Below are 56,139 nucleotides of genomic sequence, written 5' to 3'. Positions count from 1 at the left end.
GCCGCTCGGGCTGCTTGAGACGGGTCATCACCGGGGCCGAGATATGGGTGAACATCTCCTGGCTGTGCCCGCAGCGCGCCCCCCACGAAAGCTGGCGCCGGAAGCGGAGTTGCGCCTCCCGCGCCACCTCGACGCGCTGCATCCTGGTGCGCTCGCGGAACTCCGTGATGCGCCCCTCGCAGGCGGCCTCGAACTCGGTCGTGGAGGCCCCCGGGGGCAGCTGCGGCTCCGGGATCCGGCCGATCAGGGTGATCTCCTCGCGGTCGGCCGAAACCTCCACGAGCTCGGTGAACCAGGACTCCGGCAGCCGCCCGGCGAACCAACCACGCAGCTCCTGCCGCCCCTTGTCTGTAATCATGTAATCAATATTACGCCAGCGTCGCTGCGACGGGTGGGGCAGGGGTGCCACAGGTAATCCCAACGCCCCGTGGACGCCCGGCAGTTGGCCGAGCGCCCACGGGACAGGGCAGGTTCTAGCGTGGTCTGCCGCGGAACTGGTAGGTCGCCCGCTGGTGCCGGACGATGGCCTTCCGGTGCTGGGCCAACTCGGCCCGCAGGCGCGCGTCGGTCCTGGAAGCCGACCAGACGTTCTCCCGCAGCAGCTTGCGGTAGCTGGCCAGCCGCCGTTCGGGCAGCTCGCCGGCCTCGATGGCCGCCAGCACCGCGCAGCCGGGCTCGGACCGGTGCGCGCAGTCGGCGAACCGACAGTCGGCCGCCAACTCCTCGATATCGGCGAAGACCTGCTCCAGGCCCTCGGCCGCGTCGAAGAGCCCGACGCTCCGCAGCCCTGGCGTGTCGATCAGCACGCCACCGTCCGGCAGCGGCACCAACTCCCGGCGCACCGTGGTGTGTCGACCCTTGCCGTCCTGGTGACGCACCGCGCCGGTGGCGAGCAACTCCTCGCCGAGCAGGGCGTTCCCCAGCGTCGACTTGCCGGCGCCCGAGGACCCGAGCAGGACCACCGTCCCGGACAGCAGCGCCGTCAGGACGTCGATCCCCTCGCCGCTGACGGCGCTGGTGGCCACCACATCGGCGCCCGGCGCCACCGCGCCCGCCTCGGCGACCAACTCGGCGCCGGCATCGGCCTGATCCATCTTGGTGAGCGCCACCACGGGGCGGGCGCCGCTCTCCCAGGCCAGGGCCAGCAGCCGTTCGAGCCGGCCGGCGTCAAGACCCTGCGCGGCGGAGACCGCCAGCACCACCGTGTCCACATTGGCGGCCAACACCTGGCCCCTGGAGTCGCGGGCGGCCGACGCCCGCACGATCGCCGTCCGGCGCGGCAGCAGCGCGACCAGCCGGGGTTCGGCACCGGGACGCAACGCCGCCCAGTCGCCGGTGCAGGCGCCGGGCACGGCCCCGCTGTCGGCGCGTGTCGCGCCCTCCGCGGTCAGCACCTCGCACCGGCCACGATCGACCCGCACCACCCGGACCGGCACCAGCCCGTCCCGCCGGTGCGCGGCGAACGCGTCGTTCAGCGACGCGTCCCAACCGTAGGCGGAAAGCCCGAAATCAGGGGAACTTTCGTCGCGTTGTTTGTCGGGGTGTTCGTTACGTCGTTCGTCAGGCTGTACTTCATGTCGTACTTCGGAACTCATGGAGGAGAGACCCTTGGGAAAGGGGTCCCGCGCGCGGTGAAGTGCGTCAGGCCGGGACCCGGGAGACAAGGACGTTCCGGGTGCTGCGCAGCGCAGCCGTCATCAGCACAGCCATCGTCCTCACCTCCCGTCCTCAGGGCCCCTCGTGCGGGCCACCGCCGTCGACGCCGGTCACCGTACCACCGTTGCGCCCCGCCGCCCATGGGACAGGGCGTGCGGGGCACGGGGTCCGGTGGTCCGGGGGCCGCCTCAGTGCTTGAGGAAGGTCAACAGGTCCTCGTTGAACTGCTCCTTGAAGCCGGGCACGTTGGCCAGTCCGTGCGGTGCGCCCGGGTAGACCTTGAGGGTCGCGTCCGGGATGATCTCCACCGACTTGCGGGCCGCCGCGTCGATCGGCACGATCTGGTCGTCGTCGCCGTGGATCACCAGCGTGGGGACGTCGATCCGGCGCAGGTCCTCGGTGAAGTCGGTCTCCGAGAAGGCCGCCACACAGTCCAGCGCGCCCCGGATGCCCAGCTGCATCGCCATCAGCCAGAACGCCTCCTTGTTGCCCTGGGTGACGTTGTTGTCCGGCCGGTTGGCGCCGAAGAACATCTCGGTGAGATCGATGTAGAACTGCGACCGCTCCTTGCGGATGCCGTCCCTGATGTCGTCGAACACGCCGATCGGCGTGCCCTCCGGGTTCTGCGGGGTCTTGAGCATCAGCGGCGGCACCGCGCTCAGCAGCAGGACCCGGCTGACCCGGTCGGTCCCGTGCCGGCCGATGTAACGGGTCACCTCGCCGCCGCCGGTGGAGTGGCCCACCAGCGTGACGTCCCGCAGGTCGAGCTGTTCGATCACCTCGGCCAGATCGTCGGCGAAGGTGTCCATGTTGTTGCCGTGCCAGGTCTGGGTGGAACGGCCGTGTCCGCGTCGGTCGTGGGCGATGGCGCGGTAGCCGTTCTCGGCGACCAGGTTGAGCTGGTCGTCCCATATGTCGGCCTGGAGCGGCCAGCCGTGGGAGAAGACCACGGGTGTGCCGATGCCCCAGTCCTTGTAGTAGATGTGCGCCCCGTCACGGGTCTTCACAAAGCTCATCGGTGCCTCCTCGAATGTCCTTCGGGCAGCCGTACAGTCCGGCGGGCCGGGCGCCCAGCTGCGCGCGAGGCCCGCTCCTTCGAACGTAGGAGCATCCGCCATTCGGCGCAAAAGCGGTGCTACCGGTCGGTAGCGGACAGGCTCGGTCGCCGGCGGCACTGGACAGAACCCCGGAAATGTTGGCAACGTGAGGGCATCGCCCATTATCGAACGCGTGGACGATTTTCTGGTTTCCCGCACCGCTTCGACCCTGGGGGGTCCGTCCGTCATGCCGTCAGCCGTTCACCTCGACCCCGAGGCCGCCGCCTTCTACACCACCCAGAGCACCTTCTCCGACCCGGGCGCGCTGGTCGGGCTCTATGCCGAACTGCCGCCCGATCCGACCCGACTCGCCCATATCGCCCGGGGGTTGGTGATCCACCGGTTGGAGGGGGAACACCTCGACTACGCGATACCGACCGACCGGCTGCACGACGACGCCGAGACGCGGTACGTCGACGACATCCTCCGGATCATCGTTGAACGAGACGACGCGCCACTGGATCGGGAGCGCCCGTACTCCGACCGTTTCGTCGGCATCTGCCGCGACTTCGCGCTGCTGTTCTGTTCGTTCCTGCGCCATGTCGGCATCCCGGCCCGGCTGCGCTCCGGATTCGCCGACTACTTCGCCGACGACGGCTTCCACGCCGACCATGTGGTCACGGAGTACTGGGACGAGACCAGGGGCTGGCTGCTGGCCGACCCGAATGTCGCGACCACCCCGCCGGACGGCATCGACCCGCTGGACGTGGACCGCGACCGCTTCCTGGTCGCCGGCACGGCCTGGCGCGCGATCCGGGAGGGCCGGGCCGATCCGGCCACCTTCGGCCTGCGCACCCCCGAACTCGACCTCACCGGCGAGTGGTTCGTCTGCGGCAACGTCCGCCTCGACCTCGCGGCGCTCAACCGCTCCGAGACCCTGCTCTGGGACGTCTGGGGCGCCGGCGCCGACGACGACGCCTCGATGACGGACGAGATCCGCGCCCTCTACGACCGCGTCGCCCAACTCACCCACGACGACGTCCCGTTCGCCGCCGCCCGGGAGCTGTACACCAGCCACGAAGGGCTCCGCACCCCGAAGACCGTCCTCTCCATCGCCACCTTCAACGGCCCCTCCCAGGTCACCCTCCGCTGACACCACGAGGGCCGCCACCCCCAGCCGTGGGGCGGCGACCCTCGTCGCGCGGTGCCGTGGACCGCCTACCGGCCCACCGGCCTACACGTCGAAGTACAGCTCGAACTCGTGCGGGTGCGGGCGCAGCTGCATCGGCGCGATTTCCTTCTCGCGCTTGAAGTCGATCCAGGTCTCGATCAGGTCGGATGTGAAGACCCCGCCGGCCTGCAGATACTCGTTGTCCTGCTCCAGGGCCTCAAGGACGGCCGGCAGCGAGGTCGGCACCTGGGGGACACCCGCGTGCTCCTCGGGGGCCAGCTCGTAGAGGTCCTTGTCGATCGGCTCGGCCGGCTCGATCTTGTTCTTGATGCCGTCCAGGCCCGCCAGCATCAGCGCGGAGAACGCGAGATACGGGTTGGAGGACGGGTCGGGCGCGCGGAACTCGACGCGCTTGGCCTTCGGGTTGGAGCCGGTGATCGGGATCCGCATCGCCGCGGAGCGGTTGCGCTGCGAGTAGACCAGGTTGACCGGCGCCTCGAAGCCGGGGACCAGCCGGTGGTACGAGTTGACCGTCGGGTTGGTGAACGCCAGCAGCGAGGGCGCGTGCTTGAGGACGCCGCCGATGTAGAAGCGCGCGGTGTCCGAAAGACCGGCGTAGCCCTGCTCGTCGTAGAAGAGCGGGGTCTCGCCCTGCCAGAGCGACTGGTGGACGTGCATCCCGGAGCCGTTGTCGCCGAAGATCGGCTTCGGCATGAAGGTGGCGGTCTTCCCGTTGCGCCAGGCGACGTTCTTCACGATGTACTTGAAGAGCATCAGATCGTCGGCGGCGGCCAGCAGGGTGTTGAACTTGTAGTTGATCTCCGCCTGGCCCGCGGTGCCCACCTCGTGGTGCTGGCGCTCGACCTCAAGGCCGGCGGCGGTCAGTTCGAGGGAGATCTCGGCCCGCAGGTCGGCGAAGTGGTCGACCGGCGGGGCCGGGAAGTAACCGCCCTTGTAACGGACCTTGTAACCCCGGTTGCCGCCCTCCTCGATGGCACCGGTGTTCCAGGCGCCGGCCTCGGAGTCGATGTAGTAGTAGCCGGCGTTCGACTTGGTCTCGAAGCGCACGTCGTCGAAGACGTAGAACTCCGCCTCGGGACCGAAGTAGGCGGTGTCGGCGATACCGGAGGAGGCCAGGTAGGCCTCGGCCTTCTTCGCCACGTTCCGCGGGTCACGGCTGTACGCCTCGCCCGTGATCGGGTCGTGGATAAAGAAGTTGATGTTGATCGTCTTGTCCTTGCGGAAAGGATCAACCCGCGACGTCGAAAGATCGGGAACGAGCGCCATGTCGGACTCGTGGATGGCCTGGAAGCCGCGGATCGACGACCCGTCGAACATCAGGCTGGCCGTCGGGTCGAAAGCCTCGGCCGGGACGGTCACATGCTGCATGATGCCCGGCAGGTCGCAGAAGCGAACGTCGATGAACTTGACGTCGTTGTCCGCGATGTACTTCTTGATCTCGTCGGCGTTTCGGAACATCCGAATGTCCTCCTAGCCCCGACCCGGGAAGGCGGGGGATGTGCAGCTCGGGAATGGCCCGTCGCGCGGGCCTGCCGGGGCCGACCCTAAGGACAGGCCATTTCTCGGGCATGACCCACTTGTTTCCCCAGTGTTAACCGGACTTCTCGCCGGATACCGGCGGCACGCCGGGAGGTGGCGCGCGCTACGGTGGGGGTGTGGACAACGGGCAGGCAATGGGAGCGCGGCCCTCCGGCCCCCGCGTGGCGGCCGAAGGAGTGGGAATCGACCTCGGCTATCGGGGTGAGCGGCTGGGGCTGCCCCGGGAGGGGCCCGGCTCCCTGGCCACGCTCGGCCGGCGCCTCGCCGCCCTCTGCGTGGACTGGGGGCTCAGCGCGCTGATCGCATACGGTCTTATCGCCGACGGCGATATCGCCGCCACTAACAACTGGACGCTGCTGGTCTTCACCGTGATGGCCATGTCGACGGTGGGCACGCTGGGGATGACGCCGGGCAAACGCCTGTTGGGGATCCGGGTGGTGCACCTCAGCGGCCAGCGGTTGACGTTCCCCCGCGCCCTGCTCCGCACCGCTCTGTTGGCACTCGCCATTCCCGCCCTGATCTGGGACCGCGAGGGGCGTGGCCTCCACGACCGCGCGGTGGGCTCCGTCCAGGTGCGGCTCGGTGGGGCCGTCACGGCACCGCCGTCGGAAACCACCGACTGACGGTCTCATCCGGTCGCGTTTTCGATCACACCCGGTCCGTCCCGATCCGGTTCGGGCGGGACGGACCGGTTCTGTCTCAGGAGGCGCGGAAGCTCACAAAGGTGCCCGCCTCGAAGCTGCGCAGCGTGCCGAGCGCGGTGGCCTGGCCCGAGCAGTCGGCGGTGCGGTAGGCGGTCACATCGCTGACGTTGCTGTAGCCGACCAGCAGCGCGGCGGTGGCCGGGAACGCGGTGCACTCGCCCGAAGGGTTGGGGAAGTGCGCGACCGGCGTGCTGTAGTCGGCGGCGTAGAAGACAAGACCGGTGCCGGGCGCGGACGTCGAGGCGGGAGAGGCCACGGCGGGGGAGGCGGCGAAACACAGCGCCGCGGCCGCCGCGGCGAGGCCCAGGGTGTTGCGCAGGATGCTTCTTGGCATGGGGGTTCCCTCCTGAGTCATCTACGGGACCCCATGATTGTTGCGGATTCAACGATGGAAGTAACCCCCTCGGCGGGCAGCAAACGGCCGTTGGCCGTGGTACCGGACCTCGGGGGTCCGGCACCACGGCCAACGGGCGTTTGCCGACGGCAGCCGGCGGGTGCCGGCGGGTGCTCGCCGGCGGGGGCTCAGCGGCCTCGGCGGGGAGCCTGGTTGTTGCCCTTGAGCCGCATCCCGCCCTTCGGCAACGGGCCTTTGGGGATCGGCATGTTGTTCATCAGATCGCCCATGGCGCGCAGGCGGTCGTTGATCTCGGTGACCCGGGGGCCGGCCAGCACCTTCGGGTACTTGATGACCCGCTTGCGCAGATGCTTCAGCTCCACCTGGCCCTCGCCGGTGCCCACCACCAGATCGTGCACCGGAACGTCCGAGATCACGCGGTTCATCCGGCGCTTCTCGGCCGCGATCAGGCCCTTGACCCGGTTGGGGTTGCCCTCGGCGACCAGCACGACGCCGCGCCTGCTGACCGCCCGGTGCACCACGTCCTGCTGACGGTTGACCGCGACGGCCGGGGTGAAGACGACGCCCCGCTTCATGTTCTCCAGGACGGCGGCCGCCGCGCCCGGCTGCCCCTCCATCTGGCTGAACGCCGCCCGCTCGGCTCGGCGGCCGAAAACGATCGCCGTGGTCAGCAGCGCGACCAGGAAGCCGAGGATGCCCAGATAGACCGGGTGCCCCCAGAGAATGCCAATGCCCAGAATGATCCCGAACGTGACCAGGAAGACCAGAATCAGCCATAGACCGATCCATCGATCGACCCGCTTGGCCATCTTGTAGGTCAGGCCGATCTGCTTCAATCGCCCTGGGTTCTCGGAATCCTGTTCCTTTTCCTTCCGCGCCATGCGGGCAAGTCTACGGCGCGCCCGGCCCCCCGGACGCCCGGGTGGTCGGCTGGGGGGCGGACAGCGCCGCCGGCGCCTCGGAGGCGGCCCCGCTCGCGCGCAGCGCACGCTCCGCGTCCCGGTGGGCCGCCGCCCGTTCCTGGTCCTCCCGCACCGCGGACCAGGCGTTTCGCAACGCCGTGCGCTGACCGCCGGCCAACAGCCGCTGCTCAAGCGCCCGCAGCGCGCCGCCCACGGTGGGCCGCTCCAGATGAATCTGATGAATGTGCCGCACCATTCCCACCACCGAGCCCCCACCCAGCCTGGACTGCCTGGACAACAACGTTCCCCCTCATCGTTACCGAACGGTGTTTCCACCCCATGACCCCGGGGTCAACAACCGGCCTCGGGGTCACCAACGCGCCGCCACCGTCAGGCCGCACGCGCCGCCTCGCGCCGCTCCATCGCCTGCCGGTAGAGCCGGCCGGCCCGGTAGGACGAACGGACCAGCGGACCGGAGAGCACCCCGGCGAAACCGATCTCCTCCGCCTCCTGCTGCAACTCCACGAACTCCTCCGGCTTCACCCAGCGCTCCACCGGGTGGTGCCTCGGGGTCGGCCGCAGATACTGCGTGATGGTGATCAACTCGCAACCCGCCTCGTGCAGGTCGCGCAGCGCCTGGCTGACCTCTTCCCTGGTCTCGCCGAGCCCCAGGATCAGGTTGGACTTGGTGACGAGCCCGGCCTCCCTGGAGCTGGTCAGCACCCCGAGCGACCGCTCGTAGCGGAACGCCGGCCGGATGCGCTTGAAGATCCGCGGCACCGTCTCCACGTTGTGGGCCAGCACCTCGGGACGCGAGTCGAAGACCTCGGCGAGCTGCTCGGGCACGGCGTTGAAGTCCGGGATCAGCAGCTCGACGCCGATGCCCGGCATCGCCGCGTGGATCTGCCGCACTGTCTCCGCGTACAGCCAGGCGCCGCCGTCCGGCAGATCGTCGCGGGCGACGCCGGTGACCGTGGCGTACTTCAGGCCCATCTGCCGTACCGAGTCGGCCACCCGGCGCGGCTCGTCGCGGTCCAGATCGGCCGGCTTGCCCGTGTCGATCTGACAGAAGTCACAGCGACGGGTGCACTGTTCGCCACCGATCAGGAACGTGGCCTCCCGGTCCTCCCAGCATTCGAAGATGTTCGGGCAGCCGGCCTCCTGGCAGACCGTGTGCAGACCCTCGCGCTTCACCAGACCGTGCAGCGCCTGATACTCGGGGCCCATCTTGGCCCGGGTCTTGATCCACTCCGGCTTACGTTCGATCGGGGTCTGACTGTTCCGGACCTCAAGACGCAGCATCTTGCGGCCGTCAGGCGCGACAGCGGACACGTCCGGCTCCCTACCACTTTCGATTCTGATGCGAACTACAGCCTACGCCTCTGGATGTGTGGGTGATTCGGGTCACACGGCCCGGGGCAGCAGGGTGGCGCTCGCCCATACCTCCCGCAGCTGCCGCTCGACCACGGGCAGCACCTCGGTCACCCCGATGTCCCGCCCCAACTCCTGGGAGAGCGACGTCACTCCGGCGTCCCTGATGCCGCACGGAACGATCCGGTCGAACCACGTGTTGTCCGGATCGCAGTTCAACGAGAAGCCGTGCATCGTGACGCCCTTGGCCACCCGGATGCCGATCTGGGCCAGCTTGCGGTCCTCGTGCCGCTGCCCCGCGTTGGACGGCGCGTACTCGGGCCCGTTCAGCCGGGGGTCGAACTCCTCGTCGTTGAGCCGGGGATCGAAGTCCAACGCGAGACCACCCCGATCGGGGCGCGCCCCCGCCGGCACCTCCTCGCCCAGCACCCAGACGCCGCTGCGCCCCTCGACCCGGGTGGTCTCCAGACCGAACTCGGCGCAGACCTGGATCAGGGCGTCCTCCAGCCGGCGCACATGGGCCACCACATCGACCGGACGTGGCAACTTCATGATCGGATAGCCGACCAACTGGCCGGGCCCGTGCCAGGTGATCTTTCCGCCGCGATCGACATCGATCACCGGCGTTCCGTCGAGGGGGCGCTCGCTGTCCTCCGTGCGCCGGCCGGCGGTGTACACCGACTGGTGCTCCAGGAGCAGACAGGTGTCGGGGATCTCATCCGCGAACCGGGCGGTGTGCACCCGGCGCTGTTCCTGCCAGGCGGTGTGGTAATCCACCGCCTCGGCTCCGAACCCCAGATGGACAAAGCGCAGCTCGTCCACTGCAACTCTCTCTTTCCGTACACGTGCTTGGCACACACGTTCTGGCGACACGCACTGGCGTCTCGGAATCAACTCTAAGCCCGCCCCGAGGCGGCGACGGGGGTGGCCTCCGGCTCACACATACGGATGAATCATCGGCCGCGGCGGCGTTGCGCCCTGGTGGGGCCGTTACATTCACGCCGTTCCAGCCGCACAGCCGTAAGGCAGGAGACCGCATCGCCGATGTCTACGGAACGACCCGGAGGCCCGGCCTCCCCGCAGTCCGCCACGCCGCGCAACCCGAACCGCCAGCTGGCCGCCCTGATCGCCGAAGCCGGCTTCTCCCACGCGGGGCTGGCCAGACGAGTCGACCAGCTCGGCCTTGAACACGGCCTCGACCTCCGGTACGACAAGACCTCGGTCACCCGCTGGCTCCGCGGTCAGCGCCCGCGCGGCACCACCCCGGCGCTGATCGCCGAGGTGTTCACCCGGCGGCTCGGCCGACGACTCTCCGCCCAGGACCTGGGCCTTGAGGCGTGCGCCCCCGTCTACGCAGGGCTGGAGTTCGCCGGCAGCCCGGCGGAGGCGGTGGACATCGTCGCCGGCCTCTGGCGCAAGGACACCGGCGGCTACGCGGAGCTGCGCAAGATCGCCTTCACCCCGGCGGGGCTCGTGGTGCCCAGCCGGGACTGGCTCATCGGCCGCCCCGACGAACGGGTCGCCAGGGGCGAGACCATCGACGGCGGCGCCGCGCACGACCACCCGCCACCCACCATCCGCGTCCCCGAACAGCTCCGTGGCCACGGCCCGTTGGCCCCCGGCGGCCGGCCGGCGGCCCGGGTGGGCCGCCCCAACCGCATCGACCGGGTCGAACGCGGCCCGGGCCAGCGGGTCACCGCGGGGGACATCGCCGCGCTGCGCTCGGTCGCCGACCTCTTCCGCGGCCTCGACCAGTCCTACGGCGGCGGCCACGCCAGACAGGCGCTGGTGCGCTATCTGGAGCACGAGCTGGAGCCGATACTGCGCGGCGGCTACGGCGAGCAGACCGGCCGAAAACTGTTCTCCGCCGCGGCGGAGCTGACCCGGCTGGCCGGCTGGACCGCCTACGACATCGCGGCCCACGGGCTGGCCCAGCGGTACTTCGTGCAGGCCCTCCGACTGGCCCAGGCGGCCGCCGACCGTGGCTACGGCAGTTATGTGCTGGTCTCCATGAGCCGACAGGCGGTCTATCTCGGCCACGGCCGCGAGGCCGTCCAGCTGGCGCGGGTCGCCCAACAGGGCATCGCCAGCTCCGTCGCGCCCGTGGTGCAGGCCCTGCTGCACTCGGCCGAGGCGCGCGGGCACGGCCTGCTCGGCGAGGTCAGATCCTGCACCGCCGCCATGGCCAGAGCGGAACGGGCCCTGGAGGCGGCACGGCCGGGCGAGGACGTTCCCCGCTGGGCACGGTTCTTCGACGAGGCGCAGCTGGCCGACGAGTTCGGGCACTGCAACCGCGACCTCAAGCAGTATCGGGCCGCGGCCCGGCACGCCGAACGCTCCCTCCAGCTGCGCCCGCCCGAGTACGCGCGCAGCCGGCTGTTCTGCCGGGTCGTCCTGGCCTCGGCCAGGCTCGGCCTCGGCGATGTCGAACAGGCCTGCGTGCTGGCCGCCGAGGCGGCCCAACAGGCCAACGAGATGCGCTCCGCCCGCGCCCACGAGTATGTGCAGGAGTTCGAGAGACGCCTGGAGCCGTTCCGTGACGCGGCGGCGGTCCGCGCCTACCGCGAGAAGACGGCGGTCCTCCGCTGAGCCGTCGGGCCCGGCCGGCCTCGGCAGACCCCGGCCGTGCCCGGGCCGCCGAGGGCGGCTGGGCACGGCCGGGGCGGGGGCGGCCCCGCCGGGGCAGGCCGGGCAGGCCGGCGTGCGCCGGGGGCGGGCCACCCTCCCTGCCGGGGGGCCCCGGGCCGTCGCCGCGTTGACACATCGGAGCGTCGGATGGTTGCCGGGGGCGGGTCGTCACTGGGGGCGTGGGTGAAGGTGGGGCGGTGCTCCGGGGAGAGGCCGGTGCCTGCCGGTGTCCGGGGTGCCGTTCCGCAGGGCCCCGACGAGCCGGCCCCGCCGGGGCCCTGCGGGCCCCACGTCCCGCTCCTTCCGGTTTCCCGCCCCGCCCCGGCTCGGCCGGTTTCGTCCCTTCCCTGGCTGTTGCCGCCCCGGCCCGGGCCCCGTGGTCGTCGCTGCTCCGGCCAGGGCTTCGCCTGGCCGCCGGGTTCCGGCTACGCCGCGTGGGGGGTGGGGAGGTCGAGGTCGGTGAGGAGGGCTTGGGTGGTGCGGTGGGCGGAGGCGAGGTCGCCGGTGATGCCGGGGGTGTCGCGGTGGTCGCCGCAGACGTAGAGGCCGTCCAGGAGTCGGACCGGTCGGCGTCCCGGGTGGGTCGGGGGGAGCACGGGGACGGCCCAGGGGTCGTGGTGGGTGGCCAGCAGCCGCCAGTCGTCGGCGGCCACGCCGTACAGCTCGCCCAGTTGGGGCCGCGCGGCCTTGTCCAGCAGGTCCGCCGGCTCGGCCGCCTGGGGGCCGAGGACCACGGAGGTCACCAGGGTGAGGCCGGCCGGCGCCCGGGTGGGGTCGGCCGCCGAGGCCGCCATCGTGTGCGCGACCGGGCCCCGCGCGCCCGCCTCGACCAGCAGCGCGGGGCCGGTCACCGGCAGCGCCGGGGCCGCGTGGTGGAGGACAGTCATCTGGTGGAAGCGCGGCATTCGTAGCCCGGGCAGCAGCCGCGCGGCGGTCGCGGCGCCGGTGGCCACCACCACGGCGCGGCAGCGGAACGCGCCGTGGGACTCCGTCTCCACCACCGTGGTCGCCGCCGAGGTGACGCGGACGCCGGTGCGGATGGCGTCGGGCGGCAGTTGGGCGGCCAGCGCCTCGGGGAGGGTGGCGGCGCCGCCCTCGGCGAGGGCCAGTCCCCGGCGGGCGAAGGCGCGGAGCACGGTGTCGCCCAGGCGGCTGGACGTGGCCAGTTCGGGGTCGTGCAGCAGCGCGGCCAGCAGCGGGCGCAGGATCTCCTCCGCGATCCTGGCCGGGATGTCCCGGCTGGTCAGGGCCTCGGCGGCGGTGACTTCCGGCCGCGCGCCGAGCTGTTCGTCGGGGAGCCGGCCGAGGCGCGCCAGGTTGGCGCGGAGCCACAGCTGGTCGAACGAGGCGACGTCGGCGCTCGCGTCGGCGTCCGCGTCGGCGTTCGTTTCCGGCGCGTCGGGGGTCGCCCCGAGCCGGGTGGTGGGGCCGGCGCCGTGCAGTTGGACGCCGCCGGTCAGTCTGCGGAGCGGTATGCGGCGCGGCAGCTGGGCCAGCGCCGGGGAGTCGGGGAAGGCGAGCTGGCTGGTGCGGTCGAGGCGGAAGCCGTCCCGGTGGTCGGTGACCAGCCGGCCGCCGATCCGGGGGGCCGCTTCGAGTACGGTCACCGCGAGGCCGGCGCTGTGCAGCCGGTGGGCCGTGGCCAGCCCCGCGGGGCCGCCCCCGATGATGACAACGTCGGTGTCCGTGCGTCGCGTTCGGCTGCTGAGCACTGGGCCTCCTGGTGAGGTGGTCGGTGCGTCGGAGCGGCTGATCAGGCGAGTGGCCGGTCGGCCTTCGTACCTGATGCCCACTGGCGGGCGAGCAATGCGTTCCGAACCGGAGCCGACCCTCTCACGCCGTACCGAAACCGGCAGAGCGCACGGACCGGGCACGGGCGCACAGGGGGGTGGCACGGTTGCCGCCCCCCGGCGGTGGAGGCTGGGGCGGGGCTCAGCCGAGGGCGGCGCGGACCGCGTCCTCGACGGTCGGGTGCTGGAAGGTGAAGCCGGCGGACTGGAGCCGGGCCGGGAGGACCCGTTGGCTGCCGGTGACGTCCTGGGCGAACTCGCCCAGCACCACGCGCAGCACGGGGGACGGCACGGGGAAGAGCGTCGGACGGTGCAGCACCCGGCCCATGACCCTGGTGACCTCGCGGTTGGTGGCCGGGTGCGGCCCGGTGAGGTTGACGGGCCCGGCCAGTTCGTTGTCCTCCTGGAGCAGGAAGCGCAGCGCCGCCACATGGTCGGTGAGGGAGATCGCGCTCCAGTACTGGCGTCCGTTGCCGATCCGGCCGCCGATGCCGGCGCGGAAGATCGGGAACAACTTGCCCCAGGCGCCGCCCTTTCGGGCGACGACCAGTCCGGTCCGCAGCTGGACGGTGCGGACACCGGCGCGCCTGGCCGGCTCGGCCGCGGCCTCCCACTCCTGCGAGAGGTCGGCCAGGAAACCGGTGCCGGGGCCGGCGTCCTCGTCCACCGCGCGGTCCCCGGTGTAGCCGTAGTAGCCGATGGCGCTGCCGCAGAGGAAGACGCGCGGGGGAGTGGGTTGGGCGGCGATGGCCTCGGCGATGGCGGTGGTGCCCAGCACCCGGCTGTCCCGGATCCGCCGCTTGTAGCTCTTGGTCCAGCGGCGGTCGGAGACGCCGGCGCCGGCCAGGTGCACCACGGCGTCGCAGTCGCGCAGCGCGGCGACGTTCGCGGCCCGGTCCTGGCCGCTGGGGTCCCAGCGGGCCTCCTGGCCGTTCCCCGGCGGGCGACGGACCAGGCGACGCACCTCGCCGCCCTGGGCGCGGAGCGAGGCGACGAGCGCTCCGCCGATCAGGCCCGAGGCGCCGGTGACGGCGACGCGTTGGGGGAGCCGGGAGGTGTACGGGGTGTCAGCTGCCATGGCGTCATCCTGGCGGATCAGACGGTGGCCGGGCCACCCGGGAGGCCCGGGGCGCCGGGGATGTCGGGTCCGACGCGGAACCGCGCCCACAGCCGGGGGTAGGCGTCGGCCAGCGCGGTCTCGTCCGTCAGGTCGACGGGGGCGCCCAGGGGTTCGACGCCCGGCTCGGGCAGTCCCGGGTCGGGGAGTTCGAGGCCGGTCAGCCGCTCGTAGGCGTCGAACGCGGCGTAGCCGACCTCCTCGGCCTCGCCGTCGACGGTCTCGTCGAACGTCGGGAGCAGTTCGGCGAGATCGTCCGGATCGGCCAGTGCGCCCTCGAAGAGGCGTCGGCCCTGGGCGATCAGCCAGCAGCGGAAGTTCTCGAAGGTGTTCTCGTCGGCGCCGCCGAGCAGCACCAGGGCGGCTCCCCTGAGGTCCCAGCGGTAGGCACGGGAGAACCTGGCCTCGAAGTGCCGGGCGAAGTCGTGCACGGTTTCGGGGTCCAGCTCGACGAGTCGTTCCACCAGCAGTTCGGCGTGCAGATCGGGGTCGCGGCCGGCCGCCTCGCGGGTGCGGTCGATCAGCGCCCAGAACTCCGTCTCGTCCATCACGGCAACAGGATCGGCGCCGGGGCGCGCGGGCGCACGCCGGGTTCACCTGTTCGGCGGGCGCGGCTGGCGCGGCGGGGGAAGGCGGTTCGGAAAGGACGGGTGTTCTCGGAAAGCCGGACAGAGGGTGTCGGGATTGGCTGTCAGGGTCGTCGGTATCCGGAGCCGAACAGGGCTTCCGAACGGATCGACTTGTCGATCAACCGACTGTGGAGGATGTGCGTGACGGAGCGGGAAAGGCCGTTGGCCGGACGGATCGCCCTGGTGGCGGGGGCGACGCGGGGCGCGGGGCGTGCGATGGCGGTGGAGCTGGGCCGGGCGGGTGCGACGGTCTATGTCACCGGCCGCACCACCCGTTCGCGGGTGAGCGAGGTGGGGCGGACCACCGAGACCATCGAGGAGACGGGCGAGCTGGTCACGGCGGCCGGCGGCGAGGGCATCGCGGTGCCGACCGACCATCTGGAGCAGGACCAGGTGCGGGCGCTGGTGGAACGCGTCGACCGGGAGCAGGGACGGCTCGACATCCTGGTGAACGATGTCTGGGGCGCCGACCATCTGCTGGATGTCGGGTTCACCCGGAAGCTGTGGGAGCTGGATCTGCGGCAGGGGCTGCGGATGCTCAGGCTCGGCGTGGAGACGCACATCGTCACCAGCTACTTCGCGCTTCCGCTGCTGATCAGGAACCCGGGTGGGCTGGTCGTCGAGGTGACGGACGGCACGGCGGAGAGCAACAGCAAGTACCGCGAGGAGTTCTTCTACGATCTGGCGAAGTACGCGCCGCTGCGGATGGCGCAGGGGCTCGCCGATGAGCTGAAGGGCTTCGACTGCACGGCGGTCTGTGTCTCGCCCGGCTTTCTGCGTTCCGAGGCGATGTTGGACACCTACTTCGAGGTCACCGAGGAGAACTGGCGGGACGGGATCGCCAAGGATCCGAACTTCGCGATCTCGGAGACGCCGACCTACCTCGGGCGCGGTGTCGCGGCGCTGGCCGCCGACCCGGAGCGGGCGCGGTGGAACGGGCGCTCGCTGGACAGCGGCGGGTTGGCCAGGGAGTACGGCGTGACCGATGTGGACGGCTCGCAGCCGGACAGCTGGGGCTTTATCGCCAAGACGGCGGCCGGCGAGCAGGTCGACGTGGCGGACTACCGCTGACCCGCGCCGGTGGGGTGCGCCGGCTCACCCCACCGGCGCGCGGATCGCATCGAGGACCAGGGCGAGCAGCCGCGCGGGGGGCGGTTGCCGCACGCCCCCCTCGGCGTCCCGCGCGGTGACCAGGGCGATGCCGACCACCAGGGCCAGCAGTTCGTCGACGGTGAGGTCGGGGCGGGCGGCGCCGTCCCGTTGGGCCCGGGTCAGGACGGCGCCGGCGGCGTCCCGCAGCCGCTGGTGGCAGTCGAAGCCGAGGCCGCCCGTCTCGGCCAGCAACAGGGCGCTGCCCAGGCCCTGTTGGTTGCGCGCGTGGTCGAGGAAGGCGCTCAGCCAGTCGGCCAGCGCCCGGTCGGCGTCGGGTTCGTCCCGCAGGGTCTCGGCGTGCCGGCAGAGGGTCTCGATCCGGTCGGTGAGGACGGCGGCGAGCAGTTCGGTGCGGCCGGGGAAGTGGCGGTAGAGCGTGCCGGGGCCGACGCCGGCGCGGCGGGCGATCTCGTTGAGCGAGGCGTCGGGGCCGTCGGCGGCGAAGGTCTCGCCGGCGGCCCGCAGGATGCGCGCGCGGTTGCGCCGCGCGTCGGAGCGCCGGCGGGATGCCGCCGTTCCCTCGGGGGTGGGGCCGGCGCCGTGCTCGGTCAGTGCCTCGTCCATGCGCCCATCCTGCACCGCCGGTGGGCGGACGCGCGCGGGGAAGGCCCCGGGGCTCATCCGGAGAACTTCTCCGGATGGGCCCCTCTCTGGTGTAGGGTGGCGCGACAGTGAAACGGAGAAGTTCTCCGCTTCATGGGACGTCTTCGACGCCGATGCGAGGAGTGGGATGACCGTGGGGTCAGGGGAGAGGGCCGCGACGGCCGGTCGGCCGCTCGGCGGGCTCGGGCCCGTGGGGCTGTGGACGTTCGCCTTCGACGCCCGGCCGGCCGGCCTGGTGCGGGCGGCCGCCGCCGAGGTGGACGAGCTGGGCTGGGGAGCGCTGTGGTTCGGGGAGGCGTTCGGGCGGGACTCGGTGAGCCAGGCGTGGCTGTTGCTGTCCGCGACGCGCCGGCTCACCGTCGCCTCCGGGATCGCCAACATCACGCTGCGCGATCCGATCGCGCTGGCCGGCGCCGAACGGGCGTTGGCCGACGCCTTCCCCGGCCGCTATCTGCTGGGCCTCGGCGGCCACCGGGTGGACGACACGGTGCATCTGCTGGACGGCTACCCCATGCCGGCCAAGGGCAACGCGGTCGCCACCATGCGCGCCTACCTCGACGCCATGGACGCGGTGCCCGCGCACGGCCCGCCGCCCGTGACCCCGCCCCGGCGGGTGCTCGCCGGCCTCGGGCCGAGGATGCTGGCGCTCGCCGCCGAACGCACGCTGGGGGCGCACCCCTACTTCGTGCCCGTCGAGCACACCGGGCGCGCCCGGGAGACGATGGGCCCCGACGCGTTCCTCGCCGTCGAGCAGGCGGTGGTTCTCGACCGCGACGTCGACCGGGCGCGCGAGGTGGCCACCGCCCATGTCGCCGGCTATCTGGCGGCGCCACACCAGCTGCGCAGCCTGCGCCGGCTCGGCTTCACCGACGACGATCTGACGCCGGGGCCCAGCCGGCGGTTGGTGGACGCGATCGTTGCCTACGGGGATCTTGAGGTCGTCGAGCGGCGGGTGCGGGAGCAGCTGGCGGCCGGTGCCGACCATGTCTGTCTCCAGGTGCTGACCGCCGATCCGTCGGCTCTTCCGCTGCCGGAGTGGCGGGAGCTGGCCCCGGCGTTGGTCGGTCCGACGGCCGGGCGCGGATGATCCGGCGCCGGGGGTCAGCCCAGCGGCGGCGGATCCCCGGTGTGCCAGACCGGCTCGATCGCGAGTGAGTCGAACCGCCAGCCGGCGGCCGTGCGCGCCAGCGTCCCGTGCCAGTAACCGCCCACCACCAGCAGCGGGTTGGCGTTCGGGCCGCGCCCGCGCAGCGTGGAGTCGTGGTGCACATGGGTCATCAGCGCGTTCCAGCCGGCGCGCGCCGTCGCCCCGTCCGGGGCCACCTCCACCAGCAGGTCCGTCGCCTGGTGCTGGGTGCGGTCGAAGCGGCCCAGCGCCTCCGCGTTCAGCCGCGCCACCGCGGCCCTGCCGCGCGCGGTGCCGACGGGGGTGGTGACATGGGCGTCGTCGGCGACGAACCGGGCGGTCGTCTCCTCGTCCAACTCCCGTCGGTCGTACGAGCGGAACATCCGGCTGACGAGATCGGCGATCTCCCGGCGGTCCCCGGCGTCCCGGGCGGTGGCCTCTGCTGTGGTCATGACGCCGATCGTGCTACTTCAAGCTCGGTTGAGGTCAACCGCCGCGCCGTTGTCGGGGCCCCGCCGGTAGAGCGCCGCCGCGTCCGCCGTGGCCCGGGCGAACCGGGCGCGCAGCTCGGGCGGCCGCAGCACCTCGGCGTCCGCGCCCAGCGCCAACAGCTGGTCGAAGGCGACATCAAGGGACTCGACGGCCAGCGTGACGGTCACCCGGCCGTCCGCGTCCGGCGCCCCGGCGCCGGCGACGGCCTCCTCGGCCGCCGCCCGGTCGGTGTGGTGGCGCAGCCGCCCGACCCCGGCCTCGGTGAGCCGCAGCCCGACGGTCTCCCGCAGGATCGCGCGGGCGAAGGCGGCGGCCTGCTCCGCCCAGAAGGCCGGCAGGTCGAACTCCGGCTCCCGGTCGAACGGTTGGCCCCCGAGCGTCACCTCGGAGAACCGCGCGACGCGGTAGATCCGGTGCTCGCCGCCGTCCTCGGCCGGGCGCGCGGCCAGATACCAGGCGCCGGCCTTGAGGACCAGGCCGTAGGGCTCCCACTCCCGTGCCGCCGTCGAGCCGTCGCCCCTGCGGTAGCGTCCGGCGAACCGCAGATCGCCCCAGACGGCCTCGGCGATCAACGGCAGCTGCTCCGGGGTCTCCGGGGCCTGCCACCAGTGCGGGGCGTCCAGATGGAAGCGTTGGGCCGCGCTCCGCTCGGCGTCCCTCAGCTCCGGCAGCAGCGCCGCCGACACCTTGAGCCGGGCGGCCGACGCGGTGTCCGCCAGGCCCATGTCGCGCAGCGCGGACGGGACGCCGGAGAGAAAAAGCGCCTCCGCCTCGTGCCGCCCCAGACCGGTGAGCCGGGTCCGGTAGCCGCCGACCAGCCGGTAGCCGCCGGTGCGGCCCCGGTCCGCGTAGACCGGGACGCCCGCCTCGGAGAGCGCGGCCACATCCCTGGCCACGGTTCGCTCCGAGACCTCGAGTTCGGCCGCCAACTCGCCCGCGGTCATGGAACGTCGCGACTGCAGCAACAGCAACAACCTGATCACCCGAGCCGCGCGCATCCCCCCACTCTCGCGGACCGGGGCGCCTACCGTCCACGCCGGGTCCCGGCAGCGGGACATGCGACGGCGGGTTCGACGAAACGGCTCGCGGGGTGCCGACGGGCTCTGGCACGATGGGCGAACCGTGAGGGCCGGGTCCCTGGGATCGTTGGCGCGACGTTGGGGACCCGGGCCTCGGGTAGAGCCGCGCCACTCGGCAGGACAGGTGCTTGATGTGGCGCGGCTCTGTCTTCTCCGAAACTCTAAGCCTCTGATCGATGATCGATCAAAGCATTCGGCAAAATTGACACCCCGTGCCAGGGCATAGGGGGACAGACCGGGGAAGATCAGGCACGCGGTGCACAGTTCAACACATGCTCCTTGACCAGCTGACCGATCCCCGGGTCGCGGCGCAGGAAGGCGTCGATCAGCTCCTGGTGCTCCTCGGCATAGGAGCGCTGGCGGGTGCCGAGCCAGCGGATGGAGAGCGCCGTCCAGATCTCGATGCCCAGCGACTCCCAGGTGTGCAGCAGCACGCTGTTCCCCGAGGCGCGCACCAGCGTGTGGTGGAAGGCCACGGTGTGCCCCACCTGGGCCTCCGCGTCCTCCCGCCGGTCCGCCTCGGTGAGCGCGGCCACCTCGGCCAGCAGCGCGGAGGCGTCGTCGGCCAGCCGGTCGGCCGCCAGTTCGGCCGCGATCTGCTCAAGACCCGCCCGCACCGGATAGATCTCCTCCAGATCGGACGCGGTCAGCTTCCGCACCCGAACGCCCTTGTTGGGCGCCGATTCGATCAGCCGCAGCGTCTCCAGCTCGCGCAGCGCCTCCCGTACCGGCGTCTGGCTCACCTCCAGCTCGACCGCGATCCTGCGCTCCACGATCCGCTCGCCCGGCTGCCACCGCCCGCTGACGATGCCCTCCACGATGTGCTCGCGGATCCGCTGCCGCAGCGAGGGGACGATGGGCGGGCTCATGGCATGCTCCTGTCCGGCCGTCGGCGGCCGCACCGCCGTTGACCTTCTCTTGACCTGGGGACAACGGGCCTTGACCCGAGGACCAACGGGCCGCGCCCCGCCCGAAGCAGTTCGGGCGGGGCGCGGCCGGCGTCGGCTCAGAGGCCGAGTTCGCCCTCGAACGCACCGGCTTCCAGCCGGGCCTTGATGTCCGTCAGATAGCGGGCCGCGTCGGCGCCGTCCACCAACTGGTGGTCGTAGGACAGCGTCAGGTACACCATGTCGCGGATCGCGATCGTCTCGCCCAGATCCGGGTGGTTGACCACCACGGGCCGGCGCACGGTGGCCCCGATGCCCAACTCGGCGACCTGCGGGTAGTTCACGATGATGGTGTCGAACAGCGCACCGCGCGAACCGGTGTTGCTGATCGTGAACGTGCCGCCCGCCATGTCGTCGGGGGCCAGCCCGCCCTTGCGGACCTTGCCCGCCAACTCGGCGGTCTTCTTGGCGATCCCGGCCAGGCTCAGGTCACCGGCGTTCTTGATCACCGGGACCATCAGGCCCTTCTCGGAGTCCACCGCGATGCCCACGTTCTCGACATCGTGGTAGGTGATGGTGCCGTCGTCGTTGATCTTTGCGTTGATCGACGCGTGCGACTTCAGCGCCTCGGCCGCCGCCTTCACAAAGAACGGCATGGGGGAGAGCTTGACCCCCTCGCGGGCCAGGAAGGACTCCTTGGCCCGCGCCCGAAGCCGCATCACCTTGGTGACATCGACCTCGACCACCGAGGACAGCTGCGCCTGGTTCTGCAGGGCGCGCATCATGTTCTCGCCGATCACCTTGCGGATGCGCGGCATCTTGACGGTCTGACCGCGCAGCGGCGAGGGCTGGGCCGGGGCGGGCGCCTGGGCGGCCGGGGCCGCCGCGGGAGCCTTGGCGGCCGCCGCCTTCGCGGCCTCGGCGGCGGCGAGCACATCCTGCTTACGGATGCGACCGCCCACCCCCGAACCCTTGACCTGGGCCAGATCGACGCCGTTCTCGCTGGCCAACTTGCGCACCAGCGGGGTGACATAGGCGCCGTCCGTGCTCGGCGCGGCCGAGGCCCTGGGGGCGACGGCGGGGGCCGGGGCGGCCTGCGGCTTGGGCGCCGCCGGGGCGGGCGCCGGAGCCGGAGCGGCCTGCGGCTTGGTCGCTGTCGGGGCGGGCGCGGCCTGCGCCGGCTCGGGGGCCGGGGCGGGCTCGGGCGCGGGGGCCGCCGGGGCGGGAGCGGCGGCGGGGGCGGCGCCGGCGGCACCGATCACGCCGAGCTTCGCGCCGACCTCGGCCGTCTCGTCCTCGCCGACCGTGATCTCCAGCAGGGTGCCGGCGGCCGGTGCCGGGATCTCGGTGTCGACCTTGTCGGTCGACACCTCCAGCAGCGGCTCGTCGGCCTCGACCTCCTCGCCGACCTCCTTCAGCCAGCGGGTGACGGTGCCCTCGGTGACGCTCTCGCCGAGCGCCGGGAGCAGCACCTCGGTGCCCTCGGCCGAGCCGCCCGAGGGGGCGCTCGCGGCCGGCGCGGGCGCCGAAGGGGCGGGCGCGGCCTGCGCCGGCTCGGGCGCGGGGGCGGGCTCGGGGGTGGACTCGGCCGCGGGCGCCGGCGCGGCCGCCGGGGCGCCCGAACCGTCGTCGATCACGGCCAGCTCGGCACCGACCTCGACGGTCTCGTCCTCGGCCACCTTGATGGCCGACAGAACACCGGCGCTCGGTGCCGGGATCTCGGTGTCGACCTTGTCGGTCGACACCTCCAGCAGCGGCTCGTCGGCCTCGACATGGTCGCCTTCGGCCTTCAGCCAGCGGGTGACGGTGCCCTCGGTCACGCTCTCGCCGAGCGCCGGAAGGGTTACGGAAACCGCCATGGTTTCTGTTGCTCCTTACGAAAAGTGGCAGTGGGTTACGCGCGCTCTGGGGTACGCGGCCAGGTCAGTCGTGGGAATGCAGCGGCTTGCCGGCCAGGGCCAGATGGGCTTCGCCCAGCGCCTCGTTCTGGGTCGGGTGTGCGTGGATGAGCTGCGCCACCTCGGCGGGCAGCGCCTCCCAGTTGTAGATCAGCTGGGCCTCGCCCACCTGCTCGCCGAGCCGGTCACCCACCATGTGAACGCCGACGACGGCGCCGTCCCTGACCCGCACGAGCTTGATCTCGCCCGCCGTCTTCAGGATCTTGCTCTTGCCGTTGCCCGCGAGGTTGTACTTGAGGGTGACCACCTGGTCGGCACCGTACAGCTCTTTGGCGCGCGCCTCGGTGACCCCCACCGAGGCCACCTCCGGGTGGCAGTACGTCACCCGGGGCACCCCGTCGTAGTCGATCGGCACCGGGGAGAGCCCGGCCAGCCGCTCCGCCACCAGGATGCCCTCGGCGAAGCCCACATGGGCCAGCTGGAGGGTGGGGATCAGGTCCCCCACGGCGGAGATGGTGGGGACGTTGGTGCGGCAGTACTCGTCGACCCGGACGAAGCCACGGTCGATCGCGACCCCGGCCTCCTCGTAGCCCAGGCCCTGCGAGACCGGGCCCCGGCCGATGGCCACCAGCAGCACCTCGGCCTCGTAGGTCTTCCCGTTCTCCAGGGTGACCCGCACGCCGTCGGCGGTGTACTCGGCGCCCTTGAAGAAGGAGCCGAGCGAGAACGCGATGCCCCGCTTGCGGAAGGCGCGCTCCAACAGCTTGGAGCTGTTCTCGTCCTCCACCGGCACCAGGTGCTTCATGCCCTCGACGATGGTCACGTCGGCGCCGAAGGACTTCCAGACCGACGCGAACTCCACGCCGATCACGCCGCCGCCCAGCACGATGGCCGACTTGGGCACCCGGTCCAGGACCAGGGCGTGGTCGGAGGAGATGATCCGGTCGCCGTCTATCGTCAGACCCGGCAGCGACCTGGGCACCGAGCCCGTGGCCAGCAGCACGTGCCGGCCGGTGTAACGCTGTCCGTTCACATCGACCGAGGTCGGGGAGGAGAGCCGGCCCTCGCCCTCCACATAGGTGATCTTGCGGGAGGCGACCAGCCCCTGCAGCCCCTTGTAGAGACCGGAGACCACGCCGTCCTTGTACTTGTGGACGCCCGCGATGTCGATGCCCTCGAAGGTCGACCGCACGCCGAACTCGGCGCCCTCACGGGCCGCGTCGGCGATCTCGCCGGCGTGCAGCAGGGCCTTGGTGGGAATGCATCCCTGGTGCAGACAGGTGCCGCCCAGCTTGTTCTTCTCGATCAGGGCCACGTCGAGACCCAGCTGGGAGGCGCGCAGGGCCGCGGCGTAACCACCGCTGCCGCCTCCGAGGATCACTAGGTCGAAAACGGTGCCGGCGTCGTTCGCCACGTCACGTTCCTCCATGGATGGGGTACACCTGCCGGTCCGCGCCGACCGGTCGGTGTCGTCTGTGGGCCGCGGGTAGTGCGGCTTGTTGTGGCTCGCCTGGGTGGTTGAGCCTGGCCCTGTCCTGCCGGAACACCATCTTCGCACCTGCCGGACGGTGGTGGGACGGCGGGCTGGTGACGACCGCCACACCTGCGGCGCCGCGCGCCGACGGCCCCAGCCCGCCTCCCGTCCCGGCCGTGTCGGGGCCGTCGGGCACGTCAGCCCAGGTCACCGTCCGCGGCGCGCTCCGCGAGCCGCAGCAGGGTGCGGATCGCCACGCCGGTGCCGCCCTTGGGCGTGTAGCCGTGCGGGGAACCGCCGTTGTACGCCGGGCCCGCGATGTCCAGATGCGCCCAGCGCAGGTCGGCCGGGACGAACTCCCGCAGGAAATGGCCGGCGAACAGCCCGCCGCCCAGCCGGGGCCCGACGTTCTGCAGGTCGGCGACCGGCGACTTCAGTCCCTCGGCGAGTTCGGCCGGCATCGGCATCGGCCAGGACTCCTCGCCGACCTCGGCGGCCGTCTCGTGCACCAGATCGCGGAACGCGTCCGTGCCCAGCACGCCGATGGTGCGCTCGCCGAGCGCCACCACCATCGCGCCGGTCAGCGTGGCCACGTCCACCAGCGCGTCCGGGTTCTCCTCGCACGCCTTCACCAGCGCGTCCCCCAGCACCAGCCGGCCCTCGGCGTCGGTGTTCAACACCTCGACGGTCTTCCCGCCGTACATGGTGAGCACGTCGCCGGGACGGGTCGCCGTGCCCGAGGGCATGTTCTCGGCCAGCGCCAGCCAGCCGGTCACATTGACCGCGAGGCCGAGCCTGGCCGCCGCCAGCACCGCGGCGTACACCGTCGCCGCGCCGCCCATATCGCACTTCATCGTCTCGTTGTGGCCGGCCGGCTTGAGCGAGATGCCGCCCGAGTCATAGGTGATGCCCTTGCCGACCAGCGCCAGCGTCGTGGTGGCCGCCGGGGCGCGGTAGGCGACCCGCACCAGCCGGGGCGGGGCCCCCGAGCCCTGACCCACGCCCAGCAGCCCGCCGAAGCCGCCCTCGGCCAGCGCCTCCTCGTCCCACACCTCGACGTCCACGCCGAAGCCGGGCGCGGTGGCCGTCACCGTGTCGGCGAAGACCGCCGGAGTCAGCGCGTTGGGCGGGGTGTTGACCAGATCACGCGCCCGGCCCACCTCCTCGGCCAGCACCAGCGCCCGCTGGGCGGCCCGGGTGTGGGCGTCGTCGGCGGCGCCCTCGTCCAGAACGGTCACCTGGCTCAGCGGCGCGCTGTCGGCGCCGTCGAACTCCCGGCCGCGGAACGCGGTGAACGCGTAGGCGCCCAGCAGCGCGCCCTCGGAGACCGCGGCGACGGCCGCGACATCGGCCACCGGCAGCGCGAACGCCGCGTGCGCGGAGCCGGCCAGCGCCCTGGCGGCGGCGCCGGCCGCGCGGCGCAACGTCTCCGGGTCGAACGCGCCCCCTTTGTCGGGGACGGCGCCCAGGCCGACGGCGAGCACCAGCGGGGCGGCCACGCCGTCGGGCGAGGCGATCCTGGTGACCTCGTTCTCACCGCCCTTGGCACCGAGGGTCTTCAGGGTCGCGGCCAGCGTCCCGCCGGTGGCGGCGTCCACGGCGGCGGCCGGCGTCGAACCGGCGGCCAACACGGGCCCCGACTCGCCCTTGGCGACGCCGATGACGACGGCGTCCGCCGGGACGGTCGCCGCGGAGAGGTTGCTGAGCGTCAGTGCAGTCACGGTGTTGGGGTTCCGTCCTCGTGTACGTGGTGGGCTGGTGGGCTCGGGATGGCCGGGGACCGGGGGAACCGGGGAATCCAGACAAACCGAAGAAACCGGACAAACCGGAGAAGCCGGGAAGAACCGGAAGCGGGGTCGGCGCCCGGCCATTCGGCACAGAAGACTACGCCGCGCCCGTCGGAGCCCAGGGGATCAGGTCGCGCCCACCACGAGCGTCACCAGCACCACGGCCGTCGCCGTCTCGCTCACCGCGCCCAGCACCCCGCCCGTCAGCCCGCCCAACCGGCCGCGCGCCTGCCAGAGCACCAACTCGGCGGCGGTCAGCCCCAGCACCACCGCGCTCGCCCCGACCACCGCGCCGGCGCCCGGCTCCCCGGCGGTCAGCGCGCCGACCGCGCCGGCCGCCGCGACCGTCAACGCGGCCAGCACCACCGCCGCCCCCGTCGACACGGAACGCGCCACCAGCGCGCCCAGCCCGGTGGAGCCGGCGGGGGGCAGCTCGCGACAGGCCCAGGCCACCCCGGTGCGCGAGGTCAGCACCGCGACGAGGACCGCGGCCGCCGCGTAGTCCTTGCCCTCGCCCGCCAGTTCGTGCACGGCGGCCACCTGGGTCAGCACGGCGAACAGCAGCGCCGGCACCCCCAGCCGGCCCACGCCGTGACCGCGCGCGATCCGCCGCGCCTCGTCCACCGGCCGGTCGCCGGCGAACGCGTCGGCCACCCCGGACAGTCCTTCGAGGGCCGACCCCCGGGTCAGCAACGCCAACGAGGCGACCGTCAGCACGCCGGTGAGCAGCCAGCCGACCTCGATCGTCAACAGCACCCAGCACAGCCCGCCGGCCGCCGCCCCGAGGGCGAGGCCGACCAGCGGCGCCACCCGCATCCCGAGCGCGGCCACCGCCCGCTCCCGGCGCGGGGCGCCGACCGGCAGCGCCGTCATGGTCCCGAAGGCGAAGCGCAGCCCCTCGCGCGGTGCCGCCATCCCGGTGGTCGGCGGCGGTCCCGGCGGCGGCAGCGGAGGTATCGGCGGCGTGGCGTTCATCAGTCCGCAGCGTAGCGCCGGAACGCTGAACGGTCATGAGCGACTGGTGGTATCGCAACATCGTGGAACCGGGCAAGCTGCCGCTGCTGCTCGCCCTGTTGGCCTTTGTGCTGACGTTTCTGATCACCCGTTGTGTGACCCGGCTGATCCGCGCCGGCAAGGGCCCGTTCCACGACATCTCGGCCGGCGGCCGCCATGTGCACCATGTGGTGCCGGGGGTGGTGCTCATGCTGGTGGGCGGCTTCGGCGGGGTGGCCACCGGCGGACGCGGCTGGGCGGCCGCGCTGCTGGCCGTGGTCTTCGGCATCGGCGCCGGGCTGGTGCTCGACGAGTTCGCGTTGATCCTCTATATGCAGGACGTCTACTGGTCCGAACGCGGCCGGCAGAGCGTCGAGGTCGTGCTGCTGACCACGGCGCTGGGCGGGATGCTGCTGGTCGGCTTCCTGCCGCTGGGCGTCGACGGCCTCTCGCCCGACGACCGGGACGACCGGGGCAATCTGATCGGCACCCTGCTGCTGCACTTCGTCTGCGCGCTGATCTCCCTGGTCAAGGGCAAGCCCAAGCTGGCCGTGCTCGGCGTGCTGGTGCCGGTGATCTCGATCGTCGGCGCGCTGCGCCTGGCCCGGCCCGACTCGCCCTGGGCGAAACGGCTCTACCGCCGCCGCCCACGCGCCCGCCGCCGGGCCGAACGGCGTGCCCGGCGGCACGACGCCCGCTGGGCCGGCCCGACCCGCCGCCTCCAGGACCTGGTGGGCGGCACCCCCACCGGCGAACGGGAGGGAACGTGAGCCGCTTCTCCGAGAGTTGACGGCGCGTCAGCCCGCCGCCGCCTCCGGCTCCACGGCCGGTTCATCCGTCGGCTGGTCGGCCGGCTCCGCGCGCACCGGCAGCTCGGCCGCCAGCGCGGCGGCCGCCCTGACCAGCGGGAACGCCAGCAGCGCGCCGCTGCCCTCGCCGGCCGTGACACCGTGGTCGAGCAGCGGCACCAGGGTCATCCGGTCCAACGCCTTGGCCTGCGCCGGCTCGCCGCTCACCTGCCCGGCCAGCCACCAGTCGGGCGCGCGGAACGCCACCCGCTGGCCGACCAGCGCACAGGCCACCGACACCACGCCGTCCAGCACCACGGGCGTGCGGCGCACCGCGCACTGCAGCAGGAAGCCCGTCATCGCCGTGAGATCGGCGCCGCCCAACGCGGCCAGCAGCCGCAGCTGGTCCCCCAGCACGGGGCGGGCGCGCCGCAGCCCGTCCCTGATCGCGGCGCATTTGCGCATCCAGGTCAGATCGTCGATCCGCACCGCGCCGCGCCCGGTGACCACCGAGGCGTCCGTGCCGCAGAGCGCGGCGACCAGCGCGCCGGCCGCCGTGGTGCCACCGACCGAGAGATCGCCGAGCACCAGCAGATCGGTGCCCGAGTCCGCCTCCTCGTCCGCGATGGCCATCCCGGCGCGGAAGGCCGCCTCCGTCTCCTCCTCGGTGAGCGTGTCCTCGATGTCGAGCCGGCCCGAGCCGCGCCGCACCCGGTGCCGGGTGACCTCGGCGGGGAACGCGTCCTCGGGACAGTCGACGGACATGTCGATCACCCGCAGCGGCACGCCGGCCTGACGGGCCAACACGGCCGCCGGGCTGACCCCGTCCAGCACCGCGCGCACCAGGCCCGCCGTGTCCCCTGGCCGCCGGCCAGAGACGCCGAGCTCGGCGACGCCGTGGTCGCCGGCGAACAGCAGCGCCCTGGGCCGCTCGATCGGCCGCACCGGCACCTGCCCCTGGGCCGCCGCCAGCCAGGCGCCGATCTCGTCCAGCCGGCCGAGCGCCCGGGGCGGCACCGTCAGCGTGGCCCGATGCCGCTCCGCCTGGCGGCGCAGCCGTGAGCTGGGACGTTCGATCAGTTCGCCGAAGTCGTCGAGTCGCAGACCACCCTCACTCATGCGCACGAGACTACCGTCGTGCCCACCGTGCCCCGCGGCCGCAGGGGGAGTGGGCGGTCATCTGCCCGGCGCGTGCGGGGAGTTCGCGCCGGGGGTCGGCCTCGTCCGCTCGCCGGGTCCGGGGTGGTGTCGAGGCGCGCGGGGTGCGCCTGTTCGCATCGCGCGCGGTGGTGCGTCCTGGCGCGAGGCGTGATTTAGTCTGCGAGCAAGGCAGTCACGGCGGTGAGTGGAGGCTTCGCATGGCCTGGGAGTGGCGCTTCGAGAGGGCGGACGGCTCGACGACCGAACCACCGCAGGATCCAGGGGACTTCGGCACCCAGGGGGACGCGGAGTCCTGGATCGGCGAGATCTGGCCGGAACTGATCGACGGGGGCATCGACCAGGTGACCCTTCTGGAGGACGGCAGCAAGGTGTACGGGCCGATGAGCCTGCACAGCGCCGTCGACGACTGATCCACCGACGAACGACCCACCGGCGGCGGGGCCGGCCGGGGGATCACGCCTCACCCAGCGTGACCTCGGCCTCCCGCCGCTCGTCGTTGCGCAGATACCGCACCTGCACGTCGCGTCCCGGGCGCTGCGCGGCCAGCGCCTCGGCCAGTGAGACCACATCGGCCACCTCCTCGCCGGCCAGCTCCACCAGCACATCGCCGGCCCGCAGCCCCGCGCGGTCCGCCGGTCCGCCGTCGGTGACCTCCACGACGGCCGCGCCGGCCGGCTGGAAGCCGTCGCCCAGCACGGTGCGCACCGAGATCCCCAGCGCCGCCCGGCCCGAGTCCACCACCCGCCCGTGCTCGATCATCTGGTCCGCCAGAAAGGTCACCGTGGACGCCGGGATCGCGAAGCCGATGCCGGGCGCCTGGCCGCCGCCCATCCCCGGATCCCGGGCGGCCAGCGTGGGGATGCCCACCACCTGGCCCGAGAGATTCACCAACGCGCCCCCGCTGTTGCCCGGGTTGATCGCGGCCGAGGTCTGCACCATGTTGCCCAGCGTCGCCTCGCCCTCGCCCTCGCTGACCGCGCGGCCGACCGCCGAGACGATGCCCTGGGTGACGCTGGAGGCCAACCCCAGCGGATTGCCCATCGCCAGCACGATCTGGCCGACCGCCACCCTGGACGAGTCGCCGAAGGTGGCGGGACGCAGCCGGTCCGGCGGATCGGACAGCTCGATCACCGCGAGATCCTGCTCGGGGTAGGAGCTGACCAGCTCCGCGTCCAGCGGCCGTTGACCGGTGGCCAGGGTGACCTGGAACGTCTCCTCGCGGCCGACCACATGCGCGTTGGTGACGATATGTCCCTCGTCGTCGTAGAGCACCCCCGAGCCCTGCTGCTCCTCGGTGGTGATCTGCACGACGGACGGCAGCACCTCGTTGACCACGTCCTGGTAGGTGCGCTCCAACTCCCCCGTCACCGTGGGCTCGGGCGCCTCCACCTGCTGTTCGGGGCCCGAGCCGGCGGCGTCGCCGGTGCAGCCCGCGAGCAGCGCGCAGAGAAGGAGAAAAGCGGGACGAAACGGATGCGGAAAGGCCATAACGGGCATTGTGGCCGCTGCCCCGCCGGCGGCGGCGGAGGGCCGCCGGGTCGTTCGGGGCAACTGTCCTCCGGCTACGGCCGGCTGCGGCCGCGCGTCAGCGGGGCGGTTCGCCGCGCTTGACCTGGGCCCTGGGCAGCCGCATCCGCCGCATCTGGAGCGTGCGCATCAGGGCGTACGCCTTGGCGCCGCGCAGGCTCTCGTTCGGGAAGCGCTCCGTCAGCTGCTTCTTCAGCTTCCTGGTGAGCACGATCGAGTCGAAGACGATGCCCAGGATCACACCCATCCACAGCAGCAGCGCGATGTTCTTGGCCGCGATGGAGGGAACCATGCTCATCACCAGGATCAGCACGGCGATGGGCAGGAAGTACTCGGCGATGTGCCACTTGCCGTCCACATAGTCCCGCGCATAGCGCCGGACCGGGCCACGGTCGCGCACCGGCAGATGCCGCTCGTCGCCGGTCAGCAGCGCCTGGCGCTGCTTGTCCAGCGCCTCGCGACGCAGCTTCTTGGTGCGCTGGGCGGCCTCCTTGCGGCTGGTCGCCGGCTTGGCTACGGCCTTGCGCAGGGCCTCGGCCTCGCTGCGCTTGGGCGTGGGACGACCCTTGGGCGCCTGTGGGTCACGGGTCGGCTGAGCCTCCGGCTCGCTCTGCGACTCCGTCTTGGCGTCTTCTTTGGCACGACTTCGGAACACGTTCACCAGCCTACGGTCTACTCCGCGCATCGCGTCCCGGCTCCCGGGGAACGATCCTGCAACGTCCCCGGTGGGGCGCCGCACGGCGTCCCGCCTAGTCCCGTGGCGGGAGAGCGGCCGACGGTGATCGTCCTTGGGGAGGAGCCATTCCCGGCGGAGCGGTGCGCTAATGGATACGGGCCCCGTAGGGTAGTAGGGGATCAGCAGGAAATGGCCATTGGTTCGAGCCCGGCATGAAGGGGGCGCGCGAAGCCCATGAGCGGTGTCATGAAGCGGATGGGGATGATCTTCCGCGCGAAAGCTAACAAGGCCCTGGACCGGGCCGAGGACCCGCGCGAGACGCTCGACTACTCGTACCAGAAGCAGTTGGAGCTGTTGCAGAAAGTGCGCCGAGGGGTCGCTGACGTGGCCACCTCCCGCAAGCGGCTCGAACTTCAGCTCAACCAGCTGAACACCCAGTCCGGCCGGCTTGAGGAGCAGGGCAAGAAGGCGCTGGCGCTCGGCCGGGAGGATCTGGCCCGCGAGGCGCTCACCCGGCGGGCCGGGCTGTCGCAGCAGATCAGCGACCTCCAGCAGCAGCACGAGACGCTGCAGACGGAGGAGAACAAGCTCACCCTGGCCGCCCAGCGGCTCCAGGCCAAGGTGGACGCCTTCCGCACCCGCAAGGAGACCATCAAGGCCACCTACACGGCGGCCCAGGCGCAGACGCGGATCGGCGAGGCGTTCTCCGGCATCTCGGAGGAGATGGGCGACGTCGGGATGGCCATCCAGCGGGCCGAGGACAAGACGGCCCAGCTCCAGGCCCGCTCCGGCGCCATCGACGAGCTGCTGGCGTCCGGCGCGCTGGACGACCAGACGGGCACCACCAAGGACGATCTCTCCGCCGAGCTGGACCGCATCTCCGGCAACGCGGACGTCGAGTTCGAGCTGGAGCGGATGAAGGCCGAGCTGGCCGGCGGTTCCTCCTCGGACCGGCAGGCCATCGAGGGCGGGACGTCGGCACAGCAGCAGGAGCAGTCGGAGACCCCGAAGTTCGACAAGCAGTGATCTCGGGGGCCACCGCTGGCCACGGGGAGTGCGGGATGGTTGGAATCACCGAAAGAGCCGGGAGAACATCGTGATCGTGCGGATCATGGGGGAGGGGCAGGTGAAGCTGGACGACAGCCACTTCCCCACACTCAACGGACTGGACGACGAGCTGCTCGCCGAGGTGGAGTCGGGCGACGAGGCTGGCTTTCGTCGCACGTTGACCGCCCTGCTGGAGGCGGTCAGGACGTTGGGTGCGCCGCTGCCGGAGGACTCGTTGGAGCCCTCCGAGCTGATTCTGCCGGCGCCTGAGGCCACCATCGACGAGGTGCGGGCCATGCTGACCGAGGACGGGCTGATCCCGGACTGACTGATCAGAAAACGGCCGGCGCGCCTGGCGCGCCGGCCGTCTTCGTATGCCCGCGACTGGTGCGGTGCGGTGCGGCAGCTCAGGGCAGTGCCAGCATCCGCTCCAGCGCCAGCTTCGCGTAGTGCTCGGTCTCCCGGTCGACCTCGATGCGGTTGACCACCTTGCCGGCCACCAGGGACTCCAGGGACCAGACCAGATGCGGCAGGTCGATCCGGTTCATGGTGGAGCAGAAGCAGACGGTGCGGTCCAGGAAGACGATTTCCTTGCCCTGGTCCGCGTAGCGGTTGGCCAGCCGGCGCACCAGGTTGAGCTCGGTGCCGATCGCCCAGCGGCTGCCGGCCGGCGCCGCGTCCAGGGTGGCGATGATGTGCTCGGTCGAGCCCACCTGGTCGGCCGCGTCCACCACCTCGTACTGGCACTCCGGGTGCACCAGCACGTTGACGCCGGGGATCCGCTCGCGGACCTCGCGGACGGAGTCCAGCGTGAAACGGCCGTGCACCGAGCAGTGCCCCCGCCACAGGATGATCCGGGCCCGGCGCAGCTGGTCGGCGGTCAGCCCGCCGTTGGGGCGGTGCGGGTTGTAGACCACGCAGTCGTCCAGCGAGAACCCCAGCTCCCTGACCGCCGTGTTGCGGCCCAGATGCTGGTCGGGGAGGAAGAGCACCTTGCCGTCCTGGCCGGCCTGCTCGTAGGCCCAGTCCAGGGCGCGTTTGGCGTTGGACGAGGTGCAGATCACGCCACCGTTGCGGCCGGTGAAGGCCTTGATGTCGGCCGAGGAGTTCATATAGCTGACCGGCACCGTGACATCTGCCACGCCCGCCTCGGTCAGCACGTCCCAGGCCTCGGCGACCTGCTCGGCGCTGGCCATGTCCGCCATGGAGCAGCCGGCGGCCAGATCGGGGAGGATCACCCGCTGGGCGTCCGAGGTGAGGATGTCGGCGGACTCGGCCATGAAGTGCACGCCGCAGAAGACGATGAACTCCGCCTCGGGGCGGGCGGCGGCGTCCCTGGCCAGCTTGAACGAGTCGCCCGTGACGTCGGCGAACTGGATGACCTCGTCCCGCTGGTAGTGGTGTCCCAGCACGAACACCCGGTCGCCGAGGCTGGCCTTGGCGGCGTGGGCCCGTTCCACCAGGTCCGGGTCGGAGGGGGCGGGCAGGTCCCCGGGACAGTCCACGCCGCGCTCGCTCGCCGGATCGGACTCCCGTCCGAGGAGCAGCAGCGCCAACGGGGTCGGCTTGACGTCAAGGGGCTGGGCGCTGGTCACGACAGACACCCTTTCTGTTGCGGTTCCGGTCGTCATCGTCCGGTTTATCAGTGGGTCTTTTCGTCGTATTGACGTTATGGAGCATAACTCCTTCGCGTCAGTTTGACGATGCCGCTGGCCTGCCGATCGCGTCACTCCCCCGGGACGCGCCGTCCCTCCCGCGTGGGCCCGGAAGCCGGCAGCCATGTTCCGACGCCGCGGGGTGTGCGAGCATGAAGGGGACAGACAGACGGGGAAGAAAGAGCACGGCGAGCCGGGAATAAGCACGGTGGGCCGTCCGTTCCCGCACTCAGCAGAGCATTCCGTACTACCCGGGAGAGACGCAGATGTCCGTAACGGAAACGACCGCTGTGAACGACGGCATCATCCTTTCCGACACGGCCGTGGCCAAGGTCAGGGGCCTGCTGGAGCAGGAGGGGCGCGACGATCTGGCGCTGCGCGTGGCGGTTCAGCCGGGTGGTTGCTCCGGTCTGCGCTACCAGCTCTTCTTCGACGAGCGCTCGCTCGACGGCGATGTGGTGAAGGACTTCGACGGGGTCAAGGTCGTGACCGACCGGATGAGCGCCCCCTACCTGGGCGGTGCCTCCATCGACTTCGTGGACACCATCGAGAAGCAGGGCTTCACCATCGACAACCCCAACGCCACCGGCTCCTGCGCCTGTGGCGACTCGTTCAGCTGACGGATCCCGTCACCGCGCACGACGCGAGGGGCGGCGCCCGGGTCACCCCGGTCGCCGCCCCTCGCCCCGTTCGGCGTTCGTCGACCGCCCCCTCAGCGGACGGCGAGCGCCGCGCCCTGGCCGTCGACCAGCGCGCGCTCTCCCACCGGGGAGTCCAGCGTCACCTCGGCGCTGTGCTCCTCGGCCAGCATGATGCAGGCCCGCTCCGGATCCGGGTTGAACGCGGAGACGGTGAGCGTGACCTTTTCCTCCGTCTCCTCGGCGACGATCTCGTACTCGTCACAGACGCCGCCCCAGAAGTGCACCGTCAGGGTGCGGTCGTCGGGGGAGTGGTCCGCCACCCGCATGCCGGCGGTCGGCAGCTCCGTCGGCTCCTGGGGGGCGACCTCCTCGCCGTTGTCGCCGGGCGAGGCCGGCTCGGACTGGCCCTCGTCGCCCGGCTCGCCGTCGCCGACCGGCTCGTCGGCGTCGGCGCCCGGCCGGTCCGACGCCCCCGTGCTGGGCCGCACATCGTGCTCGACCGCCGGCTCGGCGACCGTGTAGCCGGTACCGGCCTCGGGGTCCTCGCCGGCGATCCGGAAGAGCCAGGACGGCACCAGCAGCGGCGCGCCCTCGGAGTGCTGCAGCGAGAGCCCGAACTCCACGGTGGCCACCGCGGGTTCGGCGGGGACGGGCTCCGACCCACAGGGCAGATCGGGCAGGGCCGGCTCGATCAGGTCGACCGCCGGCTCCTCCACCGGCTCGCTCGGCTCGGGCAGTGCGCCCGGCTCGGGCAGCTCTCCCGGCTCGGGGAGCAGGCACGGCTGCGCGATGTCCCGGGCCAGCGCCGCGTCACCGTCGGCGCGGTCGGCGTTCACCCGGTCGAGCGCCTGCTGGGCGTCCGTCACGGCGCGTTCCTCGCCGGCCGTCGGCAGACCGAGGGTGCCGGCGGCGGACTCCAGGGTGCCGTCGGGCCCGATGGCGAACTCGATGTCCATCCCGATCACCGGCAGCCCGTCCAGCAGTGGCTCGGCGCGCACCAGCCGCTGGGAGCCGGCCGTCGCGGTCGCGTCGAGCCTGCCCAGGTCGAGACCGAGCGCCGCCACCAGCGCTTCGGCCGCGCCGAGCGCGTCCTCGGCGGAGGGGGCCGGAGCGCCGTCGGCCGCCGGCATCTCGTCCGAGGAGACCGAGGCGTCCGGATCGCTCGGCTCCTGACTCGGCATGACGCTCGGATCGGCCAGCGGGTCCCCGCCGTTCGCGACGACCTCGCTGTCGTGCACGGTGTAGAACCAGTGGCCCGGCGCCTCCTCGGCGACCAGCAGCGCGCCGGGACGCTCGCCCTCGGGGCCGCCGACCACCGTCCAGCTGCCGCCGGTGATCTGCTCGGCCTCCCCGTCCAGGCCCAGCCGGGCGGCGAGTTCGGCGACGGCCTCCGCCGGGACGGACGGCTCGTCGAACCGGTACACCGACGCGTCCGGCGGCCCGTCCGGCAGCTCGCCCTCCACGACCAGGGGCGCGTGCGGCCACCGGGCGAGGCGGTGCGCCGCGCTGTCCTCGGCCACGGCGCGGTCCTCCACGGTGTCGAGCGACAACGGCGCACCGGCCTGGCCGGCGGCATCCGAGGAGTCGTCGTCGCGCAGGGCCCCCACGCCGTAGACGCCACCGGCGAGCAGGACGACCGCCGCGGCTATCGCGGTCACGGTCGGCCAGCGCCGACGCGTCCCCTCCTGGCTCTCCTCGTCCGTCAGGTCGTCGTCCGTCACGGTTCTCTCCCTGGCTCGATCACCCGCGTACAGCAGTTTGACGATGACTGATCACTGTCGGTTCCCCGCACGGTAGCCTGGGCCGGTCGTCCGCTGACCCTTTCTGGGAGTGACCTCGTCGTGCGTATTGCTGTCTCAGGCTCGATCGCCAATGACCATCTGATGACGTTCCCAGGTCGGTTCGCCGATCAGCTGATGGGGGACCAACTGCACACCGTCTCGCTCTCCTTCCTGGTCGACGGACTCGATGTGCGGCGTGGCGGGGTCGGCGCCAACATCGCTTTCGGCATGGGCCAGTTGGGCGCCAAGCCCATTCTGGTGGGCGCGGCGGGACAGGACTTCGAGGAGTACCGCGCCTGGCTGGACCGGCACGGCGTGGACACCGAGTCCGTGCGGATCTCCGAGATGCTGCATACCGCGCGCTTTGTCTGTACGACCGATGCTGATCACAACCAGATCGGCTCCTTCTATACGGGGGCGATGAGTGAAGCGCGCCTGATCGAGCTGAAGACGGTCGCCGACCGGGTCGGCGGGATCGACCTCGCCCATATCGGCGCCGACGACCCCGAGGCGATGCTCCGGCACACCGAGGAGTGCCGCACCCGTGGCATCCCCTTCGCCGCCGACTTCTCCCAGCAGCTGGCCCGGATGCCGGGCGAGGAGATCAGGCTGCTGACCGAGGGCGCCGCCTACCTCTTCAGCAACGAGTACGAGAAGGCGCTCATCGAGAGCAAGACCGGCTGGAGCGACGAGGAGGTCCTCGCCAAGGTCGGCACCCGGATCACCACCCTCGGCGCGCGCGGCGTGCGCGTGCAACGCGTCGGCGAGGAGCCGATCGAGGTCGGCTGCGCGGAGGAGGAGACCAAGGCCGACCCCACGGGCGTCGGCGACGCCTTCCGCGCCGGCTTCCTCTCCGGCCTCAGCTGGGGCGCCTCCCTGGAACGCTCCGCCCAACTCGGCTGCATGCTCGCCGCGTTGGTCATCGAGACGGTCGGCACCCAGGAGTACACCCTCAACCGGGGCGCCTTTATCGAGCGCTTCACCAAGGCCTACGGCCAGGACGCGGCCGATGAGGTCCGCCCCCACATCGTCCCCTAGCCGGGGTCGAGCCACCCGCCCCGCCCCCCGGCCGCAGCGCGGCCGGGGGGCGGCGGCGGTTTCCCCCTGGCGGGGGGCTTGGGACCATGGCAAAACGGCGGAGGGCTCGGCCGCCCGGCCCGAACGGCCGGCGGCGGTGCTGCTGCCGGGCGGCAGAACACCGGTCTCCACGGTGGGCGGCGCCTCGGGCCCGCTCCGTCGCCCGCGAGCCGGAACGCCATCTCGGCCACCTCGGCGCCGGCCCACAGAAACCGCGCGGCCCCACCGCCGCCGGGAGGCCAACCGACCGGCCCGGCCGGTGGTCCGGGGTCGGAAGTCCGTGATGAGGGGGCCGGGTTCTGCCGGTGGTTCGCGGTCGACTCGCCGGCGGTGGTTGTCGGATGGTTCGAAGACGGCGTCGACCGGCCATCGGCCGACATCCTCCGTGCCGTGCTCCGTGACAACGAGCGGCCTCTGGCCCTCTGAGGGCCCGGGCCCGGTGCCCCTCCCCGTACGGGAAGACGCCTGCCGCCCGCCTCCACCTCGCCGGCCTACGGCCGGTGGTCCGCCCAGTGGCCAGTGGCTCGCGGTCAGTGGAGGCGGCGGACGCGGTGGGCGAATTCGGTGGTCAGTTCGCCCAGGTACTCGTGGCCGCGCAGTTCGCACCAGGCCGGGATGTCCAGGCGGGCCGCCACATCGTCGGCGAGGACCGTGATGGTGGAGCCGACCGGGACCCGGTCGATCGCCCTGGCCAGCTCGATCACCGGGATCGGGCAGAGCCGCCCCATCGAGTCCAGCACCAGTTCCGCCGGCCCGTCGTCCGCCTCGGCGGGAGCCGTCACCGCGCCCCCGGTCGGCGGGGCCAGTCGGGCGCGGACCTCGGCGACCACCCCGGGCAGCACGTCGAGCAGGCGCTCGACCTCGTCCCGCCGGGTGCCCGGCGGCAGCGACACGCGGACGTTGCCCTCGGACAACACGCCCATCGCGCGCAGCACATGGCTGGGGGTCAGCGTGCTGGAGGTGCAGGAGGAGCCGGAGGAGACGGAGAACTCCGCCCGGTCCAGGGCGTGCAGCAGTGTCTCCCCGTCGACATAGAGACAGGAGAAGGTCACCAGGTGCGGCAGTCGGCGGGTCGGGTCGCCGACCACCTGCACGTCGGGGACCAGCTCGGGGACCCGATGCCTGATCAGCTCGACCAGCCCGGTCAGCCGGGCCGCCTCCGCCTCGGCCTCCTGGCGGAAGGCGCGCAGCGAGGCCGCCGCCGCGACGATGCCGGGGATGTTCTCGAAGCCCGGCACCCGCCCGGACTCCCGTTCGTCCACCGGCGCCGGCGGCGCGAACCTGGTGCCCTTGCGCACGGCCAACAGGCCGACGCCGCCGGGACCGCCCCATTTGTGCGCGCTGGCCGCCAGCAGCGACCAGTCGCCCGGCACCCGGCCCCAGCCGAGCGACTGCGCCGCGTCGACCAGCAGCGGCACCCCCGCGGCCCGGCAGCGTTCGGCGATCTCGGCCACCGGCTGGACCGTGCCCACCTCGTGGTTGGCGGACTGGACGCAGACCAGCGCGGTCGGCCCCGGCGCCGCGCCCAGCGCCGCGCCCACCGCGTCGGGCGCCACCCGCCCGAGGCGGTCCACCGGGATCTCCGCCACGGTGCCGCCCGCCGCGCCGTGCGCCTCGGCGGCGAGCAGCACCGCCGAGTGCTCCACCGCCGAGACCAGCAGATGTCGCCCGGCCCTGGCCCGGCCGGCCAGGGCACCGGCGACACCCCGGTGCAGGGCGTCCGTCCCCGAAGAGGTGAAGACCAACTCGTCCGGTCGGCAGCCGACCGCGTCCGCCGCGGTCTCCCTGGCCGCGTCCAACAGCAGGCGCGCGCGCCTGCCTTCCCGATGGGGGCGGGCGGGGTCGGCCCAGCCCTCCTCCACGGCGGCCACCAGGGCCTGTTGGGCGATCGGGTGAAGGGGCAGCGCCGACGCCGCGTCGAAATAAGCCACGTTCGACACGCTAACAACCCCTTAGAGGCCCGCCACGGCGCGTTGGGCACCCTCCCCGCGTGACGCCCATAGGCGTCCAGTAGGGTTTGGACCGCATAAACATCCAAACCCTGCCCGTGCCAGGGCCGGCCCCGCTCCGTGCGATGGCAGCCCGGACCATGGGCGAGACTCTCGGGAAGGCGCTACGTGAGTCCCAACGGCTCCGACCGCTCGTCGCGGCGCCCGATGCGGCGGATTCTGCCGCAGGCGCTGATCGCGGGCCTGGTCCTGGCAACCGCGACAGGTTGCACATCCGAGGACTTTCCCCGTCTCGGTATGCCCACCCCGGTCACGGAGGAGGCGCCCCGCATCCTGGCTCTGTGGCAGGGGTCCTGGGCCGCCGCACTGGCGACCGGGGTACTGGTCTGGGGCCTGATCCTGTGGAGTGTCTTCTTCCACCGGCGGTCCAGGACCAAGGTCGAGGTACCTCCGCAGAACCGGTACAACCTGCCCATCGAGGCCCTTTACACGCTGGTTCCGCTGATCATCGTCTCGGTGCTGTTCTACTTCACCGCGCGGGACCAGACGGAACTGCTCAAGACCTCCGACGAACCCGACCATGTGATCAACGTCGTGGGTTTCCAGTGGAGTTGGGCCTTCAACTATCTGGAGCCCGTGGGCGTCTCCAACGACTACGCCCATGACGCACCGGAGTTGGCGTCCATCCCCGACCGCATGATGGAGCGGGTGCCGGAGAACGCGGACGGCGTCTACGAGATCGGCACCCCCGCCGACCGTGACCCGGACACCGGCAACCCCGGCCCCACTCTCGTGCTGCCCGAGGGCGAGACCGTCCAGTTCATCATCACGTCCCGCGACGTGGTGCACTCCTTCTGGGTGGTTCCGTTCCTGATGAAGCAGGACGCGATCCCGGGGCACACCAACACCTTCGAGGTGACCCCGGACCGGCAGGGCACGTTCCTGGGCAAGTGTGCCGAGATGTGCGGCACCGACCATTCCCGCATGCTCTTCAACGTCAGGGTGGTGTCGCCCGATGAGTACGACGCCTACCTCCAGGACCTGGCGGACAGGGGCCAGACCGGCTTCGCCCCGGCGGGCATCGAGCAGACCGACGCCGCCGTGAACGCCGAGACGAACGAGGGGCGCTCGTGACTTCCGTCGAGGAATCCAACACTTCGGTGAGCGCGGAGGCGACCCCACCGCAGCGCCCGAAGAAGCCGCGCACAGCCGGCACCGTGGTCATCAAGTGGCTGACGACCACCGACCACAAGACGATCGGCACGATGTACCTGCTGACGTCGTTCCTGTTCTTCATCATCGGCGGCGCCATGGCGCTGATCATGCGCGCCGAGCTGGCCAGGCCCGGCACCCAGGTGGTGTCGAACGAGCAGTTCAACCAGCTGTTCACCATGCATGGCACGGTGATGCTGCTGCTCTTCGCGACCCCGCTGTTCGCCGGGTTCGCCAACTGGATCATGCCGCTCCAGATCGGCGCGCCCGATGTGGCGTTCCCACGGCTGAACATGCTGGCCTACTGGCTCTACCTGTTCGGCGGCCTGATCGCGGTGGGCGGCTTCCTCACCCCGCAGGGCGCGGCCAGCTTCGGCTGGTTCGCCTACTCGCCGCTCTCCGACGCGATCCGTTCGCCAGGAGTCGGCGCCGACCTGTGGGTGATGGGCCTCGCGCTCTCCGGCTTCGGCACCATCCTGGGCGCGGTCAACTTCATCACCACCATCATCTGCATGCGCGCTCCCGGCATGACGATGTTCCGGATGCCGATCTTCACCTGGAACGTGCTGCTCACCGGTGTGCTGGTGCTGCTGGCCTTCCCGGTCCTGGCCGCCGCGCTGTTCGGGCTGGCCGCCGACCGATTGTTCGACGCGCATATCTTCGACGCGGCCAACGGCGGAGCGATTCTCTGGCAACACCTCTTCTGGTTCTTCGGACATCCAGAGGTGTACATCATCGCGCTGCCCTTCTTCGGCATCGTTTCCGAGGTCATCCCGGTCTTCAGCCGAAAGCCGATCTTCGGCTATATCGGACTGGTGGCGGCGACCATCACCATCGCCGGTCTGTCGGTGACGGTCTGGGCGCACCATATGTATGTCACCGGAGCGGTGTTGCTGCCGTTCTTCTCCTTTATGACGTTCCTCATCGCGGTGCCGACCGGGGTGAAGTTCTTCAACTGGATCGGCACCATGTGGAAGGGATCGCTGAGTTTCGAGACGCCGATGCTCTGGTCGATCGGCTTCCTGATCACCTTCCTCTTCGGTGGTCTGACGGGCGTCATCCTGGCCTCGCCGCCGCTGGACTTCCATGTCTCCGACAGTTACTTCGTGGTGGCCCACTTCCACTACGTGGTCTTCGGCACCGTCGTGTTCGCGATGTTCGCCGGATTCCACTTCTGGTGGCCCAAGTGGACCGGCAAGATGCTGGACGAGCGGCTCGGCAAGATCACCTTCTGGACGCTCTTCATCGGCTTCCACGGCACCTTCCTGGTGCAGCACTGGCTCGGCGCCGAGGGCATGCCCAGGCGGTACGCCGACTATCTGGCGGCGGACGGGTTCACCACGTTGAACACCATCTCCACCGTCAGCTCGTTCCTGCTCGGCCTGTCGATGCTGCCGTTCTTCTACAACGTCTGGAAGACCTGGAAGTACGGCGAGTACGTCAACGCCGACGACCCGTGGGGCTACGGGCGGTCCCTGGAGTGGGCGACCTCCTCGCCCCCGCCACGGCACAACTTCACCACCCTGCCCAAGATTCGCTCCGAATCGCCGGCGTTCGACCTGCACCACCCCGAGGTCGCGGCGCTCGACCAGTTGGAGAACGAGGCCCGCCACGAGGCCGGGGCGCTCACCGGAAAGGAGGCCGGCGAGTGAGGATCCAGGGACATCTCTTCAGCTGGCTCGCGGTCTTTTTGCTGGCGGTCGCCATCGTCTACGGCGTCTGGTCGAAGGAGCCGGTGGGCACCACCGCGCTCTTCCTCTCCTTCTCGCTGGCCGCGATGGTCGGTTTCTACCTGCTGTTCACCGCCCGCAGGGTGGATGCGGGCGCGCAGGACAACAAGGAGGCGGACGTCGCCGACGACGCCGGCGAGCTGGGCTTCTTCAGCCCGCACAGCTGGGCGCCGCTGGTGCTGGCCGGCGGTGCCGCGCTGGCCTTCCTCGGCCCGGTGTTCGGCTGGTGGTTCCTCTTCTTCACCCTTCCGGTGCTGGCCGTCGGCCTCTGGCTGTGGGTCTTCGAGTACTACCGGGGCGAGAACCAGACGCAGTGACCCCGAACCGTCCGTAGCGGGAGGCCCCCGGAACGCCCGCGTTCCGGGGGCCCACCCGTTTGCAGGCAGCCGCCGGGCCCTTTCGGGGCAATCTTCGTATTTTGTGGCTATGAGCCTCTCGACGTGGAATGCGCGGACTGCGCGGACTGGACGGACTGCGGTCCGGTGCACACTGATACTCGCCCCGCTGCTGGCCGGCATCACCGCGTGCGGTGCCAGTGCCAAGTCGCTGAGCGACCAGCCCTATGACGCCCTCGAACATCTCTCCTTCGGCGGCGCGGGCGGCGCCGCCGAGGTCGACCCCGACGCCCCGCTGAAGATCAGCGCCAAGGCCGCCGGCGCCCGCATCACGGATGTGGAGGCCGTCGACGCGGCCGGCCGCCCGCTGGCCGGCGAACTCTCCGCCGACGGCCGCGCCTGGCGCAGCAGCGACCTGCTGACCGCCGGCGCCGAGTACACCGTCCGGGTGAGCACGGAGAACGGCGACGGCGAGCCCGGCCGGGGCGAGCACGCCTTCCGGACCGCCGGCTCCAAGGCGGAGCGCATCGATGTCACCTTCGGCCCGGACGAGGGCACCTACGGCGTCGGCCAGCCCATCACCGCCGAACTGAGCGGCGAGGTCCCCGGCCAGCGCGAACGGGCCCTGGTGGAGGCGGCGTTGCAGGTCACCACCGAACCCGAGGTGACCGGCTCCTGGCACTGGGTCGACGACAAGGAACTGCACTACCGGCCCAAGGACTACTGGCCGGCCGACACCCGGATCACCGTCAGCTCCCAGCTGGAGGGGATGGCCATAGCTGACGGCCTACGCGGCGGGAAGGCCGAGGCCGTCGAACTCCGCACCGGGGAACGGGTGGAGGCGGTGGCCGACATCAGCGGCCACACCATGACCGTCTACCAGGACGGCGAGGAGATCCGCACCCTGCCCATCACCACGGGCAAGGAGGGCTTCCGCACCCGCAACGGCAAGAAGGTGGTGCTGGGGCAGGAGCCCAATGTGCGGATGACCGGCACCAGCATCGGCATCCCGGCCGGCAGCGCCGAGTCCTACGACATGGACGTCCAGTGGGCCACCCGGCTGACCTGGAGCGGCGAGTACGTACACGGCGCGCCCTGGTCGGCGGCCTCGCACGGCTCGGCCAACGTCAGCCACGGCTGCACCGGGATGAGCACCGAGAACGCCCAGTGGCTCTTCGACCTGCTCAAGCCGGGCGACGTGGTGGAGCACATCAACGGCGAGGGCGAGGACATGGCGCCCTTCGGCAACGGCTTCGGGGACTGGAACCTCTCCTGGGAGGAGTGGCTGGCCGGCAGCGCGCTGGAGGGGGAGGGCGACGACCACGCCCAGCCCGCCTCGGGGCGGGCGCGTCCGAGCCTGTGACGCCCGGGCGCGCCGCCTCGGGGCGGTGGCCGCGTCCCTCAGGCCGCCGAGGGCAGCCGCTCGCGCAGCAGACCCGTCAGGGCGGCGGTCAGCTCCGCCGGGTCGAGCGGGTGCGCCACGGCCGCCTCGGCCCGGCTCCAGGAGGCCAGCCAGGCGTCCTGGGCCCGCCCGATCAGCAGGAGCACCGGGGGGCACTCGAAGATCTCGTCCTTGATCTGCCGGCAGGCCCCCATGCCGCCGGCCGGGGCCGCCTCCCCGTCCAGCACACAGACGTCGACGCCACCCTCCTCCAGGGTGGACAGCAGTGCCGGCAGGGTGGCGCACTCGATGTACTCGACGGCCGGCAGATCCGCCGCCGGGCGCCGTCCCGCGGCGAGCCGCACCTGCTCCCTGGTGTTGACGTCGTCGCTGTAGACCAGCACCGTGGCGCTGCGCTGCATCGTTCCTCCGCCCGCTGGGTGGTTGTTCGTTGCGCGGATGCTACTCCGTCCGGCGGGACTTAAGGCAGGGGCACGGGGCCTCAACACACCGAACCCCACCCCCGAGACAACCCCCGGAAAAGCGACCGACATAATGACGGGCGTGGCGACAGCAACAGCAGTAGACACCGGGCATGCGATCCCCTCGGTCAACCGGCCGAACGTCACCAGTGTGGGGACGGTCATCTGGCTGAGTTCCGAGCTGATGTTCTTCGCGGCCCTCTTCGCGATGTACTTCACCTTGCGGTCGGTGATGGGCAGCGATTACTGGCAGGAGAACGCGGACACGCTCAACCTGCCGTTCTCGTTGACCAACACCACGATCCTGGTGCTCTCCTCGGTGGCATGCCAACTCGGTGTGTTCGCCGCGGAGCGGGGCGATGTGAAGCGGCTCCGCCGCTGGTTCATCGTCACCTTCGTGATGGGCGCCATCTTTGTCGGCGGTCAGGTCACCGAGTACGTGGAGCTGGTGGCGCACGAGGGCGTGACGCTGGCCTCGGGCCCCTACGGCTCGGCCTTCTACCTGACGACGGGCTTCCACGGCCTCCATGTGCTGGGCGGGCTGTTCGCCTTCCTGTTCGTACTCGGCAGGACCTACGCCGCCCGGCGGTTCACGCACGAGCAGGCCACCACGGCCATCGTGGTGTCCTACTACTGGCACTTCGTGGACGTCGTGTGGATCGGCCTCTTCGCCACGATCTACCTGATCAAGTAGCCCATCGCCGCACCGGGCGTTTGTCCCAAGCACCGACGCAGAAGATCCTGACACCGGGGTAATCCGTGAAAAAGCTCTCCGCACGACGGCGCCATCCACTGGCGGTGCTCGTCGTCCTCGTCCTCGCGCTGGCGGCCACCGGGGGGCTGTATGCCGCGTTCGCGCCAGCGGACGAGGCACAGGCCGAGACCTCGGCCCAGTCCCTTGCCATCGAGGAAGGTGCGACGCTCTACCAGGTCGGCTGCTCCAGTTGCCACGGCCGGGGCGGTGAGGGCGGTAGTGACGGCCCCAGCCTGGTCGGTGTGGGTCCCGCGGCCGTCCACTTCCAGGTCGGTACCGGCCGGATGCCGATGGCACAGCCCTCGCAGCAGGCCGACGAGAAGCCGCGGGTCTACACCCAGGCCGAGATCGAGCAACTCGCGGCCTACATCGGTTCGTTGGGCCCCGGCCCCGCGATCCCCGAGGCGTCGGCCTACGACCCCGCGGAAGGCGACGCGGCCCGCGGCGGCGAGCTCTTCCGCACCAACTGCTCGCAGTGCCACAACTTCACCGGCCAGGGCGGCGCCCTGACCCACGGTAAGTTCGCGCCCGACCTCGGCGACGTGGATCCGATCTACATCTACGAGGCCATGCTGACCGGCCCGCAGAACATGCCCTCCTTCCCGGACACCGTGCTGCCCGAGCAGGCGAAGCGGGACATCATCGCTTGGCTGGACGCGGTCAACACCTCCGAGTCCCCCAACCCCGGTGGGCTCACGCTCGGTGGCTTCGGCCCGGTGAGCGAGGGGCTTTTCGCCTGGACCATCGGTATCGGCGTGCTGGTCTCGCTGACGGTCTGGATCGGGGCCAGGAGCGCTAAGGCCAGGAAGTCATGAGCGATCGCGACCAAGACACCTCCAGAGACCCCAAAGAACCCCACGACCGCAAAGAAACGGAAACGCGAAAAGACGTGTCCGACGATCACCTCCCGGGTGAGCGGCGGCCCGGCGAACTGGCCGTGCCGGACGATCCGTTCGCCGACCCGGGCCTGCCCCCGCACGAACCCCGGCGGCAGGACATCGACGAGCGAGCGGCCAAGCGCTCCGAGCGCACCGTGGCGCTGCTCTTCACGGTCTCCATCCTGGCGACGATCGGCTTCATCGTCTCCTATGTGACGATCCCGATCGACCGGATCGTCTACATCTGGCCGTTGGGGCACATCGGCGCGCTGAACCTCGCGCTGGGCATGACGCTGGGCCTCGCGCTCTTCGGTATCGGGGCCGGCGCCGTGCACTGGGCGCGGACCCTGATGTCAGACGAGGAGCTCTCGGAGGACCGGCACGACGTGGCCGCTTCCCCGGAGGTCAAGGAGCGGGTCCTCGCGGACTTCAAGAAGGGCGCCGAGGAGTCGCAGCTGGGCCGCCGCAAGCTGGTGCGGAACACGCTGTTCGGCGCGCTGGCGCTGGTGCCGCTCTCCGGCGTGGTGCTGCTGCGGGACCTGGGCCCGCTGCCCGGCGACAAGCTGCGGCACACCAAGTGGCGGGACGGCTCGCTGATCGTCAACGAGAGCACCGGCGAACCGCTGCGGCCCGAGGACATCACGGTGGGCTCGCTCACCCAGGCGATGCCGAGTGACCTCGACCGGCACGACCACGACTTCCACGCCCAGATCGCCAAGGCGTCGGTGATGCTGGTCCGGCTCGAACCCGAGGACATCAAGGACGAGCGGTCCGCGGAGTGGGGGCACGAGGGCATCCTCTGCTTCTCCAAGATCTGCACCCACATCGGCTGCCCCGCGACGCTCTACGAGCAGCAGACGCACCACGCGCTCTGCCCCTGTCACCAGTCCACCTTCGACCTCTCGGACGGTGCGCGGGTGCTCTTCGGCCCGGCGGGACACCCCCTGCCGCAGCTGCGGATCACGGTGAACGACGACGGCTTCCTCCAGGCGCTCGGCGACTTCGAGGAGCCCCCCGGCCCGAGCTTCTGGGAGCGCGGATGAGTACGGCAACGGAACCCCGGAAGAGCACCAGGGGGAAAGCCCCGGCGGGCGAGAAGCTCGCCGACTGGGCGGACGGCCGGCTGGGCCTCTACGGCCTGGCCAAGGCCAACATGCGCAAGGTCTTCCCCGACCACTGGTCGTTCCTGCTGGGTGAGATCGCGCTCTTCAGCTTTGTGATCGTCCTGCTGTCCGGCGTCTATCTGACGCTGTTCTTCGTGCCGAGCATGGGCGAGGTGGAGTACACCGGCTCGTTCGCGCCCATGCAGGGCGTGATGATGTCGGAGGCCTACGCGTCGACGCTGGACATCAGCTTCGACGTGCGTGGCGGCCTGCTGGTGCGTCAGATCCACCACTGGGGCGCGCTGCTCTTCGTGGTCGGCATCTTCACGCACATGCTGCGGGTGTTCTTCACCGGCGCCTTCCGCAAGCCGCGCGAGGTCAACTGGGTCTTCGGCTTCCTGCTGCTGGTCCTGGCGATCTTCACCGGACTCACCGGCTACTCGCTCCCCGACGACCTGCTCTCCGGCATCGGCATCAGGTTCATGGAGGGCGCGATCCTGGCGGTGCCGGTGGTCGGCACCTATATCCAGATGTTCCTGTTCGGCGGCGAGTTCCCCGGGCATGACATCATCCCGAGATTCTTTGTCGCGCATGTGCTGTTGCTACCGGGCCTGATGGTGGCGCTGGTGGTGGGACACCTGATCCTGATCGTGTACCACAAGCACACGCACTACGCCGGCCCCGGGCGGCACAACGACAACGTGGTGGGCATGCCGTTCCTGCCGGTCTACATGGCCAAGGCCGGCGGCTTCATGTTCATGATCTTCGGCGTGATCGCCATGATCGCGGCGACGGTCACCATCAACCCGGTGTGGGTGCTCGGCCCCTATCGGCCGGACCAGATCTCCACCAACGCGCAACCGGACTGGTATCTGGGCTTCTCCGAGGGCCTGGTCCGGATGATGCCGGGCTGGGAGTGGGTGATCCCCGGCGGATACACCCTGAACTTCGGCCTGTTGGTGCCGCTGATGGTGTTCCCCGGCATGCTGGCGGTGATCGGGCTCTACCCGTTCTTCGAGGCGTGGGTCACCAAGGACCAGCGCGAACACCACATCGCGCAGCGGCCCCGGAACAACCCGACCAGGACCGGGCTCGGCATGGCCTGGCTGACGGCCTTCTTCATCGCGATGGTGGCCGGCGGCAACGACCTGTGGGCGGTCAACTTCCACCTGTCGATCAACGCCATCACCTGGTTCTGCCGGATCGGCATCTTCGTCCTCCCGGTGCTGGTCTTCTTCGCCACCCGTCGCGTCTGCCTCGGACTGCAGCGCAGGGACCTGGAGAAGGTGCTGCACGGGCGGGAGTCCGGCATCATCAAGCGGCTGCCGCACGGCGAGTTCATCGAGGTGCACGAGCCGCTGCCGCAGGACCGGCTGTACACGTTGGTCGCGCACGAGCAGTACCAGCCGGCCGAGTTGGGCGCCGCGACCGACGAGAACGGGGTGCGTCGTCCGATCAACCCCGTGGAGCGGGTGCGGGTCAGGCTCAACAAGGCGTTCTACGGCGAGCAGGCGCAGATCTACAAGCCGAGCGCCGAGGAGTACAAGGCGCTCACCGAGGGACACGGCGACGACCACCACTGACCGTCGCCCGCGCACCCGGCCGTGGCCCCACCCGTTTCGCGGGTGGGGCCACGGCCGTTTGGGACGTCCGAGGACCGAACAGGTGGCCGCGTGATTGGGGCGCGCCGCTAGGCTTCGGTGCCAGGGCCGCCGCCCCCGCCGCCGGGCGGGCGCGGGCGCCTGTTTCCCCACCGTCTCGTTCAGCTATCTCGCCAGGAGTGATTCCCATGAGCGTTGTGACCCCCGCCGGAGGCGACACCGGGGCGGCGCGCACCTGGCCGGACGTGCTGAACACGCTGCTCGCCGGCCGGGACCTGTCCAGCGAGGACACCGCCTGGGCGATGGACCGGATCATGAGCGGTGACGCGGGCGAGGCCCAGATCGCCGGCTTCGCGGTGGCGTTGCGCGCCAAGGGCGAGACGGTCGCGGAGATGACCGGCCTGGTTGAGGCGATGTACGCGCACGCCAACCTGATCGAGGTGCCGGGCCCCTCCGTCGACATCGTGGGCACCGGCGGCGACCGGGCCCGCACGGTGAACGTCTCGACCATGTCGGCGATCGTGGTGGCCGGCACGGGCACCCGGGTGGTGAAGCACGGCAACCGGGCGGCGTCCAGCGCCAGCGGCTCGACCGATGTGCTGGAACGGCTCGGCGTCAATCTGGACCTGTCGCCCGAGCGGGTCGCCGAGGTGGCCGTCGAGGCGGGTATCACCTTCTGTCCCGCGGTGCGGTTCCACCCGGCGCTGCGGCACGCGGGCGCGGCGCGCAAGGCGCTGGGCGTGGCCACCGTCTTCAACTTCCTCGGCCCGCTGACCAATCCGGCCAGGGTCACCGCGCAGGCCACCGGCGTGGCGGACGCCAGGATGGCGCCGATCCTCGCCGGGGTGCTGGCCGAGCGGGGGAGTTCGGCGCTGGTCTTCCGGGGCGACGACGGCCTGGACGAGCTGACCGTCACCGCCACGTCCACGGTCTGGGTGGTGCGCGACGGGAAGATCACCGAGGAGTCCTTCGACCCGCGTTCGGTGGGCGTCGCGCTGGCGCCCGTCGAGGCGCTGCGCGGCGCGGACCCGGGCTACAACGCCGAGGTGGCGCGGAAGGTGCTGGCCGGTGAGCGCGGTCCGGTGCGGGACGCGGTGCTGCTCAACTCGGCCGCCGGGCTCGCGGCGTTGGAGGCGGCGGACGCGCCGCTGGAGCGGCGCATCGCCGAGGGAATGGCCCGCGCCGCCGAGTCGATCGACTCGGGCGCGGCCGCGGCGGCGCTGGAGCGCTGGGTCGCCACGACCCGGCACCACGGCGGCCCGACCGGCTGAGGACCGCGGCGGCCCGTTCGCCGTCCTGGTGTGACGGGCCTAGGAGTCCAGGCCGATGGAGAACGCGGCCTCCAGATCGTGCTGGGAGTAGGTGCGGAAGGCGATATGGGTCTCGGTGGACGTCACACCGGGGATCTTGCTGATCCGCGCGGGGATCACCTCGGCCAGCTCCTCGTGCTGCCGCACCCGCACCAGCGCGATCAGGTCGTGCGGGCCGGTCACCGAGTACACCTCGCTGACCCCTTCGAGCGCCGCGATCTGCTCCGCGACCTCAGGGACCCGGTCCACGGCGGTCTTGATGAGCACGATCGAAGTGATCACGGCTTGCCCCTTCTTGTTGCGCGGTCTCGTCAGGTGGTGTTGTCGGCCGGTCTCGTACCAGGGCACACCCTAGCCCGAGTGCGACATGGGGGCGCCGAGCGGCCGGGGCCCGCAGACGTGGGGCGTACCAAGCCGTAGGGTGAACCTGCGGGGCGATGGACATACGCAGTGACGGGGGGTGCCCGGCCGACAGGTCGGCGCTCGACTCGATGGATGGTGTGCAGCGGTGGTGGAACCCTCGGATGGTGAGGAGGCCAGGGAACAGGCCGAGCCCGAAGTGTCGGAGCCGGCCGAGACCCTGGACCGCCCGCTGCCCGAACGGGTCAGGGGCCGGGTCATCGCGCTCGCCGGCGAGGCGTTCGACGGCCTCACCCTGGCGGATCTCCCTCCGCCCCTGCGGCAGTACGCCCGTTTCACTCCCTCCCGTCGGGTGAAGTTCGGCGGCTCGGCGATGGCGGCCGCGCTGGAGAGCGACACCTTCTTCCGGCATCGGGTGGGCGCGGTGCAGCGGGCCGTCCAGCCGGAGTTGGCGGACGCCGTGGAACGGGGCGCCCCGCTGCCGGCGGCCGATCCGGTCGAGGTGGCCGCGGCGGCCTTCCTGCTGCGCCCGACGGGTTGGACCAAGCTGGTCGCCGCCGCGGGCGAGGAGGCGCAGCGCGCCCAGGAGGAGCGCGCGGGCCAGGAGCGCGAGCGTGAACTGAGCGAGCTGCGCGAGGAGTTGGCGCGGCTCCGGGAGAGCACCAAGGGCGAACAGGAGCGGTCGCGGCACGAGTTGGAGAGCGCCCGCAGGGAAACGGACGCGGTGCACCGGAAGTTGCGCAGCGCGCTGGCCGATGTGCGCCGGGGCGAGGCCGCGACCCGCAAGGCCCGCGCCGAGTTGGACGAGGTACGGGCCGCCGCCGCCTCCGCCAAGGCGGTGGCCGACGCCGAGGCGCGCCGGCTGCGCGCCAGGTTGGCGGAGGCCGAATCGGCCCTGGAGGCCAACCGGAAGTCGGTGCGCGAGGGCCGGGGCATCGAGGAGACCCGGCTGCGGCTGCTGTTGGACACGGTGTTGGACGCGGCCCAGGGGCTGCGCAGGGAGCTTGCCCTGCCGCCGGCCCGGCTGCGCCCGGCGCAGACGGTGGACGCGGTGCGCCCTGGCGAGCCGGGGCCGCAGGACATCGCGCGCCGCGCGCTGTCGGGGGACGATCCGGCGCTGCTGGACCAGCTGTTGGCGCTGCCCCAGGCCCATCTGGTGGTGGACGGCTATAACGTCACCAAAACCGGTTATCCGACGATGCCCCTGGAGAAGCAGCGGGTGCGACTGATGGGCGGGCTCGCCGTGTTGGCCGCCCAGACCGGGGCCGAGATGACCTGCGTCTTCGACGGCGCCGAACTCGCCGCGCCGGTGCTGCTGACGCCGCCGCGCGGGGTGCGGGTGCTCTTCAGCCGGCCGGGGGAGACGGCCGACGAGCTGATCCGTCAACTGGTGCGCGCCGAACCGCCCGGCCGTCCGGTCGTCGTGGTCTCGACGGATCGCGAGGTCGCCGACGGGGTGGCCAAGTCCGGTGCCTGGCCGGTCCGCTCCACCCTGCTCCTCAACCGGCTCTCCCGGACGTGACCGACGTCATCGGCCGGACGCCGTCGCCGGACACCGTTGGGCGATAGGGCCGAATAGCGGGTCAACTGCCCCCTTGCGCTGGTTCATCCGATTGGCGGGGTTTGCTGCCCGCTTGTCTTCTACGGACGGTGGGCGGCGGACAACGGGCAGTGTGAGGTAAGTAAAATATGGCCGACAGGATTTGAACCGGATAAAGGCATCTCGCTAGGGTCACCTCGAACCTTCGCGCGGTAGATCACCCAGCCCGGGTGGCCGTGAGGGTACCGCCTAGTCCGTGCAGTCTCGCGGAGCCGGAGTTCCACGCGTCCCCCGGCGGGCGGCTGAGGAAGAAGGAGATCGCCCCAGTGGCGTCCCACCGTCGTCCCAAGCAGCCAAGCCGCGCACGTCTGACGATTCTCGGCGCTGCTGCCTCCGCCGCCGCCACCGTCGGCGTCACCGCTACCTCCGCCTCTGCCGACCCCGGTCAGAGCATCGACGACGTCCGCGAGGAGGTCGACGAACTCCACCACGAGGCGGAGGAGATCACCGAGGAGTACAACGGGGCCAAGGAGCGCGAGACCGAGCTCCAGGCCGAGATCGAGGAGCTGCAGGACTCCGCCGCGCGGGGCCAGGAACGGCTCAACGAGCTGCGCAACGGCATGGGTTCGATGGCTGCGGCGCAGTACCGCAACGGCGGCCTCGACCCGTCCGTGCAGCTTTTCCTTTCTTCCGACCCCGATGCCTTCCTGGACCAGGCGTCCGCGCTCGACCAGCTCTCCGCCAAGCAGGCCGAGTCCCTGCGGCTGATCCAGGAGCAGCAGCGCACCCTCGACCAGCAGCGCGCGGAGGCCGGTGAGCGACTGGCCGAGCTGGAGGAGGTCCGCTCCACGCTCGGCGACCAGAAGGAGACCATCCAGGGCAAGTTGGGCGACGCCCAGGCCCTGCTCAACCAGCTCACCGAGGAGGAGCGGCAGCAGATCGCCGCCGCCGAGGCGGCCGAGGCCGAGGAGGCCGCGCGCGCCAGCCGCTCCGCCGAACGCGCCACGGACCCGTCCGCGGGATCGTCCGACGTCTCCGCGTCCTCGCGCGGCCAGGCCGCCCTCAACGCGGCCGCCACCAAGCTGGGCGCGCCCTACGTCTGGGCCGCCACCGGGCCCAACTCCTTCGACTGCTCGGGCCTGACCTCCTGGGCCTACGCGCAGGCCGGCGTCTCGCTGCCGCGCGTCTCGCAGGCCCAGGCGAACGCCGGCACCCGGGTGGGGATGAGCGAACTCGCCCCCGGCGACCTGGTGTTCTTCTACCCCGAGCTGACCCATGTGGGGATCTACGCCGGCAACGGCCAGATGCTGCACGCGCCGAGGCCGGGCGGCGTCGTCGAGTACGCCAGCATGAGCATCATGCCCTTCCAGTTCGGCACCAGGGTCGGCTGACCGCGCCGAACTCCACGCGGCCCGACGTCCACTGGGCGGGTACCGCGTCAACTCCACCAAGCAGGTGATTCTCCGGGGCGGGTCCACACCGGCCGCCCCGGTGTGACCTGCGATTGCGCACCGGCGGCTGGGCCGCGCGGTGTTGCCTTGCCATGACTTCGGTCGGGACGCGGCTACATTCTGCTGCGCTCGGGTCCCCATCGAAGGAGCGCGGCTCGCAGTGGTTTCTCATGGACATTTCCCGACCGGGCTCTTCCCCTCCGCCGGCGGCCGGTTGATGACACGGCTGACCGCCTTCTCGGCGGCGGCGACGGCGGCGGCCCTGCTCTCCACCGCCCCGGTGCTGGCCAGCCCGGGCCGGGAGGGCGAGAGCGCCGACGCGGCCCGGCAGGTCGACCGGCTCTTCGCCGAGGCCGACCGCGCCGTGGACGCCTACAACGGCGCGGCGGAACGCGTCGCCGCCCTGGAGGCCGAAGTGGCCCTCCGCCAGGAGCAGATGGAACGCAGACAGCAGCAGGTCAACGAGCTCCGCGGCGCGATCGGCTCGGCCGCAGCCGCGCACTACCGGGCCGGCGGCCTGGACGCCTCGCTGGCGCTGCTGCTCTCCGACAGCCCCGACGACTATCTCGCCCGATCCGCTTCATATGAGCGGATGAGCGCACGACGAGGCGGCGAGCTGGCGGAACTCCTCGCCGCCCAACGCGGACTGGCCCAACGCCAGGACGAGGCCGACCAACGCCTCGAACTCCTCGCCGAGGAACGGGCGGAGCTGGAACGCCACAAGGAAGCCGCCCAGAACCGGCTGGCCGAGGCGAGGGAACTCCTCCGGGAACTCACCGAACGCGAGGAGCGCGAGGAACGGGAACGCCGGGCGGCCGACGAGAAACGCGAACAGGACGAGGAGAAACGTGCCGCCCGCGCCGCCGAACGCGACGGCACGACGGACGCGCCCTCCCCCGAACCCCCGTCCCCGCTCGGCGCCGACGCCGTAGCCCCTTCGGGCCGTGGCGGAACCGCCCTGGCCGCCGCCCAGACGGTGCTGGGCCGCCCCTACGGCTGGGGACAGGCGGGCCCCGACGCCTTCGACTGCTCGGGACTCGTCCAGTGGGCCTACGCCCGCGCCGGCGTCTCGCTGCCCAGGACCTCCCAGGCCCAGGCCGGCGCCGGCCGCCGCGTCCCGCTCGACCAGGCGCAGCCGGGCGACATCGTGGTCTACCGCGCCGACGCCAGCCATGTCGGCCTCTACGCCGGCGGCGGCCAGGTCCTGCACGCCCCGTCGACCGGCTCCACCATCCGCTACGACCCGGTCGGCATGATGCCCGTCTCCTCGGTGGTACGGCCCTGATCGGGGATCGGTAGTCTTCGGGTGATGCGAAAGACCCTGATCGTGACCAACGACTTCCCGCCCCGGCCGGGAGGCATCCAGGCGTTCCTGCACAGCATGGCGCTGCGGATGGATCCGGGTCGGGTGGTGGTGTACGCCTCCAGCTGGCGGCGGGACGCCGAAGCCGTGGCGGCCACCGGCGAGTTCGACGCGGAGCAGCCCTACCCGGTCTACCGGGACCGCTCATCAACGCTGCTGCCCACCAGGGCCACCACCCGCAGAGCGGTCGCGCTGCTCCGCGAACACGACTGCACCGCCGTCTGGTTCGGCGCCTCGGCGCCGCTGGGCCTGATGGCCCCCGCGCTGCGCGCCGCTGGCGCGCGGCGGCTGGTCGCCACCAGCCACGGCCACGAGGCGGGTTGGGCCGGCATCCCCGTGATGCGGGGGATCGTGCGCCGCGTCGGCGAGCGCAACGATGTCCTCACCTACCTCGGCGAGTACACCAGAAAGCGGATCGCCGGCGTCCTCTCCCCGTCGGCCGCCGCCCGGATGTCCCAGCTCACCCCGGGCGTCGACGAGAAGCTGTTCCACCCCGGCTCGGGCGGCGCGGCGCTCCGCGCCGACCTCGGCCTCGCCGACCGCCCCGTCGTCGTCTGCGTCTCCCGGCTGGTCCCGCGCAAGGGGCAGGACACCCTGATCCGCGCCATGCCCCGGGTGTTGGCCGCCCAGCCGGACGCCGTGCTGGCCATCGTCGGCGGCGGACCCTACCGCGCCGACCTCGAACGGCTCGCCGCACGCCAGGGCGTCGCGGGCGCGGTGCGTTTCCTCGGCGAGGTCTCCTGGTCCGAACTGCCCGCCCACTTCGGCATCGGCGACGTGTTCGCGATGCCCTGCCGCACCCGCAACCGGGGGCTGGACGTCGAGGGCCTCGGCATGGTCTACCTGGAGGCGTCCGCCACCGGGCTCCCCGTCATCGCCGGCGACTCCGGCGGCGCGCCGGACGCCGTCCTCGACGGCGAGACGGGCTGGGTCGTCCGCGGCGGCGGCCCCCACGCCCCCCGCGAGACGGCCGACCGCATCGTCACCCTCCTCCAGGACCCCGAACTCCGCACCCGCATGGGCACCCGCGGCCGCGCCTGGGTGGAAGAACGCTGGCGCTGGGACCTCCTGGCCGACCACCTCAAGCACCTGCTGCGGTGACGCCATGACGCTGACCGCTGTGGCTCGGCCGGGCGACGCCGGCCGCGGTGACGCTGGCCGCTGCGGTTCGGCCGCCGGCCGTTGACTCCCCGTGGTTCGGCCGCCGCGACGCTGGCGGCTGTGGGTTGGCTGCCTGGTTGGGGGGTTCGGTCGGGTTGTGGCTGGCGGTCGTTGTCTGATGTGTGCGTGGGCGCGGTGACGCTGGCCGCTGTGGCTTGGCCACCGGCCGGCAGTCGTTCGACCGCGTGACGCTGGCCGCTGTGGCTCGGCCACCGGACGGCAGTCGTTCGACCGCCCGTGGTTCGACCGCCCGTGGTTCGGCCGCCGTGGGTTGGCCGTCGGACGGCAGTCGTTTGACCACCCGTGATTCGGCCGCTGTGGTGTGGCCGCTGGGGGTCAAGTGTCCACCGGCCGTGGTTCGGTAGCCGCGACGCCGGCCGCTGTGGTTCGGTTGCCCGGTTGGGGCTGACAGCCGTTGTCTGATGTGTGCGTGGGCACGTGGCCGTGGTTCGGCGCCGGTGTGTTCGGCTCCGGTCGTTGACGCTGGCCGCCTGGTCGGGGTTCAGCTGGGTTGTGGCTGACGGCCGTTGCCCGGTGTGGGCGTGGGTGTGGTTCGTGCCAGCGTGCCGGCTGTGCGTGGAGTGCCGCGCATCGGCCGCGACGGCGGCCGTCCGTGCCCGCCGCCCACGGCGAGCGCCTGTTTGACGGTCGACCCTGCGGTGCGTCGCCGTGCTGGCTCGATGGCGTCGTCGCCGCGCCTGGCCGGAAGGCCGCCCAGGGGGCGTGCCGGCTCATTGGTGCGTCGCTGCGGCCGGTCAGCGTGGC

General features: G+C 71.7%; 52 protein-coding genes (1 of these 52 only partly in view). 24 read left to right on the top strand and 28 right to left on the bottom strand.

What is annotated here, in order from left to right:
• The 3 genes from AOM46_RS16005 to AOM46_RS15995 form a co-directional block, all read right to left on the bottom strand.
• Positions 1 to 358 carry the 5' portion of a hypothetical protein gene (locus tag AOM46_RS16005; protein ID WP_062211805.1) on the bottom strand. It extends 212 nt beyond the left edge of the window, so only the first 358 of its 570 coding nucleotides appear in the window; its start codon is at positions 356 to 358; its stop codon lies off the left edge, out of view.
• Between the two features lie 115 nt (positions 359 to 473).
• Entirely contained in the window at positions 474 to 1,595 is a 1,122-nt protein-coding gene (rsgA, locus tag AOM46_RS16000) for a ribosome small subunit-dependent GTPase A (RefSeq protein ID WP_078856864.1), read from the bottom strand.
• A gap of 249 nt (positions 1,596 to 1,844) precedes the next feature.
• Positions 1,845 to 2,672 (bottom strand): alpha/beta fold hydrolase, encoded by an 828-nt coding sequence (locus AOM46_RS15995; RefSeq protein WP_062211802.1) that lies wholly within the window; start codon positions 2,670 to 2,672, stop codon positions 1,845 to 1,847.
• A gap of 268 nt (positions 2,673 to 2,940) precedes the next feature.
• Between AOM46_RS15995 and AOM46_RS15990 the strand changes: the two genes are divergently transcribed.
• Entirely contained in the window at positions 2,941 to 3,846 is a 906-nt protein-coding gene (locus tag AOM46_RS15990; protein ID WP_062212691.1) for a transglutaminase-like domain-containing protein, read from the top strand.
• A gap of 81 nt (positions 3,847 to 3,927) precedes the next feature.
• On the opposite strand, the gene glnA is transcribed toward AOM46_RS15990, so the two are convergent.
• On the bottom strand, positions 3,928 to 5,343 hold the full coding sequence (gene glnA / locus AOM46_RS15985) for a type I glutamate--ammonia ligase (RefSeq protein ID WP_062211799.1): 1,416 nt from the start codon (positions 5,341 to 5,343) through the stop codon (positions 3,928 to 3,930).
• A 197-nt stretch (positions 5,344 to 5,540) separates the two neighbouring features.
• Between glnA and AOM46_RS15980 the strand changes: the two genes are divergently transcribed.
• On the top strand, positions 5,541 to 6,047 hold the full coding sequence (locus tag AOM46_RS15980) for an RDD family protein (RefSeq protein WP_078856863.1): 507 nt from the start codon (positions 5,541 to 5,543) through the stop codon (positions 6,045 to 6,047).
• Between the two features lie 76 nt (positions 6,048 to 6,123).
• Here the strand turns inward: AOM46_RS15980 and AOM46_RS15975 are convergent, their stop codons facing one another.
• The 5 genes from AOM46_RS15975 to lipB all read right to left on the bottom strand — a co-directional run bounded on the left by AOM46_RS15975 (position 6,124) and on the right by lipB (position 9,578).
• Complete coding sequence (locus tag AOM46_RS15975; protein ID WP_062211794.1) at positions 6,124 to 6,462, bottom strand: hypothetical protein; 339 nt, start codon at positions 6,460 to 6,462, stop codon at positions 6,124 to 6,126.
• Positions 6,463 to 6,650: 188 nt separating this feature from the next.
• The gene (locus AOM46_RS15970) at positions 6,651 to 7,364 is read right to left on the bottom strand and encodes a DUF4191 domain-containing protein (protein WP_062211791.1); all 714 of its coding nucleotides are present in this window, start codon (positions 7,362 to 7,364) and stop codon (positions 6,651 to 6,653) included.
• Between the two features lie 10 nt (positions 7,365 to 7,374).
• Positions 7,375 to 7,683 (bottom strand): hypothetical protein, encoded by a 309-nt coding sequence (locus AOM46_RS15965; protein WP_370592725.1) that lies wholly within the window; start codon positions 7,681 to 7,683, stop codon positions 7,375 to 7,377.
• A gap of 92 nt (positions 7,684 to 7,775) precedes the next feature.
• On the bottom strand, positions 7,776 to 8,717 hold the full coding sequence (gene lipA, locus AOM46_RS15960; protein WP_062211783.1) for a lipoyl synthase: 942 nt from the start codon (positions 8,715 to 8,717) through the stop codon (positions 7,776 to 7,778).
• Positions 8,718 to 8,789: 72 nt separating this feature from the next.
• On the bottom strand, positions 8,790 to 9,578 hold the full coding sequence (gene lipB, locus AOM46_RS15955; protein ID WP_062211780.1) for a lipoyl(octanoyl) transferase LipB: 789 nt from the start codon (positions 9,576 to 9,578) through the stop codon (positions 8,790 to 8,792).
• 222 nt (positions 9,579 to 9,800) lie between these two features.
• Between lipB and AOM46_RS15950 the strand changes: the two genes are divergently transcribed.
• Positions 9,801 to 11,345 (top strand): hypothetical protein, encoded by a 1,545-nt coding sequence (locus AOM46_RS15950; RefSeq protein WP_062211777.1) that lies wholly within the window; start codon positions 9,801 to 9,803, stop codon positions 11,343 to 11,345.
• 464 nt (positions 11,346 to 11,809) lie between these two features.
• Here AOM46_RS15950 and AOM46_RS15945 read toward each other — a convergent pair whose 3' ends face one another.
• The 3 genes from AOM46_RS15945 to AOM46_RS15935 all read right to left on the bottom strand — a co-directional run bounded on the left by AOM46_RS15945 (position 11,810) and on the right by AOM46_RS15935 (position 14,839).
• Positions 11,810 to 13,096: an FAD-dependent oxidoreductase gene (locus AOM46_RS15945; protein WP_062211774.1), complete on the bottom strand. Its 1,287-nt coding sequence runs from the start codon at positions 13,094 to 13,096 to the stop codon at positions 11,810 to 11,812.
• A 220-nt stretch (positions 13,097 to 13,316) separates the two neighbouring features.
• Entirely contained in the window at positions 13,317 to 14,252 is a 936-nt protein-coding gene (locus AOM46_RS15940; protein ID WP_062211771.1) for a TIGR01777 family oxidoreductase, read from the bottom strand.
• A 17-nt stretch (positions 14,253 to 14,269) separates the two neighbouring features.
• Positions 14,270 to 14,839: a DUF4240 domain-containing protein gene (locus AOM46_RS15935; protein WP_062211768.1), complete on the bottom strand. Its 570-nt coding sequence runs from the start codon at positions 14,837 to 14,839 to the stop codon at positions 14,270 to 14,272.
• Positions 14,840 to 15,055: 216 nt separating this feature from the next.
• Between AOM46_RS15935 and AOM46_RS15930 the strand changes: the two genes are divergently transcribed.
• Positions 15,056 to 15,991, top strand: a complete 936-nt coding sequence (locus tag AOM46_RS15930; protein ID WP_062211765.1) for an SDR family oxidoreductase — start codon at positions 15,056 to 15,058, stop codon at positions 15,989 to 15,991.
• 24 nt (positions 15,992 to 16,015) lie between these two features.
• Here AOM46_RS15930 and AOM46_RS15925 read toward each other — a convergent pair whose 3' ends face one another.
• Positions 16,016 to 16,636, bottom strand: coding sequence for a TetR/AcrR family transcriptional regulator (locus AOM46_RS15925; protein WP_078856862.1), 621 nt, complete (start codon positions 16,634 to 16,636; stop codon positions 16,016 to 16,018).
• Between the two features lie 166 nt (positions 16,637 to 16,802).
• Here AOM46_RS15925 and AOM46_RS15920 point away from each other — a divergent pair, with 166 nt between their 5' ends.
• Positions 16,803 to 17,762: a TIGR03620 family F420-dependent LLM class oxidoreductase gene (locus tag AOM46_RS15920; protein ID WP_062211762.1), complete on the top strand. Its 960-nt coding sequence runs from the start codon at positions 16,803 to 16,805 to the stop codon at positions 17,760 to 17,762.
• A 14-nt stretch (positions 17,763 to 17,776) separates the two neighbouring features.
• Here the strand turns inward: AOM46_RS15920 and AOM46_RS15915 are convergent, their stop codons facing one another.
• The 7 genes from AOM46_RS15915 to AOM46_RS15885 form a co-directional block, all read right to left on the bottom strand.
• Entirely contained in the window at positions 17,777 to 18,253 is a 477-nt protein-coding gene (locus AOM46_RS15915) for a nuclear transport factor 2 family protein (protein ID WP_062211759.1), read from the bottom strand.
• Between the two features lie 18 nt (positions 18,254 to 18,271).
• Positions 18,272 to 19,291: a YafY family protein gene (locus AOM46_RS15910; RefSeq protein ID WP_062211755.1), complete on the bottom strand. Its 1,020-nt coding sequence runs from the start codon at positions 19,289 to 19,291 to the stop codon at positions 18,272 to 18,274.
• A gap of 326 nt (positions 19,292 to 19,617) precedes the next feature.
• Positions 19,618 to 20,241 (bottom strand): GntR family transcriptional regulator, encoded by a 624-nt coding sequence (locus tag AOM46_RS15905; RefSeq protein ID WP_062211752.1) that lies wholly within the window; start codon positions 20,239 to 20,241, stop codon positions 19,618 to 19,620.
• A gap of 137 nt (positions 20,242 to 20,378) precedes the next feature.
• Positions 20,379 to 22,118, bottom strand: coding sequence for a 2-oxoglutarate dehydrogenase, E2 component, dihydrolipoamide succinyltransferase (gene sucB / locus AOM46_RS15900; RefSeq protein WP_062211750.1), 1,740 nt, complete (start codon positions 22,116 to 22,118; stop codon positions 20,379 to 20,381).
• A 64-nt stretch (positions 22,119 to 22,182) separates the two neighbouring features.
• On the bottom strand, positions 22,183 to 23,571 hold the full coding sequence (gene lpdA, locus AOM46_RS15895; protein WP_062212685.1) for a dihydrolipoyl dehydrogenase: 1,389 nt from the start codon (positions 23,569 to 23,571) through the stop codon (positions 22,183 to 22,185).
• Between the two features lie 257 nt (positions 23,572 to 23,828).
• Positions 23,829 to 25,352, bottom strand: coding sequence for a leucyl aminopeptidase (locus AOM46_RS15890; protein WP_062211747.1), 1,524 nt, complete (start codon positions 25,350 to 25,352; stop codon positions 23,829 to 23,831).
• Positions 25,353 to 25,544: 192 nt separating this feature from the next.
• Positions 25,545 to 26,393 carry an adenosylcobinamide-GDP ribazoletransferase gene (locus AOM46_RS15885; RefSeq protein ID WP_062211744.1) on the bottom strand — a complete coding sequence of 283 codons (849 nt, stop codon included), beginning with the start codon at positions 26,391 to 26,393 and terminating at the stop codon, positions 25,545 to 25,547.
• Between the two features lie 35 nt (positions 26,394 to 26,428).
• On the opposite strand from AOM46_RS15885, the gene AOM46_RS15880 reads away from it, so the two are divergent.
• Positions 26,429 to 27,181, top strand: a complete 753-nt coding sequence (locus AOM46_RS15880) for a hypothetical protein (protein WP_062211741.1) — start codon at positions 26,429 to 26,431, stop codon at positions 27,179 to 27,181.
• Positions 27,182 to 27,208: 27 nt separating this feature from the next.
• Here AOM46_RS15880 and AOM46_RS15875 read toward each other — a convergent pair whose 3' ends face one another.
• On the bottom strand, positions 27,209 to 28,318 hold the full coding sequence (locus AOM46_RS15875) for a nicotinate-nucleotide--dimethylbenzimidazole phosphoribosyltransferase (RefSeq protein WP_062211730.1): 1,110 nt from the start codon (positions 28,316 to 28,318) through the stop codon (positions 27,209 to 27,211).
• A gap of 239 nt (positions 28,319 to 28,557) precedes the next feature.
• On the opposite strand from AOM46_RS15875, the gene AOM46_RS15870 reads away from it, so the two are divergent.
• Positions 28,558 to 28,770, top strand: a complete 213-nt coding sequence (locus AOM46_RS15870; protein WP_062211727.1) for a hypothetical protein — start codon at positions 28,558 to 28,560, stop codon at positions 28,768 to 28,770.
• Positions 28,771 to 28,813: 43 nt separating this feature from the next.
• Here the strand turns inward: AOM46_RS15870 and AOM46_RS15865 are convergent, their stop codons facing one another.
• Complete coding sequence (locus AOM46_RS15865; RefSeq protein ID WP_062211724.1) at positions 28,814 to 29,848, bottom strand: S1C family serine protease; 1,035 nt, start codon at positions 29,846 to 29,848, stop codon at positions 28,814 to 28,816.
• A gap of 97 nt (positions 29,849 to 29,945) precedes the next feature.
• A complete protein-coding gene (locus AOM46_RS15860; protein WP_062212681.1) occupies positions 29,946 to 30,542 on the bottom strand; it encodes a DUF3043 domain-containing protein in 597 nt (198 codons plus the stop codon).
• Between the two features lie 255 nt (positions 30,543 to 30,797).
• Between AOM46_RS15860 and AOM46_RS15855 the strand changes: the two genes are divergently transcribed.
• Both AOM46_RS15855 and AOM46_RS15850 read left to right on the top strand, forming a co-directional pair.
• On the top strand, positions 30,798 to 31,589 hold the full coding sequence (locus AOM46_RS15855) for a PspA/IM30 family protein (RefSeq protein ID WP_078856861.1): 792 nt from the start codon (positions 30,798 to 30,800) through the stop codon (positions 31,587 to 31,589).
• 70 nt (positions 31,590 to 31,659) lie between these two features.
• Positions 31,660 to 31,938, top strand: coding sequence for a hypothetical protein (locus AOM46_RS15850; protein ID WP_062211718.1), 279 nt, complete (start codon positions 31,660 to 31,662; stop codon positions 31,936 to 31,938).
• A 79-nt stretch (positions 31,939 to 32,017) separates the two neighbouring features.
• Here the strand turns inward: AOM46_RS15850 and nadA are convergent, their stop codons facing one another.
• Complete coding sequence (gene nadA, locus AOM46_RS15845; protein ID WP_062211715.1) at positions 32,018 to 33,205, bottom strand: quinolinate synthase NadA; 1,188 nt, start codon at positions 33,203 to 33,205, stop codon at positions 32,018 to 32,020.
• Positions 33,206 to 33,531: 326 nt separating this feature from the next.
• On the opposite strand from nadA, the gene AOM46_RS15840 reads away from it, so the two are divergent.
• The gene (locus tag AOM46_RS15840; RefSeq protein ID WP_062211712.1) at positions 33,532 to 33,885 is read left to right on the top strand and encodes an iron-sulfur cluster assembly accessory protein; all 354 of its coding nucleotides are present in this window, start codon (positions 33,532 to 33,534) and stop codon (positions 33,883 to 33,885) included.
• Between the two features lie 92 nt (positions 33,886 to 33,977).
• On the opposite strand, the gene AOM46_RS15835 is transcribed toward AOM46_RS15840, so the two are convergent.
• Positions 33,978 to 35,627, bottom strand: a complete 1,650-nt coding sequence (locus AOM46_RS15835) for a hypothetical protein (protein ID WP_062211708.1) — start codon at positions 35,625 to 35,627, stop codon at positions 33,978 to 33,980.
• Between the two features lie 120 nt (positions 35,628 to 35,747).
• On the opposite strand from AOM46_RS15835, the gene AOM46_RS15830 reads away from it, so the two are divergent.
• Complete coding sequence (locus AOM46_RS15830) at positions 35,748 to 36,725, top strand: carbohydrate kinase family protein (RefSeq protein ID WP_062211705.1); 978 nt, start codon at positions 35,748 to 35,750, stop codon at positions 36,723 to 36,725.
• Between the two features lie 569 nt (positions 36,726 to 37,294).
• Here the strand turns inward: AOM46_RS15830 and AOM46_RS15825 are convergent.
• Positions 37,295 to 38,695, bottom strand: a complete 1,401-nt coding sequence (locus tag AOM46_RS15825; protein ID WP_062212678.1) for a cysteine desulfurase/sulfurtransferase TusA family protein — start codon at positions 38,693 to 38,695, stop codon at positions 37,295 to 37,297.
• A 186-nt stretch (positions 38,696 to 38,881) separates the two neighbouring features.
• On the opposite strand from AOM46_RS15825, the gene coxB reads away from it, so the two are divergent.
• The 4 genes from coxB to AOM46_RS15805 all read left to right on the top strand — a co-directional run bounded on the left by coxB (position 38,882) and on the right by AOM46_RS15805 (position 43,353).
• On the top strand, positions 38,882 to 39,847 hold the full coding sequence (gene coxB / locus AOM46_RS15820) for a cytochrome c oxidase subunit II (RefSeq protein ID WP_062211702.1): 966 nt from the start codon (positions 38,882 to 38,884) through the stop codon (positions 39,845 to 39,847).
• A gap of 26 nt (positions 39,848 to 39,873) precedes the next feature.
• Positions 39,874 to 41,577, top strand: a complete 1,704-nt coding sequence (gene ctaD / locus AOM46_RS15815; protein WP_107080094.1) for a cytochrome c oxidase subunit I — start codon at positions 39,874 to 39,876, stop codon at positions 41,575 to 41,577.
• Positions 41,574 to 41,972, top strand: a complete 399-nt coding sequence (locus AOM46_RS15810; protein WP_062211696.1) for a cytochrome c oxidase subunit 4 — start codon at positions 41,574 to 41,576, stop codon at positions 41,970 to 41,972. Before ctaD ends, AOM46_RS15810 begins: the two co-directional genes overlap by 4 nt.
• 109 nt (positions 41,973 to 42,081) lie before the next feature.
• On the top strand, positions 42,082 to 43,353 hold the full coding sequence (locus AOM46_RS15805; RefSeq protein WP_062211692.1) for an Ig-like domain-containing protein: 1,272 nt from the start codon (positions 42,082 to 42,084) through the stop codon (positions 43,351 to 43,353).
• 38 nt (positions 43,354 to 43,391) lie between these two features.
• Here AOM46_RS15805 and AOM46_RS15800 read toward each other — a convergent pair whose 3' ends face one another.
• Positions 43,392 to 43,793 carry a response regulator transcription factor gene (locus AOM46_RS15800; protein WP_062211689.1) on the bottom strand — a complete coding sequence of 134 codons (402 nt, stop codon included), beginning with the start codon at positions 43,791 to 43,793 and terminating at the stop codon, positions 43,392 to 43,394.
• A 133-nt stretch (positions 43,794 to 43,926) separates the two neighbouring features.
• On the opposite strand from AOM46_RS15800, the gene AOM46_RS15795 reads away from it, so the two are divergent.
• The 5 genes from AOM46_RS15795 (at position 43,927) to trpD (ending at position 49,460) form a co-directional block, all read left to right on the top strand.
• Complete coding sequence (locus AOM46_RS15795; protein ID WP_062211686.1) at positions 43,927 to 44,547, top strand: heme-copper oxidase subunit III; 621 nt, start codon at positions 43,927 to 43,929, stop codon at positions 44,545 to 44,547.
• A 65-nt stretch (positions 44,548 to 44,612) separates the two neighbouring features.
• A complete protein-coding gene (locus tag AOM46_RS15790; protein ID WP_062211683.1) occupies positions 44,613 to 45,422 on the top strand; it encodes a c-type cytochrome in 810 nt (269 codons plus the stop codon).
• A 74-nt stretch (positions 45,423 to 45,496) separates the two neighbouring features.
• Positions 45,497 to 46,528 carry a ubiquinol-cytochrome c reductase iron-sulfur subunit gene (locus AOM46_RS15785; RefSeq protein ID WP_062211680.1) on the top strand — a complete coding sequence of 344 codons (1,032 nt, stop codon included), beginning with the start codon at positions 45,497 to 45,499 and terminating at the stop codon, positions 46,526 to 46,528.
• Positions 46,525 to 48,171, top strand: coding sequence for a cytochrome bc complex cytochrome b subunit (locus tag AOM46_RS15780; RefSeq protein WP_062211677.1), 1,647 nt, complete (start codon positions 46,525 to 46,527; stop codon positions 48,169 to 48,171). The genes AOM46_RS15785 and AOM46_RS15780 overlap by 4 nt, the downstream gene beginning before the upstream one ends.
• 206 nt (positions 48,172 to 48,377) lie before the next feature.
• Positions 48,378 to 49,460 carry an anthranilate phosphoribosyltransferase gene (gene trpD / locus AOM46_RS15775; protein ID WP_062211674.1) on the top strand — a complete coding sequence of 361 codons (1,083 nt, stop codon included), beginning with the start codon at positions 48,378 to 48,380 and terminating at the stop codon, positions 49,458 to 49,460.
• A gap of 39 nt (positions 49,461 to 49,499) precedes the next feature.
• On the opposite strand, the gene AOM46_RS15770 is transcribed toward trpD, so the two are convergent.
• Entirely contained in the window at positions 49,500 to 49,781 is a 282-nt protein-coding gene (locus AOM46_RS15770) for an Lrp/AsnC family transcriptional regulator (RefSeq protein ID WP_062211671.1), read from the bottom strand.
• A 277-nt stretch (positions 49,782 to 50,058) separates the two neighbouring features.
• On the opposite strand from AOM46_RS15770, the gene AOM46_RS15765 reads away from it, so the two are divergent.
• From AOM46_RS15765 to AOM46_RS15750, 4 genes are all read left to right on the top strand, one after another.
• Entirely contained in the window at positions 50,059 to 51,381 is a 1,323-nt protein-coding gene (locus tag AOM46_RS15765) for an NYN domain-containing protein (protein WP_062212676.1), read from the top strand.
• Positions 51,382 to 51,725: 344 nt separating this feature from the next.
• Positions 51,726 to 52,790, top strand: a complete 1,065-nt coding sequence (locus AOM46_RS15760; RefSeq protein ID WP_062211668.1) for a C40 family peptidase — start codon at positions 51,726 to 51,728, stop codon at positions 52,788 to 52,790.
• Positions 52,791 to 53,067: 277 nt separating this feature from the next.
• The gene (locus tag AOM46_RS15755; protein WP_062212671.1) at positions 53,068 to 54,135 is read left to right on the top strand and encodes a C40 family peptidase; all 1,068 of its coding nucleotides are present in this window, start codon (positions 53,068 to 53,070) and stop codon (positions 54,133 to 54,135) included.
• Between the two features lie 24 nt (positions 54,136 to 54,159).
• The gene (locus tag AOM46_RS15750) at positions 54,160 to 55,314 is read left to right on the top strand and encodes a glycosyltransferase family 4 protein (protein ID WP_062211665.1); all 1,155 of its coding nucleotides are present in this window, start codon (positions 54,160 to 54,162) and stop codon (positions 55,312 to 55,314) included.
• The last annotated feature ends 825 nt before the right edge of the window (positions 55,315 to 56,139 follow it).

The sequence above is a fragment of the Streptomyces sp. NBRC 109706 genome, assembly GCF_000974485.1.
GTDB lineage: Bacteria > Actinomycetota > Actinomycetes > Streptomycetales > Streptomycetaceae > Streptomyces.
This window is presented reverse-complemented; position numbering and strand designations above follow the sequence as displayed.

What these genes read in the sequence shown, in the direction of transcription:
- rsgA (WP_078856864.1), bottom strand. Translation starts at nt 1,595, where the DNA reads ATGAGTTCCGAAGTACGACATGAAGTACAGCCTGACGAACGACGTAAC.
- AOM46_RS15995 (WP_062211802.1), bottom strand. Translation starts at nt 2,672, where the DNA reads ATGAGCTTTGTGAAGACCCGTGACGGGGCGCACATCTACTACAAGGAC.
- AOM46_RS15990 (WP_062212691.1), top strand. Translation starts at nt 2,941, where the DNA reads ATGCCGTCAGCCGTTCACCTCGACCCCGAGGCCGCCGCCTTCTACACC.
- glnA (WP_062211799.1), bottom strand. Translation starts at nt 5,343, where the DNA reads ATGTTCCGAAACGCCGACGAGATCAAGAAGTACATCGCGGACAACGAC.
- AOM46_RS15975 (WP_062211794.1), bottom strand. Translation starts at nt 6,462, where the DNA reads ATGCCAAGAAGCATCCTGCGCAACACCCTGGGCCTCGCCGCGGCGGCC.
- AOM46_RS15970 (WP_062211791.1), bottom strand. Translation starts at nt 7,364, where the DNA reads ATGGCGCGGAAGGAAAAGGAACAGGATTCCGAGAACCCAGGGCGATTG.
- AOM46_RS15950 (WP_062211777.1), top strand. Translation starts at nt 9,801, where the DNA reads ATGTCTACGGAACGACCCGGAGGCCCGGCCTCCCCGCAGTCCGCCACG.
- AOM46_RS15940 (WP_062211771.1), bottom strand. Translation starts at nt 14,252, where the DNA reads ATGGCAGCTGACACCCCGTACACCTCCCGGCTCCCCCAACGCGTCGCC.
- AOM46_RS15935 (WP_062211768.1), bottom strand. Translation starts at nt 14,839, where the DNA reads ATGGACGAGACGGAGTTCTGGGCGCTGATCGACCGCACCCGCGAGGCG.
- AOM46_RS15930 (WP_062211765.1), top strand. Translation starts at nt 15,056, where the DNA reads ATGTGCGTGACGGAGCGGGAAAGGCCGTTGGCCGGACGGATCGCCCTG.
- AOM46_RS15925 (WP_078856862.1), bottom strand. Translation starts at nt 16,636, where the DNA reads ATGGACGAGGCACTGACCGAGCACGGCGCCGGCCCCACCCCCGAGGGA.
- AOM46_RS15920 (WP_062211762.1), top strand. Translation starts at nt 16,803, where the DNA reads ATGACCGTGGGGTCAGGGGAGAGGGCCGCGACGGCCGGTCGGCCGCTC.
- AOM46_RS15915 (WP_062211759.1), bottom strand. Translation starts at nt 18,253, where the DNA reads ATGACCACAGCAGAGGCCACCGCCCGGGACGCCGGGGACCGCCGGGAG.
- AOM46_RS15910 (WP_062211755.1), bottom strand. Translation starts at nt 19,291, where the DNA reads ATGCGCGCGGCTCGGGTGATCAGGTTGTTGCTGTTGCTGCAGTCGCGA.
- AOM46_RS15905 (WP_062211752.1), bottom strand. Translation starts at nt 20,241, where the DNA reads ATGAGCCCGCCCATCGTCCCCTCGCTGCGGCAGCGGATCCGCGAGCAC.
- sucB (WP_062211750.1), bottom strand. Translation starts at nt 22,118, where the DNA reads ATGGCGGTTTCCGTAACCCTTCCGGCGCTCGGCGAGAGCGTGACCGAG.
- AOM46_RS15885 (WP_062211744.1), bottom strand. Translation starts at nt 26,393, where the DNA reads ATGAACGCCACGCCGCCGATACCTCCGCTGCCGCCGCCGGGACCGCCG.
- AOM46_RS15880 (WP_062211741.1), top strand. Translation starts at nt 26,429, where the DNA reads ATGAGCGACTGGTGGTATCGCAACATCGTGGAACCGGGCAAGCTGCCG.
- AOM46_RS15875 (WP_062211730.1), bottom strand. Translation starts at nt 28,318, where the DNA reads ATGAGTGAGGGTGGTCTGCGACTCGACGACTTCGGCGAACTGATCGAA.
- AOM46_RS15870 (WP_062211727.1), top strand. Translation starts at nt 28,558, where the DNA reads ATGGCCTGGGAGTGGCGCTTCGAGAGGGCGGACGGCTCGACGACCGAA.
- AOM46_RS15865 (WP_062211724.1), bottom strand. Translation starts at nt 29,848, where the DNA reads ATGGCCTTTCCGCATCCGTTTCGTCCCGCTTTTCTCCTTCTCTGCGCG.
- AOM46_RS15855 (WP_078856861.1), top strand. Translation starts at nt 30,798, where the DNA reads ATGAGCGGTGTCATGAAGCGGATGGGGATGATCTTCCGCGCGAAAGCT.
- AOM46_RS15840 (WP_062211712.1), top strand. Translation starts at nt 33,532, where the DNA reads ATGTCCGTAACGGAAACGACCGCTGTGAACGACGGCATCATCCTTTCC.
- AOM46_RS15805 (WP_062211692.1), top strand. Translation starts at nt 42,082, where the DNA reads ATGAGCCTCTCGACGTGGAATGCGCGGACTGCGCGGACTGGACGGACT.
- AOM46_RS15800 (WP_062211689.1), bottom strand. Translation starts at nt 43,793, where the DNA reads ATGCAGCGCAGCGCCACGGTGCTGGTCTACAGCGACGACGTCAACACC.
- AOM46_RS15795 (WP_062211686.1), top strand. Translation starts at nt 43,927, where the DNA reads ATGACGGGCGTGGCGACAGCAACAGCAGTAGACACCGGGCATGCGATC.
- AOM46_RS15780 (WP_062211677.1), top strand. Translation starts at nt 46,525, where the DNA reads ATGAGTACGGCAACGGAACCCCGGAAGAGCACCAGGGGGAAAGCCCCG.
- trpD (WP_062211674.1), top strand. Translation starts at nt 48,378, where the DNA reads ATGAGCGTTGTGACCCCCGCCGGAGGCGACACCGGGGCGGCGCGCACC.
- AOM46_RS15755 (WP_062212671.1), top strand. Translation starts at nt 53,068, where the DNA reads ATGACACGGCTGACCGCCTTCTCGGCGGCGGCGACGGCGGCGGCCCTG.
- AOM46_RS15750 (WP_062211665.1), top strand. Translation starts at nt 54,160, where the DNA reads ATGCGAAAGACCCTGATCGTGACCAACGACTTCCCGCCCCGGCCGGGA.